The 56,814-nt window shown below is 62.0% G+C and carries 49 protein-coding genes (2 of these 49 cut by a window edge); 25 read left to right on the top strand and 24 right to left on the bottom strand.

Translation table 11 applies throughout. The features are described 5' to 3' along the window. From guaD to ACSQ3S_RS19085, 6 genes are all read right to left on the bottom strand, one after another. Nucleotides 1–515: the beginning of a guanine deaminase gene (guaD, locus tag ACSQ3S_RS19110; protein ID WP_413447259.1), read on the bottom strand. Its footprint begins 808 nt before the window's first position; the window shows 515 of its 1,323 coding nt (coding positions 1–515); its start codon is at nt 513–515; the stop codon falls past the left edge of the window. A 237-nt stretch (nt 516–752) separates the two neighbouring features. After that, nucleotides 753–1,847: a xanthine dehydrogenase accessory protein XdhC gene (gene xdhC / locus ACSQ3S_RS19105; RefSeq protein ID WP_436143435.1), complete on the bottom strand. Its 1,095-nt coding sequence runs from the start codon at nt 1,845–1,847 to the stop codon at nt 753–755. 1 nt (nt 1,848) lies between these two features. After that, nucleotides 1,849–4,206 carry a xanthine dehydrogenase molybdopterin binding subunit gene (gene xdhB, locus ACSQ3S_RS19100; RefSeq protein WP_436143434.1) on the bottom strand — a complete coding sequence of 786 codons (2,358 nt, stop codon included), beginning with the start codon at nt 4,204–4,206 and terminating at the stop codon, nt 1,849–1,851. Continuing rightward, nucleotides 4,203–5,693 (bottom strand): xanthine dehydrogenase small subunit, encoded by a 1,491-nt coding sequence (xdhA, locus tag ACSQ3S_RS19095; RefSeq protein ID WP_436143433.1) that lies wholly within the window; start codon nt 5,691–5,693, stop codon nt 4,203–4,205. Before xdhA ends, xdhB begins: the two co-directional genes overlap by 4 nt. 13 nt (nt 5,694–5,706) lie before the next feature. Further along, entirely contained in the window at nt 5,707–7,461 is a 1,755-nt protein-coding gene (locus ACSQ3S_RS19090) for an allantoate amidohydrolase (protein ID WP_436143432.1), read from the bottom strand. A gap of 133 nt (nt 7,462–7,594) precedes the next feature. Continuing rightward, the gene (locus ACSQ3S_RS19085) at nt 7,595–8,533 is read right to left on the bottom strand and encodes a LysR substrate-binding domain-containing protein (protein WP_176650784.1); all 939 of its coding nucleotides are present in this window, start codon (nt 8,531–8,533) and stop codon (nt 7,595–7,597) included. Nucleotides 8,534–8,755: 222 nt separating this feature from the next. Here ACSQ3S_RS19085 and ACSQ3S_RS19080 point away from each other — a divergent pair, with 222 nt between their 5' ends. The 4 genes from ACSQ3S_RS19080 (at nt 8,756) to ACSQ3S_RS19065 (ending at nt 14,114) form a co-directional block, all read left to right on the top strand. Beyond that, on the top strand, nt 8,756–10,006 hold the full coding sequence (locus tag ACSQ3S_RS19080) for a urate hydroxylase PuuD (protein ID WP_176650785.1): 1,251 nt from the start codon (nt 8,756–8,758) through the stop codon (nt 10,004–10,006). Between the two features lie 14 nt (nt 10,007–10,020). Next, nucleotides 10,021–11,646, top strand: a complete 1,626-nt coding sequence (locus tag ACSQ3S_RS19075; RefSeq protein WP_176650786.1) for an HAL/PAL/TAL family ammonia-lyase — start codon at nt 10,021–10,023, stop codon at nt 11,644–11,646. 210 nt (nt 11,647–11,856) lie between these two features. Then, a complete protein-coding gene (locus ACSQ3S_RS19070) occupies nt 11,857–13,158 on the top strand; it encodes an NCS2 family permease (RefSeq protein ID WP_176650787.1) in 1,302 nt (433 codons plus the stop codon). A gap of 92 nt (nt 13,159–13,250) precedes the next feature. After that, nucleotides 13,251–14,114: an outer envelope protein gene (locus ACSQ3S_RS19065; protein WP_436143431.1), complete on the top strand. Its 864-nt coding sequence runs from the start codon at nt 13,251–13,253 to the stop codon at nt 14,112–14,114. A gap of 6 nt (nt 14,115–14,120) precedes the next feature. Here ACSQ3S_RS19065 and ACSQ3S_RS19060 read toward each other — a convergent pair whose 3' ends face one another. Continuing rightward, on the bottom strand, nt 14,121–14,933 hold the full coding sequence (locus tag ACSQ3S_RS19060) for a beta/gamma crystallin-related protein (RefSeq protein WP_413447269.1): 813 nt from the start codon (nt 14,931–14,933) through the stop codon (nt 14,121–14,123). A 160-nt stretch (nt 14,934–15,093) separates the two neighbouring features. Between ACSQ3S_RS19060 and ACSQ3S_RS19055 the strand changes: the two genes are divergently transcribed. Beyond that, a complete protein-coding gene (locus ACSQ3S_RS19055; RefSeq protein ID WP_436143430.1) occupies nt 15,094–16,596 on the top strand; it encodes an Lcl domain-containing protein in 1,503 nt (500 codons plus the stop codon). Nucleotides 16,597–16,706: 110 nt separating this feature from the next. Next, nucleotides 16,707–17,549, top strand: a complete 843-nt coding sequence (locus ACSQ3S_RS19050; RefSeq protein WP_436143429.1) for a transposase — start codon at nt 16,707–16,709, stop codon at nt 17,547–17,549. Between the two features lie 48 nt (nt 17,550–17,597). Here the strand turns inward: ACSQ3S_RS19050 and ACSQ3S_RS19045 are convergent, their stop codons facing one another. Further along, on the bottom strand, nt 17,598–18,056 hold the full coding sequence (locus ACSQ3S_RS19045) for an Lrp/AsnC family transcriptional regulator (protein ID WP_176650792.1): 459 nt from the start codon (nt 18,054–18,056) through the stop codon (nt 17,598–17,600). A gap of 126 nt (nt 18,057–18,182) precedes the next feature. Between ACSQ3S_RS19045 and ACSQ3S_RS19040 the strand changes: the two genes are divergently transcribed. Further along, the gene (locus ACSQ3S_RS19040) at nt 18,183–18,467 is read left to right on the top strand and encodes a hypothetical protein (RefSeq protein ID WP_176650793.1); all 285 of its coding nucleotides are present in this window, start codon (nt 18,183–18,185) and stop codon (nt 18,465–18,467) included. On the opposite strand, the gene ACSQ3S_RS19035 is transcribed toward ACSQ3S_RS19040, so the two are convergent. Then, nucleotides 18,457–19,755, bottom strand: a complete 1,299-nt coding sequence (locus tag ACSQ3S_RS19035; RefSeq protein ID WP_176650794.1) for an NCS2 family permease — start codon at nt 19,753–19,755, stop codon at nt 18,457–18,459. The two genes, ACSQ3S_RS19040 and ACSQ3S_RS19035, sit on opposite strands and share 11 nt — an antisense overlap. Before the next feature lie 123 nt (nt 19,756–19,878). Between ACSQ3S_RS19035 and ACSQ3S_RS19030 the strand changes: the two genes are divergently transcribed. The 3 genes from ACSQ3S_RS19030 to ACSQ3S_RS19020 are packed head-to-tail and all read left to right on the top strand — an operon-like array spanning nt 19,879 to nt 23,332. Further along, nucleotides 19,879–20,232: an STAS domain-containing protein gene (locus ACSQ3S_RS19030; protein ID WP_176650795.1), complete on the top strand. Its 354-nt coding sequence runs from the start codon at nt 19,879–19,881 to the stop codon at nt 20,230–20,232. Continuing rightward, on the top strand, nt 20,229–21,197 hold the full coding sequence (locus tag ACSQ3S_RS19025) for an MBL fold metallo-hydrolase (protein ID WP_176650796.1): 969 nt from the start codon (nt 20,229–20,231) through the stop codon (nt 21,195–21,197). The genes ACSQ3S_RS19030 and ACSQ3S_RS19025 overlap by 4 nt, the downstream gene beginning before the upstream one ends. Nucleotides 21,198–21,205: 8 nt before the next feature. Further along, nucleotides 21,206–23,332 carry a CHASE2 domain-containing protein gene (locus tag ACSQ3S_RS19020; RefSeq protein ID WP_436143428.1) on the top strand — a complete coding sequence of 709 codons (2,127 nt, stop codon included), beginning with the start codon at nt 21,206–21,208 and terminating at the stop codon, nt 23,330–23,332. On the opposite strand, the gene ACSQ3S_RS19015 is transcribed toward ACSQ3S_RS19020, so the two are convergent. After that, nucleotides 23,329–23,916 carry an OmpA family protein gene (locus tag ACSQ3S_RS19015; RefSeq protein WP_436143427.1) on the bottom strand — a complete coding sequence of 196 codons (588 nt, stop codon included), beginning with the start codon at nt 23,914–23,916 and terminating at the stop codon, nt 23,329–23,331. The two genes, ACSQ3S_RS19020 and ACSQ3S_RS19015, sit on opposite strands and share 4 nt — an antisense overlap. Before the next feature lie 3 nt (nt 23,917–23,919). Then, nucleotides 23,920–24,357 (bottom strand): FecR family protein, encoded by a 438-nt coding sequence (locus ACSQ3S_RS19010; RefSeq protein ID WP_176650799.1) that lies wholly within the window; start codon nt 24,355–24,357, stop codon nt 23,920–23,922. Nucleotides 24,358–24,397: 40 nt separating this feature from the next. Here ACSQ3S_RS19010 and ACSQ3S_RS19005 point away from each other — a divergent pair, with 40 nt between their 5' ends. The 6 genes from ACSQ3S_RS19005 (at nt 24,398) to ACSQ3S_RS18980 (ending at nt 35,344) form a co-directional block, all read left to right on the top strand. Then, nucleotides 24,398–24,817 carry an ATP-binding protein gene (locus tag ACSQ3S_RS19005; protein WP_436143426.1) on the top strand — a complete coding sequence of 140 codons (420 nt, stop codon included), beginning with the start codon at nt 24,398–24,400 and terminating at the stop codon, nt 24,815–24,817. A gap of 27 nt (nt 24,818–24,844) precedes the next feature. Then, nucleotides 24,845–25,486, top strand: a complete 642-nt coding sequence (locus ACSQ3S_RS19000; RefSeq protein ID WP_413447273.1) for an FABP family protein — start codon at nt 24,845–24,847, stop codon at nt 25,484–25,486. 5 nt (nt 25,487–25,491) lie between these two features. After that, entirely contained in the window at nt 25,492–26,148 is a 657-nt protein-coding gene (locus ACSQ3S_RS18995) for an HAD family hydrolase (protein WP_436145051.1), read from the top strand. A 3-nt stretch (nt 26,149–26,151) separates the two neighbouring features. Further along, entirely contained in the window at nt 26,152–27,363 is a 1,212-nt protein-coding gene (locus tag ACSQ3S_RS18990) for a glycosyltransferase (RefSeq protein ID WP_436143425.1), read from the top strand. A gap of 104 nt (nt 27,364–27,467) precedes the next feature. Then, nucleotides 27,468–35,000, top strand: a complete 7,533-nt coding sequence (locus tag ACSQ3S_RS18985; protein ID WP_436143424.1) for a two-partner secretion domain-containing protein — start codon at nt 27,468–27,470, stop codon at nt 34,998–35,000. Between the two features lie 107 nt (nt 35,001–35,107). Continuing rightward, nucleotides 35,108–35,344, top strand: a complete 237-nt coding sequence (locus ACSQ3S_RS18980) for a hypothetical protein (protein ID WP_413449657.1) — start codon at nt 35,108–35,110, stop codon at nt 35,342–35,344. Here ACSQ3S_RS18980 and ACSQ3S_RS18975 read toward each other — a convergent pair. Together ACSQ3S_RS18975 and ACSQ3S_RS18970 are read right to left on the bottom strand one after the other, a co-directional pair. Next, nucleotides 35,319–36,749, bottom strand: coding sequence for an aldehyde dehydrogenase family protein (locus tag ACSQ3S_RS18975; protein WP_436143423.1), 1,431 nt, complete (start codon nt 36,747–36,749; stop codon nt 35,319–35,321). The genes ACSQ3S_RS18980 and ACSQ3S_RS18975 overlap by 26 nt on opposite strands. Before the next feature lie 188 nt (nt 36,750–36,937). Beyond that, nucleotides 36,938–37,573 (bottom strand): LysE family translocator, encoded by a 636-nt coding sequence (locus ACSQ3S_RS18970; protein WP_436143422.1) that lies wholly within the window; start codon nt 37,571–37,573, stop codon nt 36,938–36,940. A gap of 83 nt (nt 37,574–37,656) precedes the next feature. Here ACSQ3S_RS18970 and ACSQ3S_RS18965 point away from each other — a divergent pair, with 83 nt between their 5' ends. After that, nucleotides 37,657–38,619 (top strand): helix-turn-helix transcriptional regulator, encoded by a 963-nt coding sequence (locus ACSQ3S_RS18965; protein WP_436143421.1) that lies wholly within the window; start codon nt 37,657–37,659, stop codon nt 38,617–38,619. Here ACSQ3S_RS18965 and ACSQ3S_RS18960 read toward each other — a convergent pair. Both ACSQ3S_RS18960 and ACSQ3S_RS18955 read right to left on the bottom strand, forming a co-directional pair. Further along, the gene (locus ACSQ3S_RS18960; protein ID WP_436143420.1) at nt 38,616–39,032 is read right to left on the bottom strand and encodes a hypothetical protein; all 417 of its coding nucleotides are present in this window, start codon (nt 39,030–39,032) and stop codon (nt 38,616–38,618) included. The genes ACSQ3S_RS18965 and ACSQ3S_RS18960 overlap by 4 nt on opposite strands. An 18-nt stretch (nt 39,033–39,050) precedes the next feature. After that, the gene (locus ACSQ3S_RS18955; RefSeq protein WP_436143419.1) at nt 39,051–41,753 is read right to left on the bottom strand and encodes a 2-oxoglutarate dehydrogenase E1 component; all 2,703 of its coding nucleotides are present in this window, start codon (nt 41,751–41,753) and stop codon (nt 39,051–39,053) included. Nucleotides 41,754–41,936: 183 nt separating this feature from the next. Here ACSQ3S_RS18955 and mug point away from each other — a divergent pair, with 183 nt between their 5' ends. Together mug and ACSQ3S_RS18945 are read left to right on the top strand one after the other, a co-directional pair. Next, nucleotides 41,937–42,485 (top strand): G/U mismatch-specific DNA glycosylase, encoded by a 549-nt coding sequence (gene mug, locus ACSQ3S_RS18950; RefSeq protein ID WP_436143418.1) that lies wholly within the window; start codon nt 41,937–41,939, stop codon nt 42,483–42,485. Between the two features lie 7 nt (nt 42,486–42,492). Then, on the top strand, nt 42,493–42,885 hold the full coding sequence (locus ACSQ3S_RS18945; protein ID WP_436143417.1) for a DNA/RNA non-specific endonuclease: 393 nt from the start codon (nt 42,493–42,495) through the stop codon (nt 42,883–42,885). A gap of 53 nt (nt 42,886–42,938) precedes the next feature. Here the strand turns inward: ACSQ3S_RS18945 and ACSQ3S_RS18940 are convergent, their stop codons facing one another. From ACSQ3S_RS18940 to ACSQ3S_RS18930, 3 genes are all read right to left on the bottom strand, one after another. Next, nucleotides 42,939–43,895, bottom strand: coding sequence for an IS1595 family transposase (locus ACSQ3S_RS18940; RefSeq protein ID WP_436143416.1), 957 nt, complete (start codon nt 43,893–43,895; stop codon nt 42,939–42,941). A gap of 221 nt (nt 43,896–44,116) precedes the next feature. Continuing rightward, on the bottom strand, nt 44,117–45,073 hold the full coding sequence (locus tag ACSQ3S_RS18935) for an IS1595 family transposase (protein WP_436143415.1): 957 nt from the start codon (nt 45,071–45,073) through the stop codon (nt 44,117–44,119). A gap of 532 nt (nt 45,074–45,605) precedes the next feature. Next, a complete protein-coding gene (locus ACSQ3S_RS18930) occupies nt 45,606–46,259 on the bottom strand; it encodes a hypothetical protein (protein ID WP_436143414.1) in 654 nt (217 codons plus the stop codon). 336 nt (nt 46,260–46,595) lie between these two features. Between ACSQ3S_RS18930 and ACSQ3S_RS18925 the strand changes: the two genes are divergently transcribed. Continuing rightward, nucleotides 46,596–47,204: a hypothetical protein gene (locus ACSQ3S_RS18925; RefSeq protein WP_436143413.1), complete on the top strand. Its 609-nt coding sequence runs from the start codon at nt 46,596–46,598 to the stop codon at nt 47,202–47,204. A 295-nt stretch (nt 47,205–47,499) separates the two neighbouring features. Here the strand turns inward: ACSQ3S_RS18925 and ACSQ3S_RS18920 are convergent, their stop codons facing one another. Next, nucleotides 47,500–48,291, bottom strand: coding sequence for a hypothetical protein (locus ACSQ3S_RS18920; RefSeq protein ID WP_436143412.1), 792 nt, complete (start codon nt 48,289–48,291; stop codon nt 47,500–47,502). 282 nt (nt 48,292–48,573) lie between these two features. Next, complete coding sequence (locus ACSQ3S_RS18915; protein WP_436143411.1) at nt 48,574–49,410, bottom strand: DNA adenine methylase; 837 nt, start codon at nt 49,408–49,410, stop codon at nt 48,574–48,576. Nucleotides 49,411–49,565: 155 nt separating this feature from the next. Here ACSQ3S_RS18915 and ACSQ3S_RS18910 point away from each other — a divergent pair, with 155 nt between their 5' ends. Next, complete coding sequence (locus ACSQ3S_RS18910) at nt 49,566–50,168, top strand: hypothetical protein (RefSeq protein ID WP_436143410.1); 603 nt, start codon at nt 49,566–49,568, stop codon at nt 50,166–50,168. Between the two features lie 243 nt (nt 50,169–50,411). Here the strand turns inward: ACSQ3S_RS18910 and ACSQ3S_RS18905 are convergent, their stop codons facing one another. The 3 genes from ACSQ3S_RS18905 to ACSQ3S_RS18895 all read right to left on the bottom strand — a co-directional run bounded on the left by ACSQ3S_RS18905 (nt 50,412) and on the right by ACSQ3S_RS18895 (nt 52,512). Beyond that, nucleotides 50,412–51,146, bottom strand: a complete 735-nt coding sequence (locus tag ACSQ3S_RS18905; RefSeq protein WP_436143409.1) for a hypothetical protein — start codon at nt 51,144–51,146, stop codon at nt 50,412–50,414. Nucleotides 51,147–51,327: 181 nt separating this feature from the next. Continuing rightward, the gene (locus ACSQ3S_RS18900; RefSeq protein WP_436143408.1) at nt 51,328–51,873 is read right to left on the bottom strand and encodes a DUF7673 family protein; all 546 of its coding nucleotides are present in this window, start codon (nt 51,871–51,873) and stop codon (nt 51,328–51,330) included. A 180-nt stretch (nt 51,874–52,053) separates the two neighbouring features. Beyond that, nucleotides 52,054–52,512 (bottom strand): DUF7673 family protein, encoded by a 459-nt coding sequence (locus tag ACSQ3S_RS18895; RefSeq protein WP_436143407.1) that lies wholly within the window; start codon nt 52,510–52,512, stop codon nt 52,054–52,056. 790 nt (nt 52,513–53,302) lie between these two features. Between ACSQ3S_RS18895 and ACSQ3S_RS18890 the strand changes: the two genes are divergently transcribed. Next, the gene (locus ACSQ3S_RS18890; protein WP_436143406.1) at nt 53,303–53,788 is read left to right on the top strand and encodes a hypothetical protein; all 486 of its coding nucleotides are present in this window, start codon (nt 53,303–53,305) and stop codon (nt 53,786–53,788) included. A gap of 397 nt (nt 53,789–54,185) precedes the next feature. On the opposite strand, the gene ACSQ3S_RS18885 is transcribed toward ACSQ3S_RS18890, so the two are convergent. Then, nucleotides 54,186–54,521: an SOS response-associated peptidase family protein gene (locus tag ACSQ3S_RS18885; protein WP_436143405.1), complete on the bottom strand. Its 336-nt coding sequence runs from the start codon at nt 54,519–54,521 to the stop codon at nt 54,186–54,188. A gap of 454 nt (nt 54,522–54,975) precedes the next feature. On the opposite strand from ACSQ3S_RS18885, the gene ACSQ3S_RS18880 reads away from it, so the two are divergent. The 3 genes from ACSQ3S_RS18880 to ACSQ3S_RS18870 form a co-directional block, all read left to right on the top strand. Then, the gene (locus tag ACSQ3S_RS18880; protein ID WP_436143404.1) at nt 54,976–55,482 is read left to right on the top strand and encodes a hypothetical protein; all 507 of its coding nucleotides are present in this window, start codon (nt 54,976–54,978) and stop codon (nt 55,480–55,482) included. Nucleotides 55,483–55,793: 311 nt separating this feature from the next. Continuing rightward, nucleotides 55,794–56,663 (top strand): hypothetical protein, encoded by an 870-nt coding sequence (locus ACSQ3S_RS18875; RefSeq protein WP_436143403.1) that lies wholly within the window; start codon nt 55,794–55,796, stop codon nt 56,661–56,663. 20 nt (nt 56,664–56,683) lie between these two features. Further along, nucleotides 56,684–56,814, top strand: partial view of a hypothetical protein gene (locus tag ACSQ3S_RS18870; protein WP_436143402.1) — the beginning only. It continues 490 nt past the right edge of the window; the window shows 131 of its 621 coding nt (coding positions 1–131); the start codon lies at nt 56,684–56,686; the stop codon falls past the right edge of the window.

The raw sequence follows: 56,814 nt of genomic DNA, 5'->3' as shown, positions 1-56,814 counted from the left end.
CGGTCCATTAGCACCTTGCCGGCGACCATGCGCAGGTTGCGTTTTTCGCTCTCGGTGAAGAAGGCGTCCACCGATTGCGGATGCACGGTGCAGTAGACCATGGCGGTGGTGGTGCCGCAGCGGGTCAGTTCATCGAGGAAGAAGCTGGCGACGTTGGCTGCGTGCTCCGGATCGGCGAATTTTCGCTCGGTCGGGAAGGTATATTTCTCCAGCCATGGCAGCAGGCCGGGCGCGGGCGAGGCGATCATGTCGGTCTGCGGATAGTGCACATGGGTGTCGATAAAGCCGGGCATGATGATCTTGCCGCGGTAGTCGTGCAGCGGCGTGTCCTTCGGCAGGAAACCGATCAGCTGGCTGAAGTCTCCGGCCAGGTGGACCTTGCCGTCGTTGACGATCAACAGGCCGTCTTCGTGCCACAGGCAGGCGTTGGCCTGGTAGGCCGGATCGTCGCTGAAGTGGAGAAGGCTGGCGCGATATGCCTGGAAGTTGCCGCTTTGGGTGATGATGCTTGCCATGATTTGATTCCTCGATTTTTGCGGACGGCAGTTGACGCGCGCGCAATTCGCGGCGCGACTGACATGGTCGTCGGCGGTTAAGGCGGGCGCATGGCGCCACACCGGCTGTACGTTTTGTGGATTTAAACTAGCGCGACGGCTAGATCAATGAGAGGCGATGACGCGCTCCCGCCCCGGCGCTGCCGGAGAGTGAGGGCGCCCAGGCTGCAGGCAATGTAGAGAGAATCAGATCGCGCATTATGTGCTGAGTTCCGATGTTTCGAGAGTAGCGGATGCGTCGATTTTAACACTAATCTCCGCCGGAGTCAGAGCCGCGGCTTCCCACACCTGCATCAACTGCGCGGCCACCGAGACGGCGATGACGGCCGGCGCCTTGTCGTGGATGCCGGGCAGACCGATGGGGCAGGTCATGTCGGCCATGCGGGCGGCTGGAATGCCGCGTTCCTGCAGGCGGCGTTCGAACGACACGCGCTTGGTCCTCGAGCCGATCAGCCCGAACCAGGTAAAGTCGGTGCGGCGCAGGATATGTTCGGACAACTGCTGGTCCAGCGCGTGACTGTGGGTCAGTACCAGGAAGGAGGCACCGGCCGGCGCTTCTTCGACCACGGCTTCCGGCGTGTCGGTCGCTTCGACCCGCACGTTGGCCGGCAGCACCGGCGGGAACATGTCGTCACGTTCATCGATCCACACCACCTGGCATGGCAGCTCGGCCAGCGCGCGCACGATGGCGGCGCCGACGTGGCCGGCGCCGAACAGATAGAGGCGAGGGCGGTAGGGCAGGCAGGAGTCGATCAGCCAGCGGTGGCCGAAATCGTCGATGCGTACCTTGCAGTCGATGCCGGGACCGGGACGGGCCAGCATCGCCGGGCCGGGTCCGGACAGGTGGACGCCGGCTGCGTCGTAGATGCTGGCCGGCTCGGCGCAGTCCAGCGGCACCAGGCGCCAGCTGTCCTGGCCATCGCGCCAGCGGCGGGCCAGCGCGCCGAAGTGTTCGCCGGCTTCCGGCATGATGCGTTCAAACGCCAGGTGCACCACGCCGCCGCAGCATTGCCCCAGGCTGGGACCGAGCGGGAAGCGTTCGAGGCGACGCTCGGCATGGACGTCGCCGGCGGGCATGGCCAGCATTTCGCGGGCGATATCGGTGGCGACCATTTCAAGATGGCCGCCGCCGATGGTGTCGAAGGCGTGATACTGAGTGATCAGCATCTTGGCGCCCGGTTCGCGCGGCGCCGAGCCGGCGACCTGCGCCACCGTCACCAGCACGCGCGGCACTGCCTTGCTGGCGGCCGCCGTCAGCGCGTTGAGGTTGAAAGGCATACTGTTGTTGGACATGTCAACCTCGTTCCTGGACCGCAGTGATGGCGTTCAGGATGGATTCGCTGGTAGCCGGGGCGCGCAGCGGCGGATTGTACTTGTGGTCGGCCACGGCGGAACAGGCGTCGCGGATCGCCAGGAACACCGAGAATGGCAGCAGCAATGGCGGCTCGCCGACCGCCTTGGAGCGGTGTATGCTGTCGGCCACGTTGCGGTTCTTGAACAGGCGCACGCTGAAGTTCTCCGGACAGTCCGACACGCCGGGGATCTTGTAGGTCGACGGCGCGTGCGTCATCAGCTTGCCGGCCGCGTTCCACCACAGTTCCTCGGTGGTCAACCAGCCCATGCCCTGTATGAAGGCGCCTTCCACCTGACCGACGTCGATGGCCGGATTCAGCGAGTTGCCGGCGTCGTACAACGCGTCGGCCTTCAACAGCTTCCATTCGCCGGTCAGCGTGTCGACCACCACTTCCGACACCGAGGCGCCGTAAGCGTAGTACGAGAACGGGTTGCCACTCATGGTCTTCGGATCCCAGTGCAGGCCCGGCGTGGCGTAGAAGCCGTCCGACCACAACTGGACGCGCGCCAGGTAAGCCTTCTGAACCAGCTCCGAGAACGGAATCGCAAGGTCGCCGACGTGGACGAAGTTGGCTTCGAAGCGCACGGTGTCGGCATCGCCGTCGTGGCGCTTGGCGGCGAATTCGGCCAGGCGCTTGCGGATGGTGTTGGCCGCGTCCTGCGCCGCCTTGCCGTTCAAGTCCGCGCCGGTGGAGGCGGCGGTGGCCGAGGTGTTGGCAACCTTGCTGGTGTCGGTGGCGCTGGCGCGCACCATCGCCAGGTCGATGCCCAGTTCATGTGCCACAACCTGGCATACCTTGGTGTTGATGCCCTGGCCCATTTCGGTGCCGCCGTGGTTAACCAGCACCGAGCCGTCCGTGTAGATGTGCACCAGCGCGCCGGCCTGGTTGAAGTGGGTGACGTTGAAGGCGATGCCGAATTTGAGCGGCGTCAGCGCGAGGCCGCGTTTCAGCACCGTGCTTTTGGCATTGAACGCGTTGATTTCCTCGCGGCGCTTGCGGTAGTCGGACTCCTGCTCAAGCTGCGCGACCAGTTCGTGGATGACGTTATCGACCACTTTTTGCTGGTATTGCGTGACGTTGCGGCCTTCTTCGTCGTTGCGGCCGTAGAAGTTGATCTTGCGGACGTCCAGGGCATCCATGCCCAGGTTGCGGGCGATTTCGTCCATGATGTATTCGATGGCGATGGCACCCTGTGGACCGCCGAAGCCGCGGAACGCGGTGTTCGACTGCGTGTTGGTCTTGCCGGCCATGGCGCGGATGTCGACGTCGGCCAGGTAGTAGGCGTTGTCGAAGTGGCAGACGGCGCGGGTGGCGACCGGCGCCGACAGGTCGGCCGAGAAGCCGGCGCGCGACACCATCTCCACCTTGGCGGCGACGATGCGGCCATCGTCGCCGTAGCCCATCTCGTATTCATAGTAGAAGCAGTGGCGTTTGCCGGTGACCATCATGTCGTCGTCGCGGTCGGCGCGCAGCTTGACCGGCTTGCGCAGATGCGCGGCCGAGATGGCGGCGCAGGCCGCCCAAAGCGCCGATTGCGATTCCTTGCCGCCGAAGCCACCGCCCATGCGGCGGCACTCGACCACGATATCGTGCGAATGGCGGTGCAGGGCGTGCGCGACCACGTGCTGCATTTCGGTCGGGTGCTGGGTCGAGCAGTAGATCAGCATGCCGTTGCCTTCCTTCGGAATGGCATACGAGATCTGGCCTTCCAGGTAGAACTGTTCCTGGCCGCCGACATGCAGATCGCCTTTCAGCTTGTGTTTCGAACGCTCGAACGCCGCTTGCGCATCGCCACGCGCCAGGTGCATCGGCGGGACGACGAAGGATTTCGCGTCGCGCGCGGCTTGCGGCGTCAGGATGGCCGGCAGCTCCGCGTATTCGATGACGGCTTTCTTGACGGCGCGGCGGGCGTTGTCGTGCGAGTCCGCCACCACGATGAAGATCGGCTGGCCGATGTATTCGACCAGTCCTTCGGACAGGATAGGGTCGTCGTGAATGATAGGACCGCAATCGTTGGTACCGGGAATGTCCTTGTGCGTATAGACGGCGACCACGCCAGGCATGGCCTTGACCGCGTCGAAGTTCATCGACAGGATGTTGGCGTGCGCCTTGGACGAGATGCCCAGCGCGGCGTGCAGCGTGCCTTGCGCTTCCGGGATGTCGTCGGTGTAGGTGGCTTCGCCCAGCACGTGCAGCACTGCCGATTCGTGCGGGTGCGACTGGCCGACTTCGGCCCAGGTCATTGGAACTCCGGGAACCGCGGGCTGCGTCAGGAATGCTTCGGATTTGCTGTTCATGCTGGCACGGCTCCTTCCGCGTAGTGGTAGGCGTTGATCGATTGCACCGGCTGGGCGGAGTCCGGATTGGTCTCCAGCCAGTAGCGGCGCAGCAGGTTTTGCGCGGTCTTCATGCGATAGTTGGCGGTGGCCCGCATGTCGCTCAGCGGGGTGTAGTCCCTGGCCAGTTCGGCCATCGCCAGTTTCAGCGTTTCTTCGTTCCAGCGCTTGCCGTTGACGGCCGCTTCGGCCAGTGGCGCGCGGCGCGAGGTGGTGGCCATGCCGCCGTAGGCGATGTGGGCGTCGCTGACGATGCCGTCCTTCAGCGTGAAGGCGAAGGCGGCGCAGACGGCGGAGATGTCCTGGTCGTAGCGTTTGGCCAGCTTGTAGGTGCGGAAGTGGATATCCTTGCGCGGCAGCGGAATGCGTACGACTTCGACGAATTCGCCCGGCTGCCAATCCTTCTTCATGTAGTCGAGGTAGAACTTCTCCAGCAGCATGGTGCGCTGGCCCTTATCGCTGCGGATGACGATTTCCGCGCCGAGCACGATCATCCACGGCGCCGAGTCGCCGATCGGCGAGCCGTTGGCGACGCTGCCGCCCAGGGTGCCGGTGTTGCGGATAGGCTGCGAGGCGAAGCGCTGCCACATTTCGTGCAGCTCGTCCTTGTAATGCTTGCAGACGGCCTCGTAGGCATCGTTGAGCGAGACGGCGGCGCCGATGGTCAGCACGCCGTCGCTTTCTTCCATGTGGTGCAGTTCGCGCACCTGGCGCACGTAGATGATGTCGCCGAGGTTGCGCATCTGCTTGGTGACCCACAGGCCGACGTCGGTCGAGCCGGCGACGATGGTGGCGGTCGGTTTTTCAGCGCGCAGCGTGGCCAGTTCGGCCAGCGTGCGCGGTGCGTGGAAGGTTTGGCCGTCGTGGCTGTAGCTATACATTTCGGTTCGCTGGATGGATTGCAGCGAGGCTTTCAGCGCCTCGCGGTCGAAACTGACGTGAGGCAGTTCGCCCATGCGGCGCGCGGCCTCGATGATCGGACGGTAGCCGGTGCAGCGGCACAGGTTGCCTGACAACGTTTCATCGACGGTCTTGCGGCACGGCGGCGTGGACTGGCCGTCCTGCTTCAGGTACAGGCTCCACAAGGACATGGCGAAGCCCGGCGTGCAGAAGCCGCATTGCGAACCGTGGCATTCGACCAGTGCTTCCTGCACCGGATGCATGCTGCCGTTGGCCTGCTTCAGGTCCTCGACGGTGAAGACGGCCTTGCCGTCCAGCGTGGGGACGAACTGGATGCAGGAGTTGACCGACTTCATGGCCACTTCGCCGTCGGGCTGCAGCTCGGCCACGACCACGGTGCAGGCGCCGCAGTCGCCTTCGGCGCAGCCTTCCTTGGTGCCGGTGCAGTGCAGGTCTTCGCGCAGGTGCTGGAGCAGGGTGCGGGTTGGTGCGCCGCCCGCGACGTTGTGCACCTCACCGCGGTAGAAGAATCGAATTGGTTCAGTCATGATTGCTCCGCAATTACTTGGTTTGGAACTGGCGCAGGAAGTCCAGGAAGATCTGTGCCGACACTTCGGCGTCGTCGGCCGTCATGGTTTCCAGCGGGTTGTGGCTGATGCCGCCGTTGCCGCAACGGGTGAACAGCATGGCCACGTCGGTCATGCGGGCCAGCGCCATGGCGTCGTGGCCGGCGCCGGACGGCAGTTCGAACACTTCGATGCCGGCGCGCTCGGTGGCGGCGGCCAGCTGCTTGACCAGCCATGGCGCGCATGGCGCGGCCGGAGCCTGCATGATCTTGGTGACCTTGAGGCCGATCTGGCGGCGCGCGCAGACTGCTTCGGCCTGGTTCAGGATGTCGGTGACCGCGGCGTCACGGGTCGCATCGTCGGCCGCGCGGATATCCAGCGACAGCTTGCAGGCGCCGGGGATCACGTTGACCGAGCCGTCCGGCACGTGCAACTGGCCGACGGTACCGACCAGCGAAGGTTCGTGGCCACAGCGGTCTTCCACGTACAGCACGATTTCCGCTGCCGCCGCTGCCGCGTCCTTGCGCATGACCATCGGCGTGGTGCCGGCGTGGCTGGCCAGGCCGGCCAGTTCGACCTGGTAGCGGCAGCTGCCGGCGATCGAGGTGACGACGCCGGTCGGCAGGCCTTTGCCCAGCAATACCGGGCCTTGTTCGATGTGGACTTCGACGAAGGCCAGCACGTCTTCCGGCTTGCGCGCCACCGAGGCAATCTTGCCGACGTCGTGGCCGGCTTCGGTCAGCGCGGTGCGCATGGTGATGCCCTGGGCATCGGCCTTGTCCAGCAGCTTCATGTCGAACTGGCCGATGACGGCGTTCGAACCGAGGAAGGTGCTCTGATAGCGCACGCCTTCTTCTTCCGAGAAGCCGATGATCTCCAGGTCGAACGGCAGGCGTTCGCCGCGCTCGTTCAGGTGCTTGACCACGGCGATCGGCAGCAGGATGCCTTCGCGGCCGTCGTACTTGCCGCCATTGCGGACGGTGTCGTAGTGGGAGCCCGTCAGCAGCGCCTTGGCGCCCGGCTTGTCCGATTTGTAGCGGCCGACCACGTTGCCGACCGGGTCGATCTCGACCTCCATGCCGGCTTCCTTCATCCACGTTGCCAGCTGGGCGGCGGTCTTGCGGTGGGCGTCGGTCATGTAGGCGCAGGTCAGGTTGTCGGCGTCGTCGCTCCAGGCGCCGATCACTTCCGACCATTCCATGATGGTGGGGCCGAATTGCAGTTGCAGTTCCAGCAGCGCGTTCAGACGCATTTCGGCGATGCGGCCGATCTGGCGCAGGCATTCGGCCAGTTCGTCGTCGCGCTGCGACCGCAGGCGGCGGCTGAAGGCGGCGATGATCTCCTGGCGCGACAGGCCGTTGCCGGTCGGGCCTTTCACCGCGAGGATGAAGGGGAAGCCGAATTTGGCGTTGTAGTCGGCGTTCAGCTTGTGCAGCGTGGCCAGTTCGTCGGCGCTGCAGTGGGTCAGGCCGGCCTGCGCCTGTTCGCCGGTCGATTCGGCGGTCAGTTCGCCGGCCAGGGCCGCCTTGCCTGCCAGTTCCGGGTGGGCGCGGACCAGGCCCAGTTGTTCGTCCTCGGTGGCCTTGCGCACGACGGCTTGCAGCGCCTGTTTCAGGGCGGACGTGGTGGCGAATGGACGCTGCGCGGCGGCGCGCTGCGGGATCCATGGCGAATGTTCGTACAGGCCGTGCAGCTGCTGGGTGAACTCTTCGGCGCTGCAGCCGTTCAGGTGATCTAGTGTGATTGTCATCGTTGTGCAGGCGGGGCCTGTCTCCTCTTGGTATAAGAGGAATGATATATGGCGGGGGAGGCTGTTATATATGCCCGGGGCCATAACCGCATTCAGCCCGGGCTTATGGGAAGTGTTGTGACCTTGCCACGGATTATTTGGAGACGAGCGCCTGCGCCGCCTGCGTGACCTGGTCGCGCAGCCATTTGTGTTCCGGGGCGTGGTGCACGCGCTCGTGCCACAGCTGGTAGAAGCGCATCGTCGGGAAGCGCACCGGCACCGTGAAGGTCTTGATCGGCAGGTTGCGCTCGTAGAAGCGCAGGTACTGGCGCCCCGTGGTGAGCACCATGTCGGTCTGCGTCAGCATGTAGGGAATCAGGCTGAAATAGGCCGATTCGACGACCACGTTGCGCTGGTGGCCCTGCTGCGCCAGGAAGCTGTCGATCACGCCGTGGAAGCCGGGCAGCGTGGGCGAGGGCGCCACGTGGGGCAGGCTCAGATAGTCGGCCAGTGTCATGTCGTCCGGGCCGGTGCGCTTGGCGTAGGGGGCGTCCGCGCGCATGGCGCAGATAATCGGGTCCTCGAACAGGCGTGACAGGTGCAGGTGCTCCGGCGGCTGCTCCCAGTTACCGATCAGCAGATCGAGCTCGCCGTCGGACAGCATGCGGATCGAGTCCACTTCCGCGCCCAGGCTGTGGATGATGATGCGGCTCTTGGGCGATTCGCGTCGCAAGCGCGCCACGACGTTGGGCAGGAACTGGATGTCCAGGTAGTCAGGCGCGCCGATGCGGAAGGTACGGCTTTCCTCCTTGGAGGCGAAGGGCGTCTTGTGCAGGAACAGCTGTCCTACTTCGTCGAGGATGCGCTTGGCCGGTTCCTTCAGGCTTTCGCCATGCTGGGTCGGCACCATGCCGCGGCCGCCGCGCACCAGCAGCGGATCGCCTGTGAGCTCGCGCAGCTTTTGCAGCGAGGCGGAGATAGAGGGTTGCGTCTGATCGAGCTTCATCGCCACGCGGGAGACGTTTTTCTCGCAGAGGAGCATGTACAGGATGCGGATCAGATGCAGGTCTAAGTGGTCGGGAAGTTGTGCCATATGGGTCTATCTATAACGGTGAGCCTATTTTTAATATACGGCTACTGCCATACGAAAAGCCAGAATTAGTTTTATCGTTCGTCTCACACCATGCGTGACCTGCGCGTGGTTTTCAATCGGTCGCAGCGGAGCTTTCAACAGTTCGCGGCCAAAAGGGAAATCATCCCAATCGTCTGGAGCGCCCGCGGTGGCAGACGAGCTTAATCCAATCATGGGGACAACATGGAATTGCTCGCTTACGGCGTGGACTGGCTCAATCTATTGGTGCGCTGGCTGCATCTGATCACGGGGATCGCGTGGATCGGCGCATCCTTCTACTTTGTTTGGCTGGATAACAGCATTCGTCCTCCGAAGCCGGGTTCCGACCTGGCCAGGAAGGGCGTGTCCGGCGAGTTGTGGGCGGTGCATGGTGGCGGTTTTTACAACCCGCAGAAATACCTGGTGTCGCCGGCCGAACTGCCGTCGGACCTGCACTGGTTCAAATGGGAGGCATACGCCACCTGGATCTCCGGCTTCTCGCTGCTGTTCATCGTCTACTACTTCAACGCCTCGGCGATGATGATCGATAAGTCGGTCGCGGACCTGACCCAGTTGCAGGCGATCGGCGTGGGCCTGGGCTCGCTGCTGGTGGGCTGGATCTTCTACGACACGTTGTGTCGCTCGCCGCTGGGCCAGAAGGACGGCCTGCTGGGCGTGATCATGTTCGTCTTCATCGTGGCCATGGCCTACGTGCTGACCAAGTTCCTGAGCGGCCGCGCGGCCTATATCCACGTCGGCGCCATGATCGGCACGATGATGGTCGGGAATGTGCTGATGCTGATCATCCCCGGCCAGCGCAAGCTGGTGGAAGCGATGGAGCAGGGCAAATCGCCGGATCCTATCCACGGCAAGAAGGCCAAGCAGCGCTCCGTGCACAACAACTACTTCACGCTGCCTGTGCTGCTGATCATGATCAGCAACCACTACGCGATGACCTACAGCCACGCCTACAGCTGGGCGCTGCTGGGCGCGATCATCGCCGCCGGCGTGCTGATACGCCACTTCTTCAACCTGCGCCACCATGGCAAGACCGCATGGCAGTTCCCGGCGGCGGGCGTCGCCATCCTGGCCGCGGTGGCGGTGGTGATCGCGCCGCGTCCGGCCGCTGCTCCTGTACCTGCGGCTTCGGCGGCGGTTGCCGGCGATGCCGCCGGCGAGGCACATGCCAGCGTCGCGGCACCGGACTTCACTCGCGTGCAGGCCATCGTCAACCAGCGCTGCGTCAGCTGCCACGCTGCGCAGCCTACGCAACCCGGTTTCGCCACCGCGCCGGCCGGCATCAAGTTCGACACGCCTGAACTGATCCGCCAGAACGCGGCCAAGATCAACCAGCAGGCCGTCGTGCTGAAGGCTATGCCGATCGGGAATATGACCAATATCACGCCTGAAGAACGCTCCGAGCTCGGTGCGTGGTTCGCCGCCGGCGCCAACTGACAAGAAGACAGATCATGACTACTACCACCATCAATGGTTTCAACCTGACGGCCGCGCAGGTCGTCGCCGTCGCCCGCAACCCGGCCATCGAAGTCAATCTGGCCGCCTCGTCGCGCGCCGCGCTGAAGGAAAGCCGCGATTACATCGAGTCGACCTGGATGCACGACGAAGCACCGATGATGTACAGCTTTAACACCGGCGTCGGCATGCTGAAGGACACCCGCGTCAAGGTGCAGGACATCGTGCTGTTCCAGACGCAGCTGATCAAGGCCCACGCCTGCGGCATGGGCGAGCCGTTCTCCGAAGAGGTGAGCCGCGCCACGATGCTGTTGCGCGCCAACGCCTTCGCCAGCAACTACTCGGCGCCGCGCGTCGAAGTGGTGGACCGCCTGCTGGCCTTCGTCAATGCCGGCATCCACCCGATCATGCCGCAGAAGGGTTCCGTCGGCGCCTCGGGCGATCTGGCGCCGCTGGCCTACCTGGCCGCCGCCATCGCCGGCTTCGACGAGGCGGAAGTGATGTACAAGGGACAGCGCATGTCGGCTCCCGACGCGATCCGCGCTTCCAACGTCGGCCCGGTCGTCTTCGAGCTGAAGGCCAAGGATGCGTCGGCGCTGATCAACGGCTGTACCGTCTCGCTGGCCGTGGCGCTGCTGGCCGCGGAAGACGCGCGCAACATGCTGTCCGACGCCTGCCTGTCGCTGGGCCTGACGCTGGAAGCGATGCGCGCCGAGATGTCGGCCTTCGATCCACGCATCCACGAAGCGCGTCCGCACGCCGGCCAGATCAAGACCGCCGCCATCATTCGCGACCTGCTGCAAGGGTCGACCCGCACCACCCACGAAGCGCGCGCCGTGCAGTTCCCCGAAGAGCTGCGCCGCACCGATATCCCGTACACGGCCCGCATCCAGGACGTGTACTCGCTGCGTTGCGCGCCGCAGGTCTATGGCCCGGTGTTCGATGCGCTGGACTACATCGACACCATCCTCGACAAGGAAGTGAATTCCGCCACTGACAACCCGCTCATCTTCGGCAAGGACGGTGGCGGCTTCGAGATCATCTCGGGTGGTAACTTCCACGGCCAATACCTGGCGCAGGCAATGGACCTGCTGGCGATGGCCGTCGCGGACCTGGGCAGCATCGTCGAGCGCCGCGTCGCACGCCTGATCGACCCGACCTTGTCGTGGGGCCTGCCGCGCAACCTGATGTCCGGCGTGCGCGGCGTGAACACCGGCTACCCGGTGATGCAATGCTCGCTCAGCTCCCTGGTGATGGAGAACCGCACGCTGTGCATGCCGGGCAGCGTCGACTCGATTCCGGCCAAGGGCAACAGCGAAGACCACGTATCCAACTCCACTTGGTGCGCGCGCAAGGCCGCCACTGTGGTGTCGAACACACAGTACATTGTCGGCGTTGAAATGTTGTTGGCCTCCCAGGCGCTGACGATGACGGAAAGCCTGCTGCCCGGCTTTGTGCTCGGCAAAGGCACCCAGGTGGCGTATGAGGCGGTGCGCAGCCAGATCCCGGCCTGCCTCGACGGCGACCGCTGGCTGCACAACGACCTTGAAGTGGCGCGTTCCTTCATCACCACCGGCTCGGTGCGCAAGGCGGTCGTCGCACAAATAGGTGAATTCGTCTAAACCGGAAGGACCCTGACCAGAGGAGGGTAAACATAGGGCTACGCCGTAGTGAAAATACGGCGCGCCCGACTGTTATAGACCATAACAGATAGCAGGTATGCCACCACAGCGATTTCAAGAAGTGGCCCCTGAGATAAGGTCTATGCCGATTGTTCCCATGTTTAATCGGCGGACGACACATAAGTAGTCAAAATAGAACACGGAGACATCATGTTAATTCTAGAGAAGTTCTTTAAGCTGAAAGAGAACGGTACCGACGTGCGCACCGAATTGGTCGCAGGCCTGACTACCTTCCTGACGATGGCTTACATCATCTTCGTCAACCCCTCCATCCTCGGTGACGCCGGCATGCCCAAGGGCGCTGTCTTCGTCGCCACCTGTATCGCGGCAGCGCTGGGCTGTCTCATTATGGGCCTGTATGCAAACTATCCGATTGCCATGGCGCCGGGCATGGGGTTGAACGCCTACTTCGCTTACGTCGTGGTCAAGGGCATGGGCATGCCCTGGGAAATGGCGCTGGGCGCGGTCTTCATCTCCGGCTGCCTGTTCGTGTTCGTCAGCGTATTCAAGCTGCGCGAGATGATCGTCAACGGCATCCCCCATTCGATACGCACCGCCATCACCGTCGGCATCGGCCTGTTCCTGGGTTTGATTTCGCTGAAGAGCGCGGGCATCGTCGTCAGCAGCCCTGAGACGCTGGTGCGCGTGGGCGACCTGCACAAGGCACCCACGCTGTTGGCCATTGTCGGCTTCTTCATCATCGTCGCATTGGACCGCCTGAAGGTAAAGGGCGCGATCCTGATCGGCATCCTGGCCGTGACGGTGCTGAGCTTCTTCGTCGGCGGCAACCAGTTCAACGGCATCGTCGACACGCCGCCGTCGCTGGCGCCCACCTTGTTCAAGCTGGACCTGATGGGCGCGATCTCGGTCGGCCTGCTGAACGTGGTGCTGGTGTTCTTCCTGGTCGAGCTGTTCGACGCCACCGGCACGCTGATGGGCGTGGCCAACCGCGCAGGCCTGCTGGTCAACGGCAAGATGGAACGCCTGAACAAGGCGCTGCTGGCCGACAGCTGCGCCATCGTCACCGGCTCGCTGCTGGGCACCTCCAGCACCACCGCCTACATCGAAAGCGCCGCCGGCGTGCAAGCGGGCGGCCGTACCGGCCTGACCGCCGTCGCCGTCGGTGTGCTGTTCCTGGCCTGCTTGTTCATCTCGCCGCTGGCCGGCGTGGTGCCGAGCTACGCCACGGCGCCCGCGCTGCTGTACGTGTCGTGCCTGATGCTGCGCGAACTGGTCGACATCGACTGGAGCGACACCACCGAATCCGTGCCCGCGGCAATCGCGGCACTGACCATGCCGTTCACGTACTCGATCGCGCTTGGCGTGGCTTTCGGCTTCATCTCCTACGCGGTGCTGAAGCTGTTGACCGGCCGGGTGCGCGAAGTGCGTCCAGTGATCTGGGCGATCGCTTGCGTGTTCACCTTCAAGTTCGTCTACCTCGGCGCAGGCTGAGGAACCAACTCTTCTTCTCCCGATTGATCTCTGTCCGGCGCCCGCAATGGCGCCGGCTGGGACAGTCACGTTCAAAAATATGGAAAACTAAAATGAAAACGAGACAAATTCCACAACTGCTGTGCACCGCCTTTCTGAGCCTGGCCGGTTCGGTCCACGCCGCCGACTGGAGCGACACCTCCGTCAGCTGGCGCTACGGCACCGACTACCGCGAGCCGTTCAACAGCCAGGACATCGCCAAGAACATCGTGGCGCTGACTCACGTCAGCGGCTACAAGTACGGCACCAACTTCTTCAACGCCGACTTCCTGATGTCGGATAAAAACGATCCGGCGTCGCTGACGCAAAAGTCCGGCGCCAACGAAGCCTACATCCTGTACCGGAACACCGTGGACCTGAGCAAGGTGACCGGCACCGAATACAAATTCGGCCCGGTGCGCGGCCTGGGGATCACCGGCGGTTTCGACGTCAACACCAAGAACGACGTGGGCTACAACTCGCGCAAGCGCATGTTCGTGCTGGGACCGACCTTCATGTGGGACGTGCCGGCCGGCCATTTCAACACCAGCCTGTTGCTGATCAACGAGAGCAACGCGCCGAGCGGCGCCTTCCCTCCGATCTCCACCGTCACTGGACGTTATACCTACAAGACGCATGCAATGCTGTCGTCGGAATGGGGGATTCCGTTTGGTTCGCTGTGGGCGTTCGAAGGCTATGCGAACTTAATCGCGTCGAAGGGCAAGGACGAAGTGGGCAACGATACCGGCGCAGAGACCAATATCGACATGCAGGTGATGTTTGATGTGGGGGCCGCGATTGGCCACGCGAAGAATACCTTCCGAATCGGCGTCGAGTATCAATACTGGCGCAACAAGTTCGGCAACACCTCGGCCACCACCGGCGGTCAAGGCTATGTCGCCAAGACGCCGATGATACGGGCCGAGTACCACTTCTAGACTACATTAAGTCCGGGGTTCGCCAGTGCGGCTGTTGACGGCGATGGAGTTCCCCGGTGGCGCGGTCATTTGCACGCGGTGCTCCTGGCCGCGATAGTTGTAGGTCACGTCCCAGTATTGCGGCTTCTGGTTTTCGACGTTTTCGCAGCGGCGCACATCGCGCTCGGAGGTCTGAGTGCTATTACGGTTGGCCACATTGTTGCCGATGGCCGCGCCGGCGATCGCGCCACCCGCGGTGGCGACATCGCGTCCCGTGCCGCCGCCGACCTGGTGGCCGAGGATGCCGCCGATCAGCGCACCGGCGATGACGCCGCCGGCACTGGTGCCGCTGCGCGCGGGCTCGGTCACCTGCTGGCGCTCGACCCAGCAGCGTTGCTCAGGCGTGCCGACCACGGCGTGCACCGAGGTAATCGGCACTTCGATAATGCGCTCGCTCGGACGGCGGCGATATTCATTGGTAGGCTGCGGCAGCGGCTCCGGCGCTTCATTTTCATAGCGGTCGCGGCGGCCGAGCGGGCGCACCGACGAGATGCGATCATTCATGCCCATGCCGCTCAGCGACTCGTAGCTGCCGCGACGCAGCACCATGCAGTGGCCGCGGAAGTTGGAGTCATCGCACACTTCCCACTGGCCGCGATCGACCACCACCGACGAGGCGCGATCGTTGAAACCGTTGCGGGTAAAGTCCCGCACTTGTTTGTTGGCGGTGAAGGCGCGGCCGCGCCAGCCGTCGTGTTCGTAGAAGGTGATTTGTGCAAAGGCTTGCGTGGTCATGCCCAGCGCTGCGACGGCTATGGCGATTTTCAGTTTGTTATTCATTTTTCTTCTCCGTTGTGGATGGTCTTGAGGCGCTGCCAGCATGAGCCGTTTGTGACGTGCGTTCTGTGCGCTTGTGCACATAAAGCATATTTCCAATATAAAAATTCTATTACCCGAAGGGAAAACTGGAGGATACTTGGCGTTAAAGGGGAGAGCGGCCATGATTCGTCATCGTTATTGGATGTTTGCGCTTGTATGGGGCCTGCTGGCGGGGTGCGGTGGCGGAGGAGACGGGGGCGCCAGTCCTGGCCCGACGGCGGTCGCGACGACGCCGAACGCGCCGCTGACGGCCAGCGTGGCCGGCAAGGTGACGGTCAAGGGCGGCGCGCCGCTGGCGGGTGTGGTGGTGACGGCCTACCAGACCAATAACCACACCTCGGTGCAGGCGACCACGGACGCCAACGGCAACTACAGCTTCAGCGGCCTGATGACGGGTACCCAGACGCGCTACGAAATCTGGGCCACCAAGGCGGGCTACGGCTTCTATCCGGTACCGGCCAACGGCAGCGCCACCGCGCTCAAATCCGATCACAACGCCTTGTACCGGATGGTGCTGTCGTACATGGCCACGTCCGGCAGCAACGTCACCGGCGGGAACTTCGACGCTTATGACGGCAGCAACCGGCTGCTGAACCTGGCCGCCAGCGGACAGCAAACCAGCTACGCCGCCGGCGACGACGGCGCGTTGAAAAACGGCCTGGCGTGGCCTACGGGGCGCTTTGTCGATCTGCAGAACGGCAGCGTCAGCGACAAGCTGACGGGATTGGTCTGGACCCGCAACGCGGCTTGCTTCAGCGCCCGCAACTGGCTGGACGCGCTTGCGGCGGTCAAGCAGATGGCCAACGGCATGTGCGGCCTGAGCGACGGCTCCAAGGCCGGCGACTGGCGCTTGCCGAATGTGATCGAGTTGGAAAGCCTGGTCGATATCTCGCGCAGCAATCCGGCGCTGGCTGGAGGGCACCCCTTCCTCAACGTGGCCGGGCCTTACTGGAGTTCGACCACTTACCGCGGCGTCACCGAAGAAGCGTGGGTGATCGATTTCAAGGACGGCCGCTACGTCAACGACTTGCTGAACAATCTGAAGGCCACGTCGCCCAACGGCGTGTGGGCGGTGAAGAGCGGGGGCAGCGGCAGCGTGAATTTGATGGCCACCGGCCAGTTCATCGTCTATGCTGCCGGCGACGATGGCGATGTTCGCAGCGGCGTGGGGCAAACCTCGCTGCGCTTTGTCGACGGGGGTAACGGCACTGTCAAGGATACTGTAACGGGGCTGGTGTGGCTGAAGCAGGCCAACTGTATCCGTCAATCGTGGGCCGGTGCGCTGGCCGCTGTACGGGCGCTGTCGCAGGGACAGTGCGGGTTGACCGACGGATCGAGCGCAGGCAACTGGCACATGCCGAACCGCGCCGAGATGCTGAGCCTGACCGACCGCGCGGAAACCAATATGGCTTTGCGCTTCAACTCCGTGTTCCAGAACGAGGAAAAGACGGCGATAGAGCAGGCGGCGGTATTCAACAACTTCGTCGAGCTGGAGTTCTACTGGACTTCCAGCACCGACTTCGCCGACCCGACGCAGGCCTGGACGGTATTCAGCTGCGACTACGGCGTCTACAGCATCCTGAAAGGCAACACCGGCTACACGCTGGCGGTGCGCGGTCCGTAAAAAAAAGCGGGGTCAGTTCCGGCATCGTGCCACGTACGCCAGAGGCATGATTGAGTCCGCAATTGAGTTAAATCAGCGTATGTCGAGGCTGGCGGGACTAGGGTGTGTGAATGACACGTCCACTTCGCATAGAGTTCGCCGGTGCGCTGTATCACGTTACCTCACGTGGTGATCATGGCGAAGCAATTTATCGTGACGACGCCGATCGAATGGCGTGGCTCGATATTTTTGCGATCGTCTGTAAGCGATTCAATTTTGTCATCCATGCGTATTGCCAAATGACGAATCATTACCATGCGGTCGTTGAGACCGTCGAGGGTAATCTGTCGCAGGGAATGCGGCAGTTGAACGGCTTATACACTCAGCACTTCAATCGTCGGCATCGTCTGTCGGGACATCTTTTTCAAGGGCGCTACAAAGCAATTTTGGTTCAAAAGCAAGGCTATTTGTTGGCGCTGTCACGGTACGTGGTGCTCAATCCGCTTCGAGCCCACCTGGTGCAGTTGCCGGAAGAGTGGGTATGGAGCAGCCATCGATATCTGATGGGGATGGGCGACCGTCCAGAGTGGCTCGACAAAGAATGGTTGTTGGGGCAGTTTGGCTCGACGCGCAGCCTGGCCATAGAGCGGTATCGTCAGTTTGTGATGGATGGGGTGGGGCTGGATAGTCCATTGAAGCGAGTCTGCCATCAGCTTATGTTAGGCGACGAGTCTTTCGTCGAACACCATCGAAGCTGTTTTGAGGACGCGTCTTTGAAAGGTATTTCCAAAGCCCACCGACGGGCAGCCGCTCGGTCACTGGAAGAATATCGGCTTCAATTTTCAGACAGGGATCAGGCGATGGCGAACGCGTATTTTTCTACCGTATTCACCATGGAGCGAATTGGCGAGTTCTTCGGCGTTTCTTTGAGAACGGTGAATCGCGCGGTAAAGAAATATGACGGTAAGCTCTGACGTGGCAGGTTGCCGGAACTGACCCCGCCTTTTTTAGAGTCCGCTGTCTTATGGCTCCACCGAATGGGCGCGCTTCAGGCAGCGCAGCACGAAGGTGGAGCGGCTGTGGCGCAGGCCGGGCAGCTTGTAGAGTTTGCGGCGCAGGAATTCTTCGTAGCCCGCCGTACCGGCTACAGCCACCTTGATCAGGTAGTCGTATTCGCCGGTCAGTAGATACGCCTCCATCACTTCCGGCAGATCGGCCAGGGCCTGGCCGAATTTTTCGAAGATGTCGTCGTCGTGCCGGTCCAGCGTCACTTCGATGATGACCGTGTCCGGGTAGCCCAGCGCCTTCTGGCTGAGTAGCGCCGTGTAGCCTTCGATCATGCCGCCTTCCTCCAGCGCGCGCACGCGGTTCCAGCACGGCGTGGTCGACAGGCCGACCTTTTCGGCCAGCTTGGTGTTGCTCAGGCGGCCGTCCTGGCGCAGTTCACGCAGGATGCGGCGATCGAGTTCGTCAATTTCCATGGGATAGTTCCGCAAAAGATGAATATCCCATGTATTCTATATTATTCGGGACATCGTCCTTTAAATTGACATAAGCGGAGCAAATTCAGGAAGCCTATTTTGCCGCTTCCCGGATATTCTGGTGGCATGAATACCACACAAAAAAGCTACCGTTTTTGCATAGAGCCGGACGATCCGATCGCCACGCTGGAAGCCGTGCTGGCGATTGTGCGGCGGCTGGGGATAGAGTTGCGCAGCCTGCGCACGACGGCCACCGCGCAAGGGGTGGACGTGCAGCTGCGGTTGGCGGCGGCGGAGGAAGATCCGCTGACGCTGTGCCGCATGCGGCTGCACAACGTCATCGGCGTGCTGGCGATACGCGAGATGCCCACCTTGGTGGCATCCCGCGAGAGGACAGCAGTTAGCCAGTAAGGTAAGCGTATTTGAACAGGAACACGCCGGCGATCACCCACACCACCGGCTTGACCTCGCGCGCGCGGCCGGTCAACAACTTCAAGCCAGCGTAGGTGATGAAGCCGAACGCGATGCCATGGGCGATCGAATAGGTGAACGGGATCACCAGCGCGGTGATGGCCGCCGGCACGCTCTCGGTGGTCTCGTTCCAGTCCACGTCGACCAGGTCGCGCAGCATCAGGCAGGCGACGAACAGCAGCGCCGGGGCGGTGGCGTAGGCCGGCACCACGCCGGCGATGGGCGCGAAGAACAACGCCGCCAGGAACAACAGCGCGACCACCAGCGCCGTCAACCCCGTACGGCCGCCGGCCTGCACGCCGGCCGCGCTTTCGAGATAGGCGGTGGTGCTGGAGGTGCCCAGCATCGAGCCGGCCACGATGGCGCAGCTGTCGGCCAGCAGCGCCTTGTTCAGGCGCGCCATCCGGCCGCCGACCAGCAGCCCCGCGCGGCTGGCCACGCCCATCAAGGTGCCGGTGGCGTCGAACAGTTCAACCAGGAAGAACACCAGCACCACATTGAGCAGGCCGATGTTGGCGGCGCCCTTCAGATCCAGCTGGAGCAGCGTCGGCGCCAGCGACGGCGGCATCGACATGAAGCCGTGAAAGGTATTCCCGCCGTAGAAAAAGCTCAGCACCGTCACGGCGATGATGCCGATCAGTAGCGCGCCCGGCACCCGCAGGCGGTCCAGCGTGACGATCAGCAGGAAACCGGCCACCGCCATGATGGTCTGCGGCTTGTGCATGTCGCCCACGCGCACCAGCGTTTCAGGGCTGGCGACCACCAGGCCGGCGCTCTTCATCGCGATCAGCGCCAGGAACAGGCCCAGGCCGACGGTGATCGCCACCCGCAGCGAGTGCGGAATGCCGTTGACGATCTGTTCGCGCACCTTGAACAGGGTCACCAGCAGGAACAGGCAGCCCGAGATGAACACGGCGCCCAGCGCCGACTGCCACGGCACGCCCATGCCCAGCACCACGGCATAGGCGAAGTAGGCGTTGAGCCCCATGCCCGGCGCCATGCCGATCGGGTAGTTGGCGTACAGGCCCATGATGATGGTGCCCAGCGCGGCGGCCAGGCAGGTGGCGACGAAGACGGCGTCCTTCGGCACGCCGGCGTCGCCCAGGATCGCGGGATTGACGAAGATGATGTAGGCCATCGTGAGGAAGGTGGTGATGCCGGCCACCACTTCGGTGCGGACATTGCTGCCGTGCTCTGCGAGCTTGAAATATTTGTCGAGCGGCCGCATACGTTCCCCTTGGGAATTGCTTCTTGCACAAAAAAGATGCGAAAATACCAAAATAACTACTGATATTTGGTACACTTTAACCCTTAATCAGTATCTCACGAGCACGGAGCACGGGTCATCAACATGGAACTTCAGCCACGACAAGAGGGGCGCACGCTGGTGCTGAGCCCAGCCGGCCGCATCGATCATACGCACGCGGATGCCTTCAAACTGGCGCTCGATCCGCATCTGCGCGACTGCACCAGGGATGGCGCGCCGATGGTGATCGATTTCGCCGGCGTCAATTACATCAGCAGCATCGGCTTGCGGGCGCTGATGGTGGCCATCAAGCAGGTCAAGGCGCAGGGCGGCCGCATGGTGCTCGCGGCGCTGCAGCCGCTGGTGCTGGAGGTGTTCACCATCAGCCGTTTCGACATGCTGTTCGAGATATTCCCGGACCGCCCCGCAGCGCTGGCCGCCGTCGGCGGCGCTTCATGAAGGCCCGCATCTGGGGTGCGCGCGGTTCGCTGCCGGTCGCGCTGAATCACAAGCAGATCCGTTCCAAGCTGGTGAAGGCGCTCGAGGGCGCCATCGGCCGCAATCTCGACACGCCGGAAAAAGTGGCGTCGTATATCGACAACGACCTGGGCTTCGACGTGCGCGGCACCTACGGCGGCAACTCCAGCTGCGTCGAGGTGGAAGTGTGGGATCCGGACACCGTGCACGAGCACATCATCCTCGACCTGGGTTCCGGCGTGCGCGCGCTGGCCGGCGCCAAGCTGGCCAAGTATGGCCCCGCCAAGCCGCAGACCTACCATGTGTTCATGTCCCATCTCCATTGGGATCACATCATGGGCTTCCCGTTCTTCACGCCGGCCTACATACCTGGCAACCGCATCATCATCTACGGCTGCCACAAGGAGCTGGAGACGGCGTTCCGCCGCCAGCAGGAGCCGATCAGCTTCCCGGTCGGCTTCCATCAACTGGGCGCCACCATCGAATTCGTCACCATGGAGCCGGGCGTGCCATTGAAACTGCACGACGTGACCGTGACGGCCAAGCTGCAGCTGCATGCCGGCGACTCCTACGGCTATCGCCTTGAGCACGGCGGCAAGAGCATGATCTACAGTACCGATTCCGAGCACAAGCTGGATAACGCCGCCGAGCGCGTGGCCTTCGTCGATTTCTTCCGCGACGCCGACCTGGTGATCTTCGACGCCATGTATTCGCTGGCCGATTCCATTTCGGTCAAGGCCGACTGGGGGCATTCCAGCAATGTGGTCGGCGTCGAGCTGTGCCAGCTGGCGGGCGTTCACCAGCTTTGCCTGTTCCATCACGAGCCTATCTACGACGATGCGCAGATCGCCAGCGTGCTGGCCGAAACGCGCCGCTATGCCGAGATCACCGGCGAGGCGCCGCTGGAGATCGTCTCCGCCTACGACGGCATGGAAATCGAACTGTAAGCGCGGCCATGCTGCAACGCTTGCAAACCCGGGTCCTGGGCGGCCTGCGCGCGGGCCAGGGGCGGCCGTTGGCGCTGGTGCTGGCGGGCCTGCTGGCGTTGGCCTTGTCCATCGGCGGCGACGGTCCGCTGCCGCAGCTGCGGCTGGCCCTATTCGACGCCTATCAGGTCCATCTGCCGCGCCAGCGCGCGTCCGGACCGGTCCAGATCATCGCCATCGATGAAGCCTCGCTGAAGCAATTCGGCCAGTGGCCATGGCCTCGCACGCGCCTGACGGAACTGATAGAACGCATCGATGCGCAGCGGCCGCTGGCCATCGGGCTGGATATCCTGATGCCGGAGCCGGACACCACGTCGCCGGAAGCGCTGGCCGCCCGCCTGCCAGCGGGCGCGTTGCGCGATGGCCTGGCCGCGCTGCCGGCCTACGACGACGTGCTGGCAACGGCCATGCGGAGGGCGCCGACGGTGCTGGGCGCGGCCGGCTTCGCCCATCCCGAGCCGGGTACCAGCGATGCGCTGCGCGTCTGGCCGGTGCACGTGAACGGCATGAGTGCCGCGCCGCTGCATGTGATGACGCATGTGATGAGATTCCCGCAAGCGATGTCCAGCCTGCCGTTGCTGCAGGCGGCGGCCAAGGGGCAGGGCTTGTTATCGGTGAACCTGGAGAAGGGTATCGTGCGGCGCGCGCCGCTGGTAGGCGCGGTCGGCGAGACGCTGGTGCCGGCTTTTTCGATGGAGCTGCTGCGCGTGGCCACCGGCGCCAAGGCACTCGAAATCGAAGCCGGTTCCGACGGCGTGCACAGCGTGTCGGTAGGCGACCTGCGGGTGCCGACCTTGCCCGACGGCGCGGTCTGGGTGAATTTTTCCTCGCCGGCGATGGACCGCTACATCTCCGCGCTGGACCTGATGCAGGACCGTCTCGACCCGGCCGCGCTGCAAGACAAGATCGTCATCGTCGCCATGACCGGGCTGGGACTGACCGACTACAAAACCAACGCCCGCGGCGACTTCATGCCCGGCGTCGACACGCACGCGCAGATGATCGAGAGCTTCTTCGACGGCGCCTTCCTGCGCCGGCCCGGCTGGATGCGCGCCGCCGAGGTGGCGTCGTTCGGCATCTTCAGCCTGCTGCTGGTGTGGCTGATGCCCGGCTTGCGGCTGCGCGTATCGGTGCCGATAGGAGCCGTCATTGCGCTGGGCATGTTCGGCGGCGGCGCGCTGCTGTTCGCGCGCGCCGGCTTGCTGTTCGATGCCGCCGCCGTGGACTGCGGCCTGGGCGTGGTTGGCCTCAGCCTGTTGACCAGCATGCTGGCGGCGGCCGTGCGCGACCGCAAGCTGAGCGAGCACGCGCTGCAGGCGGCGCGTGTGTCGGCCGCGAAGACCGCCGGCGAACTGGGCGCCGCCCGCCGCATCCAGATGGCGACGCTGCCGCAGGCCGCGCAGTCCTTCCCCGGCGAGCGCCGCTTCACGCTGGATGCCTTGCTGGAACCGGCGCGCGAGGTGGGCGGCGACCTGTATGATTTTTTCATGCTCGACCGCGACCGCGTCTTCTTCATGGTCGGCGACGTGTCGGGCAAGGGCCTGCCGGCCAGTCTGTTCATGGTGGTGGCGAAGGCGCTGTCCAAGAGCGTCGCGCTGCGCGGCACCGATGGCATGGCCGCCATCATGAACGGCGCCAACCGGGAGCTGTCGCGCGAGAATCCGGAGATGCTGTTCGTGACCAGCGTGGCCGGCATCCTCGATGCCTCCACCGGCCAGGTCCTGCTGTGTAACGCCGGCCATGACGCGCCGCGCCGGTTGATGGCCGATGGCCGCATCGAGCTGCTGCGGCCCGCCGATGGGCCGCCGCTGTGCGTGATGGATGATTTCGAATACCCGGTCCAGGAATACCAGCTGCAGGCGGGAGAGTGCCTGTGCCTGACCACCGACGGTATCAACGAGGCGATGGACGAGGCGGGGAATTTGTATGGCAACGAGCGGCTGGACCGGCTGCTGGGCGGCATGCCGACGGCGTCGCCGCCGGCAGCGGTGGTGCAGGCGGTGCGCGACGATGTGCGCCGGCACGTGGGCCAGGCTGAAGCCTCGGACGACCTGACCTTGCTGGTGCTGCGCTGGGACGGCGCGGCAACAAGCTAACGGACGCGGATCTCGACGCGGCGGTTGCGCGGCTCGTCGACGCCGTCGGCGGTCGGCACCAGCGGCTCGCGTTCGCCCCGGCCTTGCACCACGATGCGTTCTTCGTCGATGCCGGTTTCCACCAGCATGCGCTTGACCGCGGCGGCGCGGCGCAGCGACAAGGCGTCGTTGTATTCGCGCTTGGCCACGGTATCCGTATGGCCGATGACGATGATCTCGGGAGCAGGGCGCGACCCCAGTTGCGCCTTGACGTCCGCCAGCCGCGCCGCCGATTCGGGCACCAGGTCGTCGGTGTCGGTGGCGAAGTAGAGCGTGAACACGGCCGCGCGCTGCGGCATCGCCGACAGCACTGTCTCGTAGCGGCTCCTGATATCGGCCATGTCGCCGATGCTGACGGTAGCGCCTTTGCTATCGATGGAGGCGACCTGGTACGGCTTGTCTAGCACCGTATCGGCGCCCGCCGTGGAGATGATCACCGCGCTCGGCTTGCCGTCCTGGTTGGGCAGCAGCGTGATTTGTTCGGCGGGTGTGCGTTGTTGCGAGACGGCGGCGATCAGGCAGGCGATCCAGATTAACATCGCCATCGATTATTCTCCGTCCTTGACGTCGATGACGAATTCGGTGCCGCGCACTCCGAGGATGGAAGTCGGCGTGCGGAACTGCACCGCGCCCGGCGATTGCTTGGGCAGCTTGCCGGAGATGACGCCCAGCGTGCCGCGTTTGACGGTGGCGTCCAGCGTGCCCTCGTGCGAAGTCGGGTCGAAGGCGTATTTTTCCAGCCACACGTTGCTGTTCGGCCCCACCGCCAGCAGCGTCTCGTCGCGCAGCGTGATGCCGACGCTGCCGTCGGCGCCGGTGATCACGCGGTCGCTGGGCATCAGCGACGCACCGGCGCTTGCCGGCGACTGCTTGCCTTCGCGTTCGATAGTCGCTTTGCCCTTGGTGGTCTTGACCATGCCGGCGGGCGGTTCGGCGGCATGGGCGGAAGCGATGACCAGGACCGCTGCCAGTGCGGCTTTCAACATGTTTCTTCTCCTTGGATGATCAATCCGATAATATATTGATATGGAGAAAAAAGAAACCGATACCGCGCACATGCTGCAATTTCCGGCGCGCCTGGACGCGGTGCCCAGCGCGATGGCGTTCGCCGCGCTGGCGCTGCAGCACGCCGGCCTGGCGCCCGGCGTCGTTGCCCGCGCCGAGCTGATACTGGAAGAGCTGCTGCGCAACAGCATCCTGCATGGCTACGGTGGCGACAGCGCGCATTCGGTGTGGGTGGGCGTGGATGGCACTCGGCTGGCCTATGAGGACGAGGCGGCGCCATTCAATCCGCTGACCGAAGGACCTGCGCCGGCCGATCCGCTGCTGCCGGTCGAGCAGCAGAAGGTCGGCGGCGTCGGACTGCTGCTGATACGCCAACTGGGCGGCGCGGTGGCCTATTCCAGAAGCGGGGGGCGCAACCGCATCGAGATCGCCTTACAATAGCGTCATCACCAACCAACAGGATTTTGCATGAGCGAGTTTTCCAGCGATATTTACACCGAACCGTCCACGATCGACGTCAACACCCTCGACAACCTCGGCCCGCTGGCGCCGATGGCGGGAATCTGGAAGGGTGAGCGCGGCCTCGATATCAAGCCGAAGGCGGACGGCCCGCGCAAGCAGGCCTACGTCGAACGCATCGAGCTGCAGCCGATCGATCCCGTGACCAACGGCCCGCAGCTGTTCTACGGCCTGCGCTACCTGATCATCATCAACAAGCCGGGCCAGGCCAAGACCTACCACGAGCAGGTCGGCTACTGGCTGTGGGAGCCGGCCACCAGCACCGTGATCCAGACGCTGGCCATCCCGCGCGGCCAGATCGCCATGGCGTCGGCCGTGGTGGCGCCGGACGCCAAGGAGTTCGAACTGGTGGCGCGGCTGGAGTCCGACACCTACGGCATCCGTTCCAACCCGTTCCTGGAATACGGCTTCAAGACGGTGGAGTACCGCATCAAGGTCACCATCAACGACGACGGCACCTGGGGCTACGAAGAAGATACGGTGATGATGATACGCGGCCAGGATGAGCCGTTCCATCACGTCGACCGCAACCTGCTGAGCAAGGTCGCCGAACCGCTGGCCAACCCGATGGCGAGCGGCGTTCCTGCGTGAACGAGATGAGGTTGCAGGCGATTTTATGGGACAACGACGGTGTGCTGGTGGATACCGAGCGCCTGTTTTACGAGGCGAACCGGGATCTGTTCCTGCCACTGGGGTTGGCCCTGAGCGAGCAGCACTTCTTCGACTGGTACCTGGCCGACAACTGCGGCGCGTGGCACCTGATCGAGCCGCGCCTGAACCAGGCGCAGATCGAGGAATGGCGCAACGACCGCAATCGCCGCTATGCCGCCCGACTGGCTTCCGAGCACATACCCGCCATCGAAGGCGTGGCCGAAGTGCTGGCCAGCCTGTCGCCGCGCCTGCGCATGGGCGTGGTGACCAGCGCCAACCGCGAGCACTTCGAGATCATCCACGACCGCCTGGCGCTGATGCCGCATTTTGAATTCGTCCTCACGCATGAATCCTACGCCAGCAGCAAACCGTCGCCGGAGCCGTATTTGCTGGGGCTCGAGCGGCTGCAGCTGAACGCCGCCGATTGCCTGGTGGTGGAGGATTCGCCGCGCGGCCTGCAGGCGGCGACGGCGGCCGGCATCCGCTGCATCATCCTGCGCAACGCGCTGACGCGTGGACACGACTTCCCCGGCGCCTATCGCGTGGTCGATACCATGCCGCAGCTGCTGGACGAGATCGAGCAGCTGATGGCGGAAGGTTGAACCATGGCCCACCTGCACCTGTGCTGGGAGCTGGGCGGCGGGCTGGGTCACGCGGGACGCCTGAAAATGCTGGCGCAGGCGCTGCTGGCGCGCGGCCATCGCGTCACCCTGAGCTTGCGCGACCTGGCGCATACGCGGGCCTTGCTGGCCGACCTGGACGTGCCGAAATTCCAGGCGCCGGTGTGGCAGCAAGGCAGCAGCGGCCTGCCGCCCACGCAAGGCAACCTGGCCGAGATCCTTTTCCTGTTCGGCTATCTGGACGCGGTACCGCTGCGCGGCATGGTAGACGGCTGGCGCGCGCTGTTCGAACAATTGCGGCCGGACCTGGTGGTGGCCGATTTCGCGCCGACGGCGATCCTGGCCGCGCGCGGCATGGGCTTGCGCAGCGCTTCGGTCGGTAACGGCTTCTACAGTCCTCCGCCGGGCAAGCCGCTGCCCCCGCTGCGCGACTGGGAGCCGATCCCCGCGCAGCGCCTGGCGTCGTCCGAGGCCCGTGTGGTGGCCAACGCCAACGCGCTGCTTCCGTCCACTGCGGCCACGTTTGAGCACGGCGCCGAACTGTTCCTGGGCGACTTCGCCTTGCTGTGCACCTGGCCGGAACTGGATCACTACGGCCGCGCCGAACACGAGGCCGCGCACTGGGTCGGCCCCAGCCTGTTGTCGCCGGGCGGGATGGCGCCGCGCTGGCCGGCGGGTGAGGGACGCAAGGTGTTTGCCTACCTGAAGGCCGGACATGCGTCGCACCGCTCGGTACTGCAGGCGCTGGTGGACGAGGGCTGCCGCGCGGTGGTGTATCTGCCGGACGTGGCGGGCGGTGCGGTGCCGCCGGTCATCAGTCCGCAGCTGCATTATGCGGACGCGCCGGTCGACCTGACGCTGGCGCTGGCCGAAGCCGATCTATGCATTTCCCACGGCGGCGACGCCACGCTGGCGCAAGCGCTGCTGGCGGGCGTGCCGCTGCTCATGCTGCCGATGCAGAACGAGCAGTTCCTGGCCGCGCGTCAGGTGGCGCGGTCCGGCGCCGGCTACAACGCGGCTTTGCTGCAAGCGGACGGCGATTGGCGCGGTGCCGTGCGGCGGGTGCTTGAACAGGACAGCTATCGCGCGGCGGCACGCGCTTTCGCGGTGCGTCGCCAAGGCTTCAATCCACGACGGATGAACGACGCAGTTGCGGCGCTTCTTGAGCGCCAAATGGCCTCTACGCAACAAAGCTGAGATTTCCTCGCCCTAACGCGGCTGTCAAACTGAAAAATTCCAATCAGTAACATAAACGGCGCTACACTCTCTCTAGCAGATTCACCCGTAGTTATTAAAAACACATGACGTGGCGCTGGACGCCGCGCACCGCGATTGGGGAACTGATGATGAACAACCGCTCTTCCTGCCCGACGATCGGCTCACTGCGTCCCAAATGGCTGCCTTTGCTGGTCGCCGCCTGTTTTGGCACAGCCCAGGCCACGCCCACCTTGCCGCAAGTGGTGGCCGGCCAGGCGACATTCGGCCAGCAGGGCAATGTGTACTCCATCACCAATACGCCCAACACCATCATCAACTGGCAGAGTTTTTCGGTCGGTGCCGGCGAGGTGACCCGCTTCATCCAGCAAAACAGCTCAAGCAGCGTGCTGAACCGCATCCTGGGGCAGGATCCCAGCCAGATTTTCGGCGCCCTGCAGTCGAACGGCCGCGTCTTCCTGATTAATCCCAACGGCGTCATGTTCGGCCGCGACTCGCGGGTCGACGTGGCCGGCCTGGTCGCGTCCAGCCTGAACCTGTCGAACGCCGACTTCCTGGCGGGCAGGAACAACTTTACCCCTGTCGCCGGCGCGGGCGCGGTGAGCAATGCCGGCAGCATCACCACGCCGTCCGGCGGCCAGGTGTTCCTGGTGGCACCGAACGTGGACAACAGCGGCATCATCACCTCGCCCCAGGGGGATGTGATCCTGGCGGCCGGGCATGCCGTGCAATTGGTCGAGGCGGGCAATCCATCGGTGCAGGTGGTGGTCAGCGCGCCGGACAACGCGGCGCTGAACCTGGGCCAGGTGATCGCGCAGGGCGGCCGCATCGGCATCTACGGCGCGCTGGTCAACCAACGCGGGCGTCTGAACGCCAACAGCGCGGTGGTGGGGGAGAACGGCAAGATCGTCCTCAAGGCCAGCCGCGACACGCTGCTGGAGGCGGGCAGCGTGACCAGCGCCACCGGCGCCGGGCAGGGCGGGGACGTGTCCGTGCTGGGGCAGCGCGTGGCGCTGACCGGCGACGCGCGCATCGACGCCAGCGGCCAGACCGGCGGCGGCACCGTGCTGGTCGGCGGCGATTACCAGGGCAAGAACGCGGCGGTGCAGAACGCGCAGCAAACCGTGGTCGGGGCCGACGCCCGCATCCAGGCCGACGCTATCGCGCGCGGCGACGGCGGCAAGGTGGTGGTCTGGGCCGACGGCGCCACGTCGATGGCGGGACAGGTGTCGGCGCGGGGCGGGGCGGCCGGCGGCAACGGCGGCATCGCCGAGTCGTCCGGCAAGCAATTCCTCGATTTCCGCGGCACGGTCGACCTGCGCGCGGCCCGGGGCAAGATGGGCACCCTGCTGCTGGATCCGAATAATATTTCCATCGACACCGGCAGCGACACCTACATCACGCAAACCGGCGGCTCGCCTTTCGTCTACGAGGCCAACAATACGCCGGCCGTGCTGACGCCGTTGACGCTGACGAACCAGCTTGCCATATCGGACGTCAACGTCTACACCGGCACCGGCTCCATCACGGTGCTGAGCCCGGTCAGCTGGTCCAACTCCAGCGAGCTGACCTTGTCTGCCACCACCGGCATCGCGATCAATTCGCAGGTGACTAATACCGGGGGCGGCAAACTGTCGCTGTACACGACGGGCGGCAACATCACCCAGACCTCGGTGATCTCGGTGCCGACATTGGCGGCGATCGCCGATACCGGCAGCGTGACCCTGACCCACAACGGCAACACCGTCGGCACCCTGGCCGGTTCGGGCGCCACCGGCTTCTCCTATCACGACGCCGACGCGTTGACGATCGGCACGGTGGCGGGCGGCGCGATCCCGACGCAGGTCGGCGTCAGCTCCAGCGGTGGCTCTGTCGAGATCATGACCGGCGTGACCACCGTCACCGGCGGCCTGGCCATCGACTCGATCGTGTCGGCGCCGTCCGGCACCCTCAATTTCCGCGACTACAAGGGCGACATCACCCAAACCGCGGAGATCAGCGCGCCGTCGGCGCTGATCATCGCCGACGAGGGCGCGGTTACCCTCAATCACACTGCCAACAATCTGACTACCCTGGCCGGTTACAGCAATGCGCCGTCGGGTTTTGGTTTCGTCAATTCCGGCGCCTTGACGGTCGGCGTGGTCAGCGGTTCGCACGGCGTGCTCAGCTTCGGCACCGCGCCCCTGAGCCTGACGGCGCTGACGGGCGACCTGACGGTATCGGACACGACCTACGGCGTCACGGCCGGCAATTCGGGAGTCTCCGCGCTGACGCTGACCGCCACCAGCGGGCAGGTGCTGGGCAGCGGCATCGTCAAGGGCGGCGCCACCGTCATCAACAGCGCCACCGGCACCAACCTGGCGGGAACGCAAAATGAGATCGGCTCGCTGACCGCCGGCGTCACCGGCACCGGCAACATCACGCTGGTCAACAACCGTGCATTGTCGATTGCCTCGGTCAGCACCGCCGCGTCCAACGCGGCGGTCGACATCTCGACCACCGCGGCTTCCGCCTTCGGCATCGAGGTGGCCGGCACGATCAATGCCGGAGCCTCGGGCTACGTCGCGCTCAATGCCGGCGGTACTGGCGCGATCACGCGCACCGGCGCCTCCAGCGTCATCAGCGCGGACAGCATCATGCTGCAGAACAGCAGCACCGGGGCGATCGGCACCTCGGGCCTGCCTTTGCTGACCAACGCGCTCAACAGCGACACCACCGACTTCCATATCGGTGCCTCGGGCGCCGGCCCGCAAGGTTTGTACCTGGCGCACACCGGCAGGATGAGCCTGAACTCGGCCTCGCACTACGGCAGCAACGCCGCCATCAGCATCGGGGCGACCAACGACCTGACCATCGCCGGCAACCTGAGCGCCGGCACGGCGAACTTGACGCTGGATACGTCCGGCAGCCTTGCCAGCGACAACAGTTCCGTCCTCTCCGGCGGCACCATCAACCTGCTGGCGACGCAGAATATCAACGTGGGCAGCGTGGTCTCGCCCACCGGCAGTATCAGCATGGTGGCCCAGCAGGCGTTGACGGCACGCGGCATCAGCACGGCCGCGCTCAACGCCGGCAACGTCACGCTGACCGCCAACGGCGGCGACATGATACTGGGCGCCGACGGCGCGCTCGACGCCCGTTCGAGCTCGGCCGGCGGCAACGGCACCGTGTCGCTGACCAGCGCCGGCGCGATCCAGATGCTCAACAGCAACGTCATCAAGGCCGGCGCGCTGGACATGAAGGCCGCCACCGGCATTTACGGCATCAGCAACGCCATCCCGCTCGCCATCATGAGCGACAGCGTGCAGGCGCAAAACACGTCTTCGGGCGTGATACGGCTGTCCAATAGCGGCACCAATTTGTCGGTGGGCGGGGCCAGCAGCTACGGCATCGATCAGCAAGGCGCCGGCAATGTGTATCTGGACAACGCCAGCGGCTACACGACCAGCATCAACAAGTCCATCACCAGCAACGGCGGCAGCATCGCGGTCTACGGATCGGGCGGGATTTCGCTGCTGGCTTCACAGCCGATCACCAGCAACGGCGGCGGCATCCAGCTGTTCGCGTTCGACACCAACGCCCAGCTGACCATGCCGGCCAACTCCAGCGTCAGCAGCGGCGGCGGCTTGATCAACCTGAAGGCCGACGCCATGTCCTTCACCGGCAGCGCCTTGCATGCGGGCAGCGGCGGCGTCGCCATCGGGCCCGGCAACGGCGATACGCTGATCCGCGCGGGCACGGGCGCTACCGATGTCAGCGGCGCACCCGGCACGCGGGTGCTCGGCCTGACCGAGGCCGAACTGCGCACCATCGACACCACCGGTTACATTTATCTCGGCAATGGCTCGCAGACCGCCGACGTGACCATCTCGGGCGCGCTGGATCTGTATAACGGCGGCGCCCTGAACGGCATGCTCTCGCTCAACGGCGGCAGCGGCAACGTGTTCATCAACGACGTGCTGACGACGGGACAGGCGACCATCGCCAACGCCAACGCATCGAAAACGATCACGATCGGCAATGGCGGTCAGCTGCAGACTCACGGCACGACCGTGTTCAACGCGCTGGGCGGCGTGGTCATGAACGGCAACGGCAGCATCGCCACCAATGGCAGCGTGCTGTACATGCAGGGTACGACCGGAGTCACCCTCAATGGCACCGCCAGCATAGCGACGGCGGGCGGCGGGCTGACCATTGATGCCGGCAGCGTGGACGGCGTGTTCACCAGCCAGGCCGGCACCTCGATTTCCAGCGGCGGCGCGACACCGCTGATCACGGCCGACAACATGAGCCTGGCGGGCACCATCACCAGCACCAGTGGCGTCGCCCTGGCGCCGCACACCGCCGGGGTATTGGTCAAGGTCGGCGCGCTGGCGGCCGACAGCAGCGGCGTGCTGCGCCTGACCAGCAGCGAACTGAACGGCGTGAACGCGCCTATCCTGCGCATCGGCTCGGCCACCTCCGGCGCGGTCGCGATCGAATCGGCGCTGGGCAATACTAGTGGCGGCGCATTCGAACACGTCGGCTCGGCGCTGAGCCTCACCTCCGGCGGCGCCATCACGCAGAGCGCCGGCGCCACCATCGGCGGCATCAGCAAGGTCTCGCTGACGGCGGGCAGCGTCGCGTTGGACCAGGCCAACGGCACCGGCCGCATCGCCGGCTCCACCAGTGGCTCGTTCGCCTACCGCTCCGCCAACCAGATCTCGGTCGAGACGGTCGACGGCGTCAGCGGCATCACTTCCGGGGCTGGCCAGGCCATCAAGCTCAAGTCCGACGGCGCCGGCATCAGCCAGAACGCCGGCGCGCCGCTGATCGTGTCCAGCGGCACGCTGGTGCTGGAGGCGGCCGGACCGGCCGAGCTGAACCTGATCACCAATAACTTCACCGCCCTGGGCGGCGCGCTGAACCAGGGTGGCGCCGGCGTCAAGGGGCCGTCGGAAATCTACGTCGCCAACAACCTGTCCGTCGGCAGCGTGACGGCGATCGATGGCGTGACCACCATCAACGGCCTGTCGACCAATAACCAGGACCTGGAGCTGTCGACCGGCTTCATCACCCATACGCTGACCGTCAGCAAGCCGATCGACGTCGGCACCGCCAGCGTGTCGCTGGAGACGGACAACCTGACGCTCAACGACACCGTCACCGGTAACACGGTGGTGCTGCAGCCGCACACCACGGGCCGGCCGATCACGGTGGGCTCGGCCACCTGCCAGGTGGGCGGCGTCGGCGGCTGCCTGGCGATCACCCGGCTCGACCGCGTGGTTGCGCCGAATATCGGCATCGGCCGCCGTTACGCCGACCCCGAAGCGCCGGGAGAACTTTATGTAGCCGGCATCACCACCGCCGGCACGGCCGTCGCGACCGACATCAATCCGATCACCACGATGATCGGCCTCGGCAGCGGCGGCACCATCACCCAGGGCGGGCCTATCGTGGTCAACACGCTGGGCCTGTCTGCGGGCGGAGTCGTCACGCTGGGCGACGCGGGCAACCTGATCTCGACGCTGGCGGCAGAAACCAATGGCACGGCCATCTCGTACAGCAATAGCGCGGGCTTCACGGTCGGAGTGTTGCCGGCCAATACGCTGATCGAGTCGGGTGGCGGCTCCTTGAGCGGCGTGCACACAATGGGCGGCAATGTAGCGTTGACAGCCGGCGGCGGCGCCACCAGCGAACTGGCCATCTCTCAACTGATCAACGCCGGCAGCGGCGATGTCGGACTGACTTCGCACGGCGCCGTGTACGGCGGCACTGGTACCAACGATATCACCGCCGGCACCCTCAGCGTCACGGCCAACGGCACCTCCACGCGCGGCGCGGGCATCGGCGCTATTGATGGCGCCGGCGGCTTGCATACCACTGTGCCGCGCATCGCCTCGCTGACGGCGCCGGCGGCCGGCATCCGCATCGCCAGCCTGTCGAACCTGGTCGTCGGGCCAGCCTCGGCGGCGTCGGGAGACGTCGTGACCACCACCGGTACGCTGGCGCTGAGCACGGCCACCGGCCATCCGTTGACCATCAATGGCGACCTTGCCGCGACCGGCAATATCGACCTGACGGCCGGTTCCGCCGGCTCCAGCAATTCACTGGACCAGATTAATTTCGCGCAGAACGTCACCTCCAGCGGCGGCAATATCACCATCAACGCAAACGGCGTCACCGGCGCGCACGTGCCGACCGGCGGCAACGTCAGCTCGCACCTGTTCGTCCCGTCGACGCAGGTACCGCCACCGACCGTGGCCGCCTGCATCGCCAATCCGACGCTGAGCGGTTGCTCCAGCGTCCTGCCCAGCCTGGCCGTCTGCACCAGCGCGCCGACGACAGAAGGTTGTTCCGTTGTGCTGCCAGGCCTGGCCGTTTGCACCGCGGCGCCGACGACCGCCGGCTGTTCAGCCGTATTGCCAGGCCTGGCCGTCTGCGTCAGTGCGCCAACGACGCCCGGCTGTTCGGCCGTCTTGCCTGCTCTGGCCGTCTGTATGACCGATCCGACCACCGCCGGTTGCAGCGCGGTGCTGCCGAGTGTGAGCGTATGCGTTGCCGCGCCGACCACGGCCGGTTGTTCGGCCGTGCTGCCGACTCTCGCCGTGTGCGCTGCCGCGCCGACCCTTCCGGGATGTTCGGTCGTGCTGCCCACCGTGGCCGCTTGCGCTGCGGCACCTACGCTGCCTGGCTGCTCGGCCGTACTGCCTACCGTGGCCGCCTGCACTGCGACGCCGACGCTGCCTGGTTGCTCGGCCGTGCTGCCTACCGTAGCCGCCTGCTCTGCCACACCGACGCTGCCTGGTTGCTCGGCCGTGTTGCCGACCGTGGCCGCCTGCACTGCCGCGCCGACACTGCCGGGTTGCTCGGCCGTGTTGCCAACGGTGGCAGCTTGCTCGGCCGCGCCGACCTTGCCGGGCTGCTCGGCTGTGCTGCCATCGGTGGCGGCTTGCACGATCACGCCGACGTTGACGGGTTGTTCCGCCGTGCTGCCAGGCCTGGCGGCATGCGTCGCTACGCCGACCCTGGCCGGTTGCTCGGCCGTGCTGCCGCCGCTGAGCGTCTGCGTGGCGGTTCCAGGCACGGCGGGCTGCTCGGCGGTCCTGCCTGACCTGGCTGTTTGTGTCGCTACGCCGAGCGCCGCCGGTTGCTCCGCCGTGTTGCCCTCGCTGGCAAGCTGCAGCAGCGCGCCGACCACGGCCGGCTGCAGCGCCGTCCTGCCGACGCTGGCACAGTGCACCAGCACGCCGACGCTTGCCGGTTGCAGCGTCGTGCTGCCGCCTGTGAATGTGTGCTTGAGCAACCCGAACGCCGCCGGCTGCGTGGTGGTCGTGCCGCCGGTCCAGTCCCAGTCTGATGGGCCGATCGCGCAAGCGCTCAACACCACCATCAACGTGATCAACGCGGTAACGCCGGCCGGCGGTGCACCAGTCGTGCCGATTGTGGCGCGGACTTCCAGCGGTGGCGGTAGCGGCAGCAGCGGCAACGACTCGGGCACCACGTCGTCGACCGGCGGCCCGGCCGCGACGTCCAGCACGCCGGACGACAGCGAGAAAAAAGACGTCAAGAAAGAAGACGTCGTCGCGCAAAAGACTGAAACCAAGAAAGAGGTGCAGAAAAAGACCTACTGCAATTGATGCGTGTTGGCGGCAGGATGGCGGCGATAACGGGGCGCAGGCGTGCGCCGTTGTCGCCGTTGCCAGTTTACGATGGTGACATCCGAGTCCAATGCAGGGAGACCATCATGCCCAGAGGAGCGAGTCCCAAGCGCGAACGGGAATACAAGGAACTGGAGCACAAATTCGAGGAAGAAGGGCGCTACAAGGGCCGCGAGGAGGAAGTTGCGGCCCGCATCGTCAACAAGCAGCGCGCCGAGGCCGGAGAGACCAAGGACGCCAAGGATACCCGGCCTCCCCGAACCGGCACCGGCCACCGGCGCAGCAATACGACGCGCGCTACACGCCGCAGTAAGCCGTCTTGACGGTGGTAAAGAACTCGGCCGCGTAAGTGCCTTGCTCGCGCGAGCCGTAGCTGGACGCCTTGCTGCCGCCGAACGGCACGTGATAGTCGACACCCGCCGTCGGCACGTTGACCATCACCATGCCGGCCTGCGCGTGGCGTTTGAAGTGCGTCGCGTGCTTGAGCGAGGTGGTGACGATGCCGCTCGACAAGCCGAACTCGGTGTCGTTGGCCAGGAATAGCGCATGCTCGTAGCTGTCGGCCGGAATCACGCTGGCAACCGGGCCGAAGATTTCCTCGCGGCTGATGCGCATGTCGTTGCTGGCGTCCGTCAGCAGGGCGGGGCGCAGGTAGAAGCCGGGCGACGGGCCATCCAGGCGTTCGCCGCCGTAGGCCAGGGTCGCGCCTTCGTCCTTGCCGATGCGGATATAGTTCATGTCCTGTTCCAGCTGGTTGGCGTCGACCACCGGGCCGATGTCGGTGCCGGCGGCCAATGCGTCGCCGACCGCCAGCTTGGCCAATTCCTGCTTGACCGCCTCGACGAAGCGCGGATAGATGTTCTTGCCGACGATTAACCTACTGGATGCCGTGCAGCGCTGGCCGGTGGAGAAATACGAGCCTTGCACCGCACAGTAGACGGCGGTGGCGAGGTCGGCATCGTCGAGGATGACCAACGGATTCTTGCCGCCCATTTCGATCTGCACCTTGGCCAGCCGGCCCATCGCCGCCATCGCCACCTTCTTGCCGGTGGCGACCGAGCCGGTGAAGCTGATGGCGTTGACGCGGCGGTCGTTCAGCAGCGCGGCGCCGACCACGGCGCCATGGCCCATGACCAGGTTGAACACACCCGGAGGCAGGCCGGCGCGGCTGATGATCTCGGTCAGCGCCCAAGTGCTGCCCGGCACCAGTTCGGCCGGCTTCATCACCACGCAGTTGCCGTAGGCCAGCGCCGGCGCGATCTTCCACGATGGAATCGCGATCGGGAAATTCCACGGCGCGATGATGCCGACCACGCCGACCGGTTCGCGCGTCACTTCGACGTCGAGGTTGGGGCGTACCGACGGGATCTTGTCGCCGCGCAGGCGCAGGCATTCGGCCGCAAAGAACTTGAAGATATTGCCGGCGCGGACCACCTCGCCGATGCCTTCCGGCTTGGTTTTTCCTTCCTCGCGCGACAGCAGGATGCCCAGCTCTTCGCGGCGGGCCAGGATTTCGCTGCCGATCTTGTCGAGCGCGTCGGCGCGCATCTGGATGTTCGACAGCGCCCAGCCGGGCGCGGCGGCAGCGGCGGCGGCAATCGCCAGCTCGGTCTGCTGCGCATCGGCCACCGCATAGTGGTCGATGATGTCGTTGGTATTGGATGGGTTGATGTTGGCTGAACTGCTGGCGCCGTCCAGCCAGGCGCCGTTGATATACAGTTGTTTCATGGGCTCCGCTTTACATGATGAGGTGGGGAAGCAGCATTATCCTCCGTTATCAAAATTTTTACCTGCTGGTCACAATCTGATGTAAAATAGTAACTAGTGTTGTAAGAAATGATAGCTTTGAAACATTGCCTCTGGTAGGGCGGATGTCGGAAAGGCCGGACCTCGACGGGGTCCGGCCTTTTTTGTTGTCAAGCCATGGCCCAGGCCTGGCTCGCGCTGAGCACGGCGGTCAGCATCAGCAATGCGCCCATGACGCGGGCTGCGACGGTCGAGGCCGCGGGATGCGCGGCAAACCAGCCGTTGGCACCGCTGGCGGCATAGGCCAGCGCACCGTAGACGCCCAGCTGCGTCAGCGCCGTGATGCCGCCCAGCACGCCCGACTGCACCCACAACGGCCCCTGGCCCGGCTTCAGGAATTGCGGGAAGATCGCCAGCATGAAGATGTAGGCTTTCGGATTCAGCAGGCTGGTGGTCAGCGCGCGGCGGAAGATGACGGCGTCGGCCATCGCTTCGGCGCCCGGCGCCGGATGGAACACGCTGTCGCTGCGCAGCAGGCTCCAGCCCATCCAGGCGATGTAGACGGCGCCCGCCAGCAGCATGATCTTGAACAGCGGCGGCCAGTATTGCAGCACCATGGCTACGCCCAGCGCGCCCATGCACAGATGGCAAAAGCCGCCGGCGATGATGCCGCCCACCGCCGCCATGCCGGAACGGCGCCCGCCCAGCATCGAACTGCCCATGACGAAGGCCATGTCCAGCCCCGGCAGCGCGATGACGCCGAAGACCACGACAAAATACAACCAGAGATTGGCGGTTTGATTCATTGCATGCTCCTGTGGTGACGTTTTATGCAGTTTAAAGATCAATCAGGGCAGATTTGGCCCTAATAAACTGCTATCTTTAGGTCATGTACCATCCAACCACACGTGTATTGGCAGTGCTGGAGCTGCTGCAAACCCATGGCCGCATGAGCGGCGCCGACATGGCCGGGCGGCTGCAGGTGGACGGCCGCACCTTGCGCCGCTACATCGTCATGCTGGAGCAGATCGGCATCCCGATTACCACCGAGCGCGGCCGTCACGGCGGCTACGCGCTGATGCCGGGTTTCAAGCTGCCGCCGATGATGTTCACCGACGACGAGGCGCTGGCTTTGTCGCTGGGCTTGCTGGCGGCGCGTGGACTGGGCCTGGCGGAGGCGGCGCCGGCGGTGGCCAGCGCGCAGGCCAAGTTGGAGCGCATCATGCCGGCCGGCTTGCGCCAGCGGGTCGGCGCCATCGATGAAACGGTGCGGCTGGACTTGCGCACCGGTCCCGGGCAGGCGGGGGCCGAGCCGAACAACGCTGCGCTGAGCGCGCTCAGCGTGGCGGCCAAGGCGCGCCGGCGCGTGCATCTGCGTTACCGCGCCGGCGGCGCGGACACCGAGCGCGACTTCGATCCCTACGGCCTGGCTTACTATGCCGGCTACTGGTACACCGTCGGGCATTGCTATCTGCGGCGCGACTTGCGCACCTTCCGGCTGGACCGCGTGCTGGCGGTTGAGCCTGCCGACGGCGGCTTCACGCTGCCGCCGGGCTTCGATGCGCTGGAGCATCTGCGGCTGTCGGTGGCGGCGCTGCCGCGCAAGTTCGCCGCCAGGATCCTGCTGCACACCGACCTGGCCACGGCGCGCTGCTCGATGATGGACACCATCGGCCTGTTCGAGCAGACGGGCGATGGCGTGCTGCTGCACAACCAGTCCGACGAGCTGGGCTGGCTGGCGCGCCAGTTGGCCGCCGCGCCGTTCGATATTACGGTGCTGGAGCCGCCTGAGCTGCGGGCCGAACTGGGCGCGGTTGCGGCGCGCCTGTTGCGCGCGGCCGGCGCTCGTTAGGAAACGGCCGCTTCCTCAGGCATCGCACCGGCGTGGACACGCGCATACTCCTGCAGGCAGGCCAGCATTTTGGCTGACCAGGGATTCTCGATTGCCGCGTTCGCCAATGACTCATGGGCGAAGACTTCGACCAGGGGCCGGCCGGGACCCGCCTGCACCAGCTTGAAGGGTTCAAAGCCCGCTTCCAGCGAATACTCCAGGAAGCGCAGGTGGAATTCGCCGTGCCGCATGCCGTCTACCGACAGTATCTGGAACGACGGCCCGTTTCCTTCGTTGTAGGCGTGGGCGCCGGCCGTCGCCAGCACGCGCAGCGCCGGCCAGTGGAATTGTTCCGGCTTGTCTTCCCATTGCTCCTGAAGGTCCAGGAACCGGCCCACGAGTTGATTGATGTCACTGGGTTTCTGCATAGTCATAGCTGCCTCCGTCGCGAATCAAATCGCAAAAGCTTGTTGAACTACCGCGGCTTGCTGCTGCTGGTGCAGCGACGCATAGCCAGGTGCCGTGGATGAGGAGGCGGCGCGGCAAGCGTCATGAATTTCCGCCATGCCTGGTACGACGGCCCGAAGATCTTCTTCAAGAACTTTCCAGGCGCCCTGGTTGCGGGCTTCCTCCTGGCACCAGACGACTTTCTTCAGATTCGGATAGCGGGCCAGTTCCGCAGCCAGTTGCCCGGCCGGGAATGGATACAGCTGTTCCAGGCGTATCAGTGCGACGTTGTGCAAGTCGTGTGTCCGGCGATATTCCAGCAGGTCGACGTAGACCTTGCCGGAGCAGATAATCGCGCGTTCGATTTCCAGCCCGTTCGACATGTCGCCAAGCACCTCATGGAACGTTGTTCCGTCGGCCAGGTCCTCCAGGCTGCTGACGGCATCCGCGTGACGCAGCAGCGATTTGGGCGTCATCACAATCAGCGGCTTGCGGTCGACCGCCAGCGCCTGCCTGCGCAGCAAATGGAAGAATTGGGCGGGCAGGGTGGGCTGGCACACCTGGATATTTTCCTCCGCACACAGCTGCAGATAGCGCTCCAGCCGTGCCGAGGCGTGCTCCGGACCTTGCCCATCCTGGCCGTGCGGAAGCAGCAGGGTGACGCCATTGCTTTGGCCCCACTTGGCGGCCGCCGCCGAAATGAAGTTGTCGATGACGACCTGGGCGCCGTTGGCGAAGTCGCCGAATTGCGCTTCCCACATCACCAGGGAGTCGTCGCGGATCGCCGAGTAACCGTACTCGAAAGCCAGCACGGCGGACTCGGACAGGATGGAGTTATTGACGGTGAATTGTCCCTGTCCGGCCGCGAGGTGGTTCAACGGCACGTATTTTCCTTCGCCGCGCACTTGCCGGTTCTGGTTGTTCAGCACCGCATGGCGGTGGCTGAAGGTGCCGCGCTCGCTATCCTGGCCGCTCAGCCGAACGTGGGTGCCGGTGGCGAGCAGCGAGGCAAACGCCAGGTGCTCGGCCATGCCCCAATCGAGCGGCCTGGCGCCGTCCGCCATTTCGCGGCGGCTGCCGACGACCTTGGTCACCAGCGGGTGCAGGGCGAACGTTTCGGGCACTTCGGAAATCTTGTGCGCAAGCTCACGGATGGCGTCCAGCGACGGCGCGGAGTACCTGATATTTCGACTTGCCTTGTTCGCTGCGAGCGGCGCCGGAATGACAGGCTCCTCGGCCTGGGCCAGGGTATCGCGATACGCGTTGGCGTATTCGTCGACCTGTTCCTGCGTCAGCACGCCGGCATCGACCAGCTTCTGCGCGTAGATGGCACGGGCGCCGGGATGGCCTGCGATCGAACGGTACATCAGCGGTTGCGTGATGCTGGGCGTGTCCTGCTCCTGGTGGCCATGGCGGCGGAAGCAGACCAGGTCGATCACCACGCTGCGCTTGTAGGTGGTCCGGTATTCGATGGCCAGCCGCACCGCCTCGACGACAGCCTCGGGATCGTCGGCGTTGACGTGCAATACCGGCGCTTCGATCAGCTTGGCGATGTCGGTGCAGTAGAAGGTCGAACGGGTTTCGCCCGAGGCCGAGGTGGTGAAGCCGATCTGGTTGTTGATGACGATATGGATCGTGCCGCCGGTGCCGTGGCCCTTGGTGTAGCTCAGGTTCATGGTCTCCATCACGATGCCCTGGCCGGATATCGCGACGTCGCCGTGGATCTCGACCGGCAGCACGCCGCCTTCTTCCAGCACGCCCATCTGTTCTGCCTTGGCGCGGGCCATGCCCTGGACCACGGGATTGACGATTTCCAGGTGCGAGGGGTTGAAGGCGAGTACCACTTCGAGCGGCCCGTCGTCGGTCTCCATGGTCCCGGTGTAACCCTTGTGATATTTGACGTCGCCGGCCGGCAGCAGGTGGGCGGTCTTGCCTTCGAATTCGTCGAACAGCATCTGGGCCGGCTTGCCGATGGTGTTCACCAGCACGTTCAGGCGGCCCCGGTGCGCCATGCCCAGCACCGCGCTTTTGATGCCGTGGGCCGCGCCGCGACGCAGCAGTTCGTCCAGCAGCACGATCAGCGCTTCGGCGCCCTCCAGCGAGAAGCGCTTCTGGCCGACGTAGCGGGTGTGCAGGTATTTTTCCAGGCCCTCCGCCGCCGTCAGCCGTTCCAGGATGTGCTTGCGCTGCTGGTTGCTGAGCTGCGGCTTCGAGTGCGCCGCTTCGAGCCGCATCTGCCACCATTGGCGCTGGCCGGCGTCGGCCAGGTACATGTATTCCGCACCGAGCGTTCCGCTGTAGGTTTCTTCGAGCGCCGCGACGATGTCCTTCAGCGATGCCGAATCGCCGTCCTGGAAGTAGGTGCCGGCGCTGCTGAAGTGGGTGTCGAGGTCGTTTTGCGACAAGCCATGGTAGGCCGGCGTCAGCTCGGGCAGCGGTGGCGCGGGGTTCCATTGCAGCGGGTCGAGTTGCGCCTGGCGGGCGCCGATCATCCGGTAGGCCGCGATCAGCGACTGCACCGCGACCTGCTTTCTGGCCAGCGATAACGACGCGCCGCCGCCCGCCGGCGCTAATTGCAGCGATTCGAAGTATGAACGCCATTCCCGCGAGACGGAATCGGCATCGTCGAGGTAGGACTCGTAGAGCTCCTCGATATACGGCACGTTTTCTCCGAAGAGGAAGGATGTTCTCCAGTGTTGCTTCATCATGATGAATTACTCCTTGGCCTGGCATGGGCGCCTGGTTGGCCCCATCGATAATTCAGTATGGTATTCATCAGTAATAAAGGGAATTCCTGAGTGCATCACTCCGGAGCCAAACAGCATCGTTTTGGGGACATCGGGGGCAAGCCTGGGTTGATCAGGCAGGCGCGCTGATCCATACTGCGCGGCATGCATCCCACCGACCAGCAAGCGCTTCCCGACATCCTTGGACATGGATTGGAAATTGTCTTTTGTGGCATCAATCCCGGCGCCGGCGCGGCGGCGGCCGGGCATCATTTTCTCGGCCGCGGCAACCGCTTCTGGCCGGTGGTTCACCTGGCCGGGTTCACGCCCCGCCAGCTGGCGCCGGAGGAAGACCGGAGCGCTCTCGACTTTGGCATCGGCCTGACGACCGCCGTCGAACGTCCGACCAGCCGCGCCAGCCAGGTCCATGCGCAGGAGTTCGAGGATGCCGCGTCGGCGTTGGCCGCCAAGATCGCGTTCTACCGGCCCCGTTGCGTCGCCTTCCTCGGCAAGGCGGCCTATGCCGGCATCATGCAGAAAAGAACGGTGGAATGGGGCGAGCAGGCGGAGCGCTTCGGCGGGGCCAGGGTGTGGATCCTGCCCAATCCCAGCGGGCTGAATCGGGGATTTTCGATGGAAAGGCTGGTGGCGGCTTATTCGGTGTGCCATCGCGCGCTGTTGTCCGCTAGAATGCCGCCACCACATTCTGCCTGAAAGAAATATGCATCTGATTCAACGATCCGTCGCGGCCGCCGTAATGGCTTGCGGCTTGTTCGGCAGCGTCGCCGCCTGGGCCGGCGCCTGTCCTGCCCACTATGTCGATGGCCGCCTGCCGGAAATTCGCAATCCCAAGATGAGCAGCGCCACCACCGAGCTGTGCTACGGCGTGTTCGGCGTCATGCATTCCGGAATCACGCGCACGCCGCTGTGGTCGGCCGAACACCTGACCGCCGATAATCTGGAAGCGGCCAAGACGCTGTCGCGCGAGAATTCCTTCCACAGCGAATCGCTGCTGCCGGCCAGCCGGCGCGCCGAGTTGTCCGATTACGCGCGCAGCGGCTACGACCGCGGCCACATGCAATACCCGTCGAAAAATATACTCAACCATATCTGATATGGCCTTCTGTTGAGTATGCATACTCAAACGCCATACTCAATCGCTCCTGATTATGTCTTTGCCTCAGACTTTCCCAGCAGCTTCCGCCTCGGGCACGGCCGAGTGTGCGTGACGGCGACGGCCATGCGCGGCAGCATCGCCGCCATATCGAATCGCCGATTGAAACGGTACTGCACTTCAGCCAGATACCGTCGTGCGTACTTGGCGAACTTGAATGCATGATGGGTCCCCGACAGCGCCGTTTTCAGATTGCCCAGCACCACGTTGAGCCACTTGAAGGGTTCGATCTCCGTGCCGGCTTTGCCGCGCGGCGCCAACACGACCTTGTGCGTGTAGCCGAGCCGTTCGAGCACCTCGAAGCCCAACAAACCGTCCGTTACGACGCAGCTTCCCGGCGCAATGGCGCACTTCGCCCACGGCGTGAGCGCGGCAAAGGAGAAGCCGTCGACCGGATCGAATCGCACCCGCTGGGGACGGCCTTCGCGCAGCTCCACGGCAGCGACGAACGCCATCTTGTTCGAGGAGCCGCGTCCTGGGCCGCTACCGGTGCGTTCGCCGCCAAGATAAGCGTCATCGGCCCGTACTTCCCCTTGCAACGGTTGGCCAGCCTCGCGCTGAACCATCACCTCCATGAGCTTGTGCTTGAGCAACCAGGCCGCCTTCCACGACACACCCAGGTGTCGCATCAGAGCCAGCGCCGCAATATTTGTTTTCGATTGCGTCATCAAATAGATCGCCAGAAACCAGGTCGTCAGCGGCAGGTGGCCGTGCTCCATGACGGTTCCGGCCCGCAAGCTGGTTTGATAGCGGCAGGCTTTGCATTGCCAGTAGCGGGTGGCGCCGCGTTTGAACTCGTAGGCCAACCGGTGCGCGCAGCGAGGGCACTCGAAGCCGTCGCGCCAGCGCGCCTTCACCAACGCCGCCTCGCACTGTTCTTCCGTGCCGTACTCCTTCATGAACTGCGCCAGCGACATTCCCTTTTGAAACTGAATTCCATTGATAGCCATGATCGCTCCTTCGACGATACTTTTGACTATCATTGGACAGCGGGCGGGCGGGCGCGCAAGTTCTGAGGATCGAACATAATCAGGTGAGTTCATTTGATACTCGCTTCACCTCTTAAAATTTTCGGTCTTATGCATTAGAATCGATAAGCAATAGGGCGGACCGACCACGGGTATCTTGACATACTGGATGACCATATTTGTTTGCAGTTGCACACGCCTGATTATGTCTTTTCCTCAGACTTTCCCATTATCTTGCGCCTTGGACACGGCCTGGTATGCGTAACAGCAACGGCCATACGCGGCAGCATTGCGGCCATATCGGAGCGTCGATTAAATCGGTACTGCACCTCGGCCAGGTAGCGCCGCGCGTATTTGGCGAATTTAAAGGCGTGATGGGTACCGGAGAGTGCTGTTTTCAGATTTCCCAGCACCACGTTGAGCCACTTGAACGGCTCGATTTCAGTGCCGGCCTTGCCCCGTGGCGCCAGCACAACCTTGTGTGTATATCCCAGCCGTTCAAGCACCTCGAAACCGAGCAAACCATCCGAAACGACGCAACTCCCTGGCGCAATGGCGCGTTTGGCCCAAGGCGTGAGTGCCGCAAACGAGAAGCCGCCCACCGGATCGAAGCGTACCCGTTGCGGGCGGCCATCGTGCAGTTCGACAGCGGCGACAAACGCCACCTTGTTCGACGAGCCGCGTCCCGGACCGCCGCCGGTGCGTTCGCCGCCAAGATAGGCGTCATCGACCCGTACGTCGCCCTGCAAAGGTTTGTTCGCCTCGCGCTGAACCATCACCTCCATGAGCTTATGCTTGAGCAGCCAGGCGGCCTTCCACGACACGCCCAAGTGCCGCATCAGTGCCAACGCGGCGATATTTGTCTTCGATTGCGTCATCAGGTAAATCGCCAGAAACCAGGTCGTCAGCGGCAAATGGCCATGTTCCATCACCGTGCCGGCACGCAAGCTGGTTTGATAGCGACAGGCTTTACATTGCCAATAGCGCGTGGCGCCGCGCTTGAACTCATAAGCCAACTGATGGGCACAGCGCGGGCATTCGAACCCGTTGCGCCAACGCGCCTGCACCAGCGCCTCCTCGCATTGCTCCTCCGTCCCGTATTCCTTCATGAACTGCGCCAGCGACATTCCTTTTTGAAACTGAATTCCATTGATAGCCATGATCTTCTCCCCTCGGATATGCTTGACTATCTTTGGACAGCGCGCTATCACGCAAGTTCTGAGGATCGAACATAATCAGGTGCACACGAGTTATTGGTTAATTCAGAAGATCGAGCTATGTGCTCGGGTTTTTTTAATTTCGGTGTGAATCGTTACTGATTCAGCGAAGGATGAGTGCAACAGAGACGGTGTGCCGTTTTCTGTTCAAGCGATTTGAAGGTGTATGGCGTTTGGATAGTTCGCTGACAACTCCCCGTTGAGGAAGCACCTCCTACATGGCGGGGTTGAAGGCGGGGTTGATGAATTTAGCGATCGCTGACGAGCGCGCCGCGTGCCTCCTTATTTGCTTGGAAGCCGCGTTCGAACATCCATACTGTCACCTCGTGCTCTCGCCAACGCCGTGGGAAATTCGGGCCTAGGTGCGCAACAGGCGGAAGTTCCCAAGGTGCGCGCTTCAGGCGACGACGAATCGAGCTCGCAGAGATGTCTAAAACCTCCGCGAGTTCTTGAATATCCAAATATCTGGCCCGGGTCATTGTTTGCTGCAGACGGGAAGTTGAGTAAACATGCTTCCGTCGTCGTCCTGCCACGGTGTCGCAATCCAAGGAGTTGGAGAACCTGCTTTAATTACTTTGGCTTCGGCCGCGATTCGTTCTGCCTCGGAGTAATCGAAATAGCTCTGGCTACACATTCCTGCCGCTTGCGCCTCGAATAAGTCATCTTCGTCAAACCAGAAGCCGCCCATAGCAACGGCATCTCCGCAGCAGAATGCGACGCGAGCAAATGATATTTCGTTGCTGTCAGAAGCTTCCGTCTGCGTCAGCAGATTGGGGAGAATACTGGCGTGTACTGCGACTGAGTGGAGGCGGCCGTCACCGTCCTTTACGCTCCAGACCGCGAATGAGTCTGTGTCCTGGAGGTCAAGCGAGTCGATGTTGATAATTTCAGGCTGTGTCGTCACCACCTGAGCGAGATGCGGTTGCAGGTAAAGCGGAATGTTCGCAATTAGAACGGGTCCATCGCCATGAAATTGGTTGATGCCTACTTCATCTGCGCTGAGCAGAATCGCCGCGTGATTCCAATTGATGCCGTTTCGAGTACAGGCTTCGTACAGCGTGTGCTGATGGTCTCCCAGGCCAGGCAGATATCGTAGGGCTGCTTGGCGGTCCACGATACTGGATTTCACGCTTGGCTTCACTGGCCGTGCCCTGTAAGCCGGGATGCCAACTTGCGGTTGTGAGACGATTTTTCCTGTGCTATCCATTCGGAGTGGGGCTGGTGGTCGCATATCTATTTTCCTGTTCTGTTGATGTCGGTTGACACTGAGAATAGCCATCACTTTTAAACGCGCGCAGCGAGTCGCGTTTTCCTAATGAAAATATAGGATTTCGCGTCGGTCCTGCTGCAATAGGGCTTCCCCAAGAGGCGCCTGTAAAAAAATACTTCAGTTTTCCTGCGAAAAATCTAAAGCCAAGCTGATGAGGTGACTACACATAGTTTGAGGATAACTTTTGAGGAAACTATGATTGATAGCATTACGACATTTGATTTGGCTGACGTGTTGTTAGACGAACCGCAGCTGCAACCGATTCTGAATACGCTGGCCGAAAACGTTAGCGCGTTTCACATTGCAGACGGCACGTTGCTGCGGTCTTTATTGGAAGAGGAACACCAACAACTGCCAATGATTATCCTTCGGTCGCAGCGAATACCAGACGGCTGGCCGCTGACAGTTGACGAGTGCGATGCATTTCTGGACGTTTTTCAGTCGGACTTCATGGACTCGATGTCTTACCTGGTGTGGACAGGTGATGGGTTTTCTGTTGGCGTGCCGGCGGAACCGATTGCTGAAATTTTGGCCACGTATCCACGCTGTGACCAGATGCTCGTAGCTTGGGTAACCGAAACTGAGCTGGTACTAGATTATGTCGAGATGGATGACGAACTTTACGAGCGCATGGATGCGGCAGAAAACAGCTGGCGCCTCGGCCGGTTTATTCCTGATAAACAGTATGCGGCTAGCAAAATGGCGCAGTTCCCGCCACTGATTTCGGACAGGGAGATGTGCATCATCAGTGAACGAGGCGAGCCGTTGTACCTCATGGATGGTCCAGGATTTGGACCACGCTGATTGATGAAAATGGCTCCTAAATAGGAGCCGTTTTTTTGGACGCCCTCGCTGCTGATTTCATCGCGAAGGTCACGATTTCTCATACCTCGACGGGCAGACCGCGAATCGCACTTACAAGGGATCTTCGAAGAATTCGCACAAACCCCCACGTATCATGCGGCAGTTCGTTTCGGCCATCGAATGGTTATCGAACGAGTCCGTATGAGGACGAACTTAAAGTACCGCAGGCAAGGCGTCTCAGCGTAAACAAGCAGCCGACCAGATGCGGCCGCTGTTTTACGGCTGAGGCGTGGTTTTAGTAGGGGAACTTCAACCCTAGTTGCGTGCGATTCTCGTAGTTCTTTCTTACTTTGCCGTTCCAGCGATTGAAAATTTCGGTGGAATTAATTCGGGACGTGTAGATATTCGGGGTCCATTTCTCGAGCAGCGCCGATTCCAACGCCGTATCAACATCGGCATCGGCGAGCTCACCCTCCCAACCGAACGACGACGCACCGGGCAGGACAGGACCGTCGCTCGCCATTGCAATTGCATTCAGCAAATTTATCGGAAGTGGATGTCTACAAACCGCGACAGAGCCATCACAAATGTAGACGATGTCCATTGCGCCGACTTCCCTTGCTTCTTCCCAAGCGTCCACGTGTAGCTCATCGAGACCGATATTTATACGGTTCCTACGCGTGCGTAGGAGCACCGTTTTTCGGCCAGTTTGGTATCCGGTAGATGGCGCAGTGAATTGACCATCTAGGATGTCTGCGAATACGTCGGGTCGGTTGGCTGGAATGCTGATTAATAGCATTGGTATGTCCAAAAAGAAGGCTATTCGTGCCCAACGGCCGTCAGGCGGACACTCTTCGTAACCTTGTTCGAGCCGGGCATTTGCATCTGCAATGTGGGCTCGCTTAACGTGTCCGGCTGGTTCGTTGACGTGTTTGTGGAGTTCATTTAAGTCGCCGGGATGTAGTACTCCCATGACCATGTCTGTCGCGCCGTTCAACACATGCAATCGCTGTTCGACATCGAGCAGCTCAGGCGCGATTTTCTTGATATCGTCAGGCGAAAATCTGGCCATTAAGATTGGTTTCATATTGTTCCTTAAGTTGGTGAATAGACGCCTTTGCTTATGAAGGCGGTGACAGCGCCAATTGAGCTGTGCATTCGATGTGTAGAAATCATTGCGTCGTTGTTTTAGATTTCCTAAGTTTTTTTTGAGGCCTTGGCCGTACGATTTGCGCCATGCGCAAGTTGTCGGCGCCAACGCGGTTGTCATAGAAAGTATCGGCCGGCGCTGCTCCGTACCCATCAAGCAGCTCTAATTAGCAGCGCTGCAATCTGGTCGGGGCTCAGTTTGGCGGCCGCCGTCTTCCTCTCACTTGGGCGGGCGCGGCCGAAGGACTGCTATGAGTTCACCGGCTGGTTTCCGGCGAGCGGCATTTGCTGCAATGCTTCTGCGCACATCAACACTGTGCAGTTCCATGCCTGCATAGAGGTCTCGGACCCACTTTGTATCGTGATTTGACAGGATGACTGTCGCCCCTCGCGCGCATGCATCTCTGGCCAGTGTCGCTAGGTCTATCTGGTCATTTGTCGTGAAGCCCGTCGACGTATAGCTTACGAAGCTACTTACTCCTAACGTCGCGTCGGCGTACGGGGGATCGCAGTACACGACATCACCCGTCGCAGCCATGGCCATTGGTACTCGGAAGTCACCGTGCAAAATCGTGGCTGACTTCAATCTCTCCGCCATCGCTAGAAGCTGCGGTTCAGGGAATGCGGGCGGCGTCTTAGGATGTCCGTAGGGGACGTTGTATTCGCCGTTGCGGTTCACCCGGAATAGGCCATTGAAATTGAACTTGTTAAGGTAGAGGAGGAGCATCGCGCGCTCGCGCAGGTCCGTGGAGCTATTGAATTTGCGTCTTACGTCTAAGTAAGCGTGCTGCGAGTGCATCGAATCGGCGAAGAGGGCGCATGCACCGTTAATGTAGTCGCCAGGCGCATCTCGCAGCATCTCGTACATTGAGACCAAATCCCGATTGAGGTCGTTGATGACGATGTCACGCTGGCCGGAATTAAGAAAAACGGAGCCTGCGCCAACGAACGGTTCTATCAGCCTGCCGGTGCGTGGAATGTGTGGAATAAGAGCTGGAAGCAGACGCTGTTTGCCGCCAGCCCATCGTAGAGGTGGGGTTGTCTTTGGATTTTTCATCCAAAGTAAAGCACCTCTTTTTAGCCGTCGTCGCGGTGGTGTATTTTTAAACTAAACCTGATGCAGTATGGGTCTATTAGAAAGGATAGCAAAAAATATCTAAACCAAAAGAGGCCTCGTGCCTATACTGTGTTCAACGACTTTTTGAGGACACTATGATTACTAGCACCACCGAGTTCGACCTGCACGCAGCATCACAAAGTGAGCCCCGCCTTGGTGCGGCGCGGGATGGGCTGCGCCAATATCCCAGCGCTTTTCTGATGACGCAGGGCGCTTATCTGCCATCGCTCATTCCGAAGGAATATCATCATCTTCCGATGATTGTGATTTCGTCTCGACGTATCACTGACCACTGGCTGCGCACTATCAGCGGAGCCGAACTGACGCTTGACGGATGCTGTGCTGGTTTTCACTCGAGGCCGTATTTAGCTTGGCCAGGCAAGGGCGGCACGGTCGCAATTAGCACATATGACGTTGACGATGCGATCGGCGAGTCCAGTGGTGTCAGGCAGGTGCTGGTGCTCTGGCTCGCAGAAACGCAGGCCCTGCTTGGCTGGGTGGACACCGATAAGCAGTTTCAGGACCTTCTCTACGTCGCGTCGCGGAGCAGGTACCTGTCGAGGTTTGTGCCTGATTCTGATTACGTGAACGCGAAGAAGGCGCTTTTTCCTGTTTTGCTGTCGGCAGATGAAGAGGTGCTCATCGGCAGCGAGGGAGAACCGGTATACGTCGCACGCAAAGTCGAGTTCGCTGGGTAAGCTGAAGGCAGCGCAGGCGCCGCAGCACCGTTTCTGAAGCTTGGGCAGATGGAATTGGAGGAACGGTGTAAAAGGTTTAAATAATTATGCCGGCCGCTAGCAGCGGCCGGATTTCTTACCCAGGAGTGGAATGCTCCTTGAACGAAGCGCTGCTCGAGAAGACCTCATTGGAGACCACGAGTAACCGGCACGGTGGCCGGAAGTCTAGCAATCGCAGTTTCCTGCTTTCCGTTGGTGTTGCAATTACTTTCCCTGGACGTGGACGTCTTCTAGCATCATCGCGCGTACCTCTTTGCGTCCTGCGCTATCTGGGAGCCGCAAATTCAAACGTTGGAATCCGGCGCGCTGCACATCTGCGTTTGAGAAAAGCTCCAGTGCTGCGATGATATGTTCCGCTGGCCCCGGTGAGTCGATGTACAGCCAAGGGCAATCGTTCTTAATTACATCTATTGCCCGGATAAAGCGTTGACGTTTATGTTCTTGGCCTTTGTCACTCTGCCAGTACGTCGGGTGCTCATCATCGTAGGGGCCGTGATAACCTGGCACATCGAGCGTTTTCCTTAAATCATCTGCGTTTTTATACCCGTAGATGCGGGCTAAGGTTTCTTGCGAGGCACTGAGCTTCGCGCAGGTAATGCGGGAGAGACGTTTCGCGCTCTCCTTAAACACACCATATATCGGCCGGAATTGCTTCAGGGGATCTGTACAACTCTCAGCGAGAGTATTGGGCGCGAGGGCCATCTCGGATGCGGGTAGTTCATCTCGCGGCATTCTTTGAGGAATGCTCAGGACGGAGCGAACTACATCATGCCCAGAGTGTCGCTTGTGCTCGATGTTATGCGTCGAGCGCGGATCAGCCGGGCTAGACGGCGAGGTCGGCAGTGGTACGACGTATCTGGTGCGCCGCGCTTTTGCTGACGCTATATCCGCAGGTTTTTGCGTGCGATTTTCTGGCAGTTTGATGGTTGGTCGTGACATGTAGCTCCTGTTAATGCTGACAGTGTTGGTTAAAGATTGAGCGAGTTAGGGCGCATGGTGATGGCATTCGCCGAACTTGGTCGGATGGATTCCGTAATCGAACCGGTCAATCGAGATTGTTTTTGCAGTTCCGTTAGTGACTGATTGAGCAGCGCCTAATCGCTCACCGATCAATGAGTACTCAGCCTGATACCCACTGATTTCTCTGGTCTCGTACTTTGCGGATAAGTGCTTCCATATCTTCCGTAGTCATATAGCTCATTCCGGTCAGGCGGTGAAGTTCGGCACGCATTTGCCGCATGTTCATTGATGCGATTCGAGCGGTCGCCTCGTTGAACGCGCCTGAATTTTCATGGAGATATGACAAGAGGTCCGCCAGTGCCCGCTGCCTGCGCCATGAATTCGCTCTTGCGCGCTGATTGCGTTTCCGTCGCCGTATAGAAATTTCTTCCTGATATATGCGGCTAACGCGCTGAATTTGCGGTCCGAAACCTAGATCGCTCAGGCGAAAAAAGCCGCAGTCGAATAGGGCGTTAGTGACTACCTGAATGTCCTTGATGACCAGTGCATCTAGCCGCGCTAACGACGCAAGATTGAAGCCGCCGTATTCCTTGTGATTTGCCCATGCGAGCAAAAAAGACGCAATGTGTTCGGCCCCCTCGGTACGGCTTGCAACAGTAAGAAACAAGCGGTTGAGTGCAGCGAATATTTCGTTAGGTACTTTCATGTTTATCCGTTGATTGGAACCGTGGAGGAGTACACCAGTCGCCCTAGTTGGATGACAGAGTCGAGGATGGGTTCAGAACTTACTCTACGTGGCTCAGGTGGTGGGCCTTTTAACAGGTAGGCCGGTAAAGCCACCCGAGATTCGGGTAGCTTTTGCGTCCGCCGGATGTCCGAGCGTTCGTTACCCTTTACTGGCCTCGGGAAGGTAAAAGCGCAAGGAGTCGACAGAGTAGTGGCACATAAATTTCTCCACATCCTTTAGACCAGGGGGCAGGGACTCTGCTTGCCACAGTGAGTTCACGCGCGCGTCCCCGTCGGGTTCTGCGGCGGCGGATTGAAAAACGGGGCGCTCGAAGAGTTCCGGTCGATATTGGCGCACGAGTGCAACGAACCGGTCCTCGAACCCTATGTCGATAGGGTATTTGAAACCGCTGGCGAAGAGGTACTCTGTCAGAGTCCACATGTCGCGCGAAATTTCCGTATCAAGGCTCCGGATATTCGCAAGATCAAATCCGCCGTGGACTGGCTCATTCCCCCAGCACATCAGGAACTTGGCAATTTTGCGGGCTTGACCTGTATCCCACATGGCTTTTGTGAACAACCGATCGATTGCATCAATCACACGTTGAGACGGTTGCATTGCCCCTCCTTTGAAAATATACGGTGCTCCCGCACGTCTCCCTCGTTCGATAGGTCGAGATGCACGGCGCCAGCATCCACATCAAAACCATTTTGAGTAGTCGCTTGATATCATCCTAACTGTGACAAGGAGGACTTTGTTGTACCGCCGACGAATAAATCAGAAAGGAAAACGGTCGCCCGCGTCGTCCGTCGCCGCAAATTGAAGCCTCTTAAAAAATCCAATTCATGAAAATTTCATCGTAGCGAATGGCCGAAAAATCTTCTGCCTAGAGGCTGAAATGAGAACCGCTGCATGTACGATTTTCGATAAAGAACACGGCTAGGCACGCTACTTTTTCGGAATAATTTTGCGTCTTGGTCGGTAGGTGTTCACTGTGGTTTTTTTGAAACAGGATCAATCCAGGTGGACCCTTATGGCATTGGATAGAATGGTGGGAGCGAAAGAACGGAGCGCGAATTTAAATGGGATCACCCATTGAACTAGGTGTGTTATGACTGAAGCGATGCTGCCTGCAATCGTAATGCGACTAAGGTTCGTCGGCGTAATTGCGGGACTTCTCGGCGTCATGGCGGTCTGTGTGCTGAGGTACGTTTGACCTGCCAGCGCGAGATAGGGCAGATTTTCGGCGCATCAGGGACTCGAATGCGCTATCTCGATTACCCCCACTTGCGCCGCTGGGAATCTATCTTCGTAAAAAAAAGGGGGGCGAGTGAAGAAACGGATAGCTTGTATTGGATGGGGATCTCTCGTGTGGGATCCAAGGAGTCTGCCTGTCCTTGGCGAATGGATGGCGGACGGCCCGATGCTGCCGATTGAATTTGCGCGTGAGTCAGCTGACGGCCGCATCACGCTCGTGCTTTGTAATGGCGTGAAAGCGGTCCAATCATACTGGTGCTTGCTGTCAGTCGAGGATGTAAGTGCAGGCATCCTGGCGCTGGCCTACCGCGAAGGAATCACGTCGCGCATGGCGAAGGACATCGGCCGCTGGAATTCGGTGGACGATAAGTCTCACGGGATGTGTGCAGCGGAGATTACCAAGTGGGCGAAGTTGCAGGGTTTGGACGGTGTGGCCTGGACCAACCTTCCATGCGGCTTGCGTAACAGTCGCGGCGTGATGCCAACAGAGGAGGGCGTGCTCGCGCACCTGACTCAGTTGAGCGGCGAACAATTGGAAAGCGCTAAGCATTACGTGGAGATGGCGCCGGCGCAAATTAACACTGGATATCGAAGGGCGATTGTGTCGAGTCTGAAAATCGAAGCATCGATCCGATGACGCGTTTGCTCGGCAAGCGTTATGCCGTTGCACAACAAAAAAACCGCCAGCAAGGCAGGTTGAATCCAATTAAATCCGTTGAGCAAAGCACGTCCCAGAAGAGGAGTACAGTCGAGATTCGGCTTCAGGGAAAGCTTGGGCTGAGTTATAGGCGCATCGCGCGGGAATAATCGCGTCTAACATCGCCGCCCGCTGGCCGGACAATTTGGCTCTTGTTGAAATGGCGATGACTCTCGTCTTCGTTCACAATAAGTTCAATTGTAGCGAGAGAGTCTCCGCAGTCTCCGTGTTAAGTGGTTGCGCCAGTTCGTCTCCTTCTTTCACTGTACTTCTGACCTCAAACCAGGCAAAGGTGTCCGGACCAAGGGCCATCGTCCGTGCCAGTTCCGCAGCTTGCTCACCTGAGATTTCGGGGTCGAGCCACGTCGCTGCATCTGCTGCAGTAAACACGATTGGCGCCCTGGAATGGATTGACCATACTTCCCTGGGCCTCGGCGGTGATAGTCACGAAGCCGCTCTCATACGGTTTTTCGGTCTCCTTCCACAGTGAGATTCCCGCCATATAGAGGAGTTCACAGTCAGCGCGATGAATGTGCCAACGGAGCTTTTTCTTAGGATTGTCCGGATCCTGAACCCATTCGTACCAACCGTTTGCCGGCACAATCACACGTCGACTGCGCACTAGTGATCCCCAGTAGCGGCCAAGGAGTTTAGCGATCTGCGCGTTTGGCACTGGCCGGCTTGCACCTGGCGGCGCGTCGGGGCCAAGATAGCCTCAAAAACGGTCTTCCAAAACTAGGTTTGGTCCGTCCATGTAGAGAATAGGCAGCTGCGCTCCGGGCGCCGCGTTAAACAGCCTGCGCCCGCTATCGCGGCGCAGAATCACATCTGCCCAACTGAAGTCGGCTAGCAACCTCTCCACGTCACTTTGGTCAAGTCTTCCGCACATACAAACATGGTAACCCGAAATTTACTCTGATATTATAACTGTGTTTATGTACAGTGTCGGGGCGAGAATGCGTGCGTGGGTGTCGAGGCGCCGGGCGGATGGTAGCCTTCTTGATGAAGCAGTTCCCTTGGGGGAAGGAGCACGGCCGTGTCAGCTGACGGTCGTAAACGTCACCGACTATGGTAGCCGTCGGCCTGTGAAGCTCGCCAGAATCCATCCGATAGGTGAGCAGCGTATCTTGGCCGAAATCGCCAGGCCTAAGCTCGTTTGGTTGAAAGAGCGCGGGCTAATTCTCTCCGGAATAGAGGTTCTCAAGGAGGACAAGCGGGAGGTGTATCAAACTTGGGTGTGCGACCTAATGCCGCCAGATTTTGTCAAAGGGTTTCGGGTTGCGGATACTTATCAGAATGGAGTCGCCCGTCCACGAAGCGCACTGCGTGACATGGTCAGCAGTAACGGCAACTTGATTGTATCGAGCCAGTTTGAGCGGGCGCTGAACCGCCACACAATGACAGCAGAATTGGCTGCGTATGGCGCACCGACAGGGACCCCTAAACGGTTGATTGATTGCGATATCGAGTTTATGAGTGAAGAGCGGTTTGAGTTGTCCGGCCTCCATGTGAGTCCACCGGATGAAAAACGCCCTGAGCAGATCCTACGAGATGCTTGGCTTTGCGAGTTTCATATTGAAGCTCCTGAATTGACTCGCGCGGGGTATCGAGCGCTTAAGCCGACTACTCATTGAGGACTGCGAGAAACGACCTGCCACAGGATATTGATGGGGCACAACATACCTGCGTTAAGATATGAACGAAGGCGAACTATGCGTGACGGTGAACGAGATTGGAGCCAGTGATGGAAGATGAGCCACGAAAGAATGCCGTGCTGACGGCGATAGTCGAGCATGGAATACGCCTGGAGGGCGAGCAGGGGGCCGCTATAGCGTGGGCCTACCTGCAGGCATACAAACTCCCCAGAGAAGCCATCCTGCGCATCCTGGCGTTTCCTGAGGCCCGTCGCCGCAGACCTCGCAAAATAGGCTTTTAGGGCCAAGGTATGATAAGTCGACAGTTTATCGAAGAGTTGGACGAGCAGCTCATTCGGGATGATGTCCCGCTACACGCGCGCCCTTTTAACGTGGCGCTTGCGTGGATTCAGCAGCAGAACGTTTCTTGGAACGTGCTTGATCCTAAAATCTGGAATCCGCTAAATGCAATCTATCGCGAGCTATACCTGTCGGGTGATTTTAGTGTGCCCAGTTTGCTTGCTGGGGCAGTTCAACTGCCCGACACAACATATCTAGCGACCGCTGAGCTTGGATACGGCCAGTTCATGGTGGACCCCGTGAAATCGATAGATATCTCAGCCAGCGAATTACAGTTGATATGGCAACGTCATCCTGACCAAGTTTGGAGCGCTATTTACTCCGTCGCAGACATATGGGACCTGGCATACAGTATTGGCGACCTCTCTGGGAAAAATCTGATTGCCGATGATCTCTGGGCAAACTCGTGCTCTGCTATCACCAGTACTGCACACGCGCTAAAAAGTGGAGCCGGAGGGAGCTCGGCAATTCAGTCCGCGTGCTTGTCCGCTGAACTTGCGATGAAAGGAGTGCTTGCATATTTAGGGCAATCCGAATCCCAGCTCAGAAGATACGGTCATAATATCGAAGCCTTATCCAAGGCGGTAGTCGAGAGGGTGCCGCGCGCCAATGATCACTTTTTCCTCGCTGCGTGTGTAGGCTTCCCCAACTATGTTGAGAGCCGATACGCGAGTCACCAGCGTACAAAGATTCAGCTCGGTAAGCTTGGCATGCGCGCTCAGTATGTGGCTGCGGAGGCAATCCGCCGACTTTCTAAACGAGATTTTGCAGCAACGATCGAGGGCGGAAATGACTCAATACCGCGTCTTAACTTTGACTGAATGCCATGGAAAGAAGATAAATGACTGCATTGATTTTTAACGTACAGCCGGAACAGGTCATTGTGGTGATGGATACTCTGTCGACGGATCTGCAGGGAACTCCGAATGGCTACACATCCAAAGCTTTTCCGATTCCGCATTTAGGAGGTCT

This window comes from Duganella sp. LjRoot269 (genome assembly GCF_964254095.1).
In the GTDB taxonomy this organism is placed as follows: domain Bacteria; phylum Pseudomonadota; class Gammaproteobacteria; order Burkholderiales; family Burkholderiaceae_D; genus Rugamonas; species Rugamonas hordei.
The sequence above is the reverse complement of the archived record's forward strand: the minus strand, read 5'-3'. Positions and strand labels throughout refer to the sequence as shown.

Coding starts and splice junctions, on each gene's coding strand:
- xdhC (WP_436143435.1), bottom strand. CDS start 1,847: ATGTCCAACAACAGTATGCCTTTCAACCTCAACGCGCTGACGGCGGCC.
- xdhB (WP_436143434.1), bottom strand. CDS start 4,206: ATGAACAGCAAATCCGAAGCATTCCTGACGCAGCCCGCGGTTCCCGGA.
- xdhA (WP_436143433.1), bottom strand. CDS start 5,693: ATGACTGAACCAATTCGATTCTTCTACCGCGGTGAGGTGCACAACGTC.
- ACSQ3S_RS19090 (WP_436143432.1), bottom strand. CDS start 7,461: ATGACAATCACACTAGATCACCTGAACGGCTGCAGCGCCGAAGAGTTC.
- ACSQ3S_RS19085 (WP_176650784.1), bottom strand. CDS start 8,533: ATGGCACAACTTCCCGACCACTTAGACCTGCATCTGATCCGCATCCTG.
- ACSQ3S_RS19080 (WP_176650785.1), top strand. CDS start 8,756: ATGGAATTGCTCGCTTACGGCGTGGACTGGCTCAATCTATTGGTGCGC.
- ACSQ3S_RS19075 (WP_176650786.1), top strand. CDS start 10,021: ATGACTACTACCACCATCAATGGTTTCAACCTGACGGCCGCGCAGGTC.
- ACSQ3S_RS19070 (WP_176650787.1), top strand. CDS start 11,857: ATGTTAATTCTAGAGAAGTTCTTTAAGCTGAAAGAGAACGGTACCGAC.
- ACSQ3S_RS19065 (WP_436143431.1), top strand. CDS start 13,251: ATGAAAACGAGACAAATTCCACAACTGCTGTGCACCGCCTTTCTGAGC.
- ACSQ3S_RS19060 (WP_413447269.1), bottom strand. CDS start 14,933: ATGAATAACAAACTGAAAATCGCCATAGCCGTCGCAGCGCTGGGCATG.
- ACSQ3S_RS19055 (WP_436143430.1), top strand. CDS start 15,094: ATGATTCGTCATCGTTATTGGATGTTTGCGCTTGTATGGGGCCTGCTG.
- ACSQ3S_RS19050 (WP_436143429.1), top strand. CDS start 16,707: ATGACACGTCCACTTCGCATAGAGTTCGCCGGTGCGCTGTATCACGTT.
- ACSQ3S_RS19045 (WP_176650792.1), bottom strand. CDS start 18,056: ATGGAAATTGACGAACTCGATCGCCGCATCCTGCGTGAACTGCGCCAG.
- ACSQ3S_RS19040 (WP_176650793.1), top strand. CDS start 18,183: ATGAATACCACACAAAAAAGCTACCGTTTTTGCATAGAGCCGGACGAT.
- ACSQ3S_RS19035 (WP_176650794.1), bottom strand. CDS start 19,755: ATGCGGCCGCTCGACAAATATTTCAAGCTCGCAGAGCACGGCAGCAAT.
- ACSQ3S_RS19030 (WP_176650795.1), top strand. CDS start 19,879: ATGGAACTTCAGCCACGACAAGAGGGGCGCACGCTGGTGCTGAGCCCA.
- ACSQ3S_RS19025 (WP_176650796.1), top strand. CDS start 20,229: ATGAAGGCCCGCATCTGGGGTGCGCGCGGTTCGCTGCCGGTCGCGCTG.
- ACSQ3S_RS19020 (WP_436143428.1), top strand. CDS start 21,206: ATGCTGCAACGCTTGCAAACCCGGGTCCTGGGCGGCCTGCGCGCGGGC.
- ACSQ3S_RS19015 (WP_436143427.1), bottom strand. CDS start 23,916: ATGGCGATGTTAATCTGGATCGCCTGCCTGATCGCCGCCGTCTCGCAA.
- ACSQ3S_RS19010 (WP_176650799.1), bottom strand. CDS start 24,357: ATGTTGAAAGCCGCACTGGCAGCGGTCCTGGTCATCGCTTCCGCCCAT.
- ACSQ3S_RS19005 (WP_436143426.1), top strand. CDS start 24,398: ATGGAGAAAAAAGAAACCGATACCGCGCACATGCTGCAATTTCCGGCG.
- ACSQ3S_RS19000 (WP_413447273.1), top strand. CDS start 24,845: ATGAGCGAGTTTTCCAGCGATATTTACACCGAACCGTCCACGATCGAC.
- ACSQ3S_RS18995 (WP_436145051.1), top strand. CDS start 25,492: ATGAGGTTGCAGGCGATTTTATGGGACAACGACGGTGTGCTGGTGGAT.
- ACSQ3S_RS18990 (WP_436143425.1), top strand. CDS start 26,152: ATGGCCCACCTGCACCTGTGCTGGGAGCTGGGCGGCGGGCTGGGTCAC.
- ACSQ3S_RS18985 (WP_436143424.1), top strand. CDS start 27,468: ATGACGTGGCGCTGGACGCCGCGCACCGCGATTGGGGAACTGATGATG.
- ACSQ3S_RS18980 (WP_413449657.1), top strand. CDS start 35,108: ATGCCCAGAGGAGCGAGTCCCAAGCGCGAACGGGAATACAAGGAACTG.
- ACSQ3S_RS18975 (WP_436143423.1), bottom strand. CDS start 36,749: ATGAAACAACTGTATATCAACGGCGCCTGGCTGGACGGCGCCAGCAGT.
- ACSQ3S_RS18970 (WP_436143422.1), bottom strand. CDS start 37,573: ATGAATCAAACCGCCAATCTCTGGTTGTATTTTGTCGTGGTCTTCGGC.
- ACSQ3S_RS18965 (WP_436143421.1), top strand. CDS start 37,657: ATGTACCATCCAACCACACGTGTATTGGCAGTGCTGGAGCTGCTGCAA.
- ACSQ3S_RS18960 (WP_436143420.1), bottom strand. CDS start 39,032: ATGACTATGCAGAAACCCAGTGACATCAATCAACTCGTGGGCCGGTTC.
- ACSQ3S_RS18955 (WP_436143419.1), bottom strand. CDS start 41,753: ATGATGAAGCAACACTGGAGAACATCCTTCCTCTTCGGAGAAAACGTG.
- mug (WP_436143418.1), top strand. CDS start 41,937: ATGCATCCCACCGACCAGCAAGCGCTTCCCGACATCCTTGGACATGGA.
- ACSQ3S_RS18945 (WP_436143417.1), top strand. CDS start 42,493: ATGCATCTGATTCAACGATCCGTCGCGGCCGCCGTAATGGCTTGCGGC.
- ACSQ3S_RS18940 (WP_436143416.1), bottom strand. CDS start 43,895: ATGGCTATCAATGGAATTCAGTTTCAAAAGGGAATGTCGCTGGCGCAG.
- ACSQ3S_RS18935 (WP_436143415.1), bottom strand. CDS start 45,073: ATGGCTATCAATGGAATTCAGTTTCAAAAAGGAATGTCGCTGGCGCAG.
- ACSQ3S_RS18925 (WP_436143413.1), top strand. CDS start 46,596: ATGATTGATAGCATTACGACATTTGATTTGGCTGACGTGTTGTTAGAC.
- ACSQ3S_RS18920 (WP_436143412.1), bottom strand. CDS start 48,291: ATGAAACCAATCTTAATGGCCAGATTTTCGCCTGACGATATCAAGAAA.
- ACSQ3S_RS18915 (WP_436143411.1), bottom strand. CDS start 49,410: ATGAAAAATCCAAAGACAACCCCACCTCTACGATGGGCTGGCGGCAAA.
- ACSQ3S_RS18910 (WP_436143410.1), top strand. CDS start 49,566: ATGATTACTAGCACCACCGAGTTCGACCTGCACGCAGCATCACAAAGT.
- ACSQ3S_RS18905 (WP_436143409.1), bottom strand. CDS start 51,146: ATGTCACGACCAACCATCAAACTGCCAGAAAATCGCACGCAAAAACCT.
- ACSQ3S_RS18900 (WP_436143408.1), bottom strand. CDS start 51,873: ATGAAAGTACCTAACGAAATATTCGCTGCACTCAACCGCTTGTTTCTT.
- ACSQ3S_RS18895 (WP_436143407.1), bottom strand. CDS start 52,512: ATGCAACCGTCTCAACGTGTGATTGATGCAATCGATCGGTTGTTCACA.
- ACSQ3S_RS18890 (WP_436143406.1), top strand. CDS start 53,303: ATGGCGGACGGCCCGATGCTGCCGATTGAATTTGCGCGTGAGTCAGCT.
- ACSQ3S_RS18875 (WP_436143403.1), top strand. CDS start 55,794: ATGATAAGTCGACAGTTTATCGAAGAGTTGGACGAGCAGCTCATTCGG.